47 protein-coding genes and 2 pseudogenes (1 of these 49 only partly in view) are annotated in these 51,136 nt (G+C 65.4%); 28 read left to right on the plus strand and 21 right to left on the minus strand.

The window, feature by feature from the left end; all coding sequences use genetic code 11:
• Window positions 1-319: the 3' end of a putative bifunctional diguanylate cyclase/phosphodiesterase gene (locus ACF8C6_RS04185; RefSeq protein ID WP_392498179.1), read on the plus strand. It extends 1,691 nt beyond the left edge of the window; 319 of the gene's 2,010 nt are visible here — the last part of the coding sequence; the start codon falls outside the window, past its left edge; it ends in the stop codon at window positions 317-319.
• Between the two features lie 61 nt (window positions 320-380).
• Here ACF8C6_RS04185 and uraH read toward each other — a convergent pair whose 3' ends face one another.
• Window positions 381-791, minus strand: a complete 411-nt coding sequence (gene uraH / locus ACF8C6_RS04190; RefSeq protein WP_021702311.1) for a hydroxyisourate hydrolase — start codon at window positions 789-791, stop codon at window positions 381-383.
• A gap of 14 nt (window positions 792-805) precedes the next feature.
• Complete coding sequence (locus tag ACF8C6_RS04195; protein WP_392498180.1) at window positions 806-1,303, minus strand: heme-binding protein; 498 nt, start codon at window positions 1,301-1,303, stop codon at window positions 806-808.
• Between the two features lie 153 nt (window positions 1,304-1,456).
• On the opposite strand from ACF8C6_RS04195, the gene ACF8C6_RS04200 reads away from it, so the two are divergent.
• Together ACF8C6_RS04200 and ACF8C6_RS04205 are read left to right on the plus strand one after the other, a co-directional pair.
• The gene (locus ACF8C6_RS04200; protein ID WP_392498129.1) at window positions 1,457-2,128 is read left to right on the plus strand and encodes a heavy metal response regulator transcription factor; all 672 of its coding nucleotides are present in this window, start codon (window positions 1,457-1,459) and stop codon (window positions 2,126-2,128) included.
• Window positions 2,125-3,486, plus strand: coding sequence for a heavy metal sensor histidine kinase (locus ACF8C6_RS04205; RefSeq protein ID WP_392498130.1), 1,362 nt, complete (start codon window positions 2,125-2,127; stop codon window positions 3,484-3,486). The genes ACF8C6_RS04200 and ACF8C6_RS04205 overlap by 4 nt, the downstream gene beginning before the upstream one ends.
• A gap of 43 nt (window positions 3,487-3,529) precedes the next feature.
• On the opposite strand, the gene hemH is transcribed toward ACF8C6_RS04205, so the two are convergent.
• Both hemH and ACF8C6_RS04215 read right to left on the minus strand, forming a co-directional pair.
• Complete coding sequence (hemH, locus tag ACF8C6_RS04210) at window positions 3,530-4,552, minus strand: ferrochelatase (protein ID WP_392498131.1); 1,023 nt, start codon at window positions 4,550-4,552, stop codon at window positions 3,530-3,532.
• Window positions 4,549-5,454 (minus strand): TIGR01777 family oxidoreductase, encoded by a 906-nt coding sequence (locus ACF8C6_RS04215; protein WP_392498132.1) that lies wholly within the window; start codon window positions 5,452-5,454, stop codon window positions 4,549-4,551. The genes hemH and ACF8C6_RS04215 overlap by 4 nt, the downstream gene beginning before the upstream one ends.
• A gap of 198 nt (window positions 5,455-5,652) precedes the next feature.
• Here ACF8C6_RS04215 and ACF8C6_RS04220 point away from each other — a divergent pair, with 198 nt between their 5' ends.
• From ACF8C6_RS04220 to ACF8C6_RS04235, 4 genes are read left to right on the plus strand one after another with little or no spacing between them, the layout of a single operon-like run.
• On the plus strand, window positions 5,653-6,639 hold the full coding sequence (locus ACF8C6_RS04220) for an NAD(P)/FAD-dependent oxidoreductase (protein WP_392498133.1): 987 nt from the start codon (window positions 5,653-5,655) through the stop codon (window positions 6,637-6,639).
• Window positions 6,636-6,857, plus strand: coding sequence for a TIGR02450 family Trp-rich protein (locus ACF8C6_RS04225; RefSeq protein ID WP_392498134.1), 222 nt, complete (start codon window positions 6,636-6,638; stop codon window positions 6,855-6,857). The genes ACF8C6_RS04220 and ACF8C6_RS04225 overlap by 4 nt, the downstream gene beginning before the upstream one ends.
• Before the next feature lie 43 nt (window positions 6,858-6,900).
• Entirely contained in the window at window positions 6,901-7,884 is a 984-nt protein-coding gene (rlmF, locus tag ACF8C6_RS04230) for a 23S rRNA (adenine(1618)-N(6))-methyltransferase RlmF (RefSeq protein ID WP_392498135.1), read from the plus strand.
• Window positions 7,885-7,887: 3 nt separating this feature from the next.
• Entirely contained in the window at window positions 7,888-8,478 is a 591-nt protein-coding gene (locus tag ACF8C6_RS04235; protein WP_392498136.1) for an IMPACT family protein, read from the plus strand.
• Window positions 8,479-8,494: 16 nt separating this feature from the next.
• Here the strand turns inward: ACF8C6_RS04235 and ACF8C6_RS04240 are convergent, their stop codons facing one another.
• A complete protein-coding gene (locus tag ACF8C6_RS04240; protein ID WP_392498181.1) occupies window positions 8,495-8,914 on the minus strand; it encodes an Lrp/AsnC family transcriptional regulator in 420 nt (139 codons plus the stop codon).
• Window positions 8,915-9,030: 116 nt separating this feature from the next.
• Here ACF8C6_RS04240 and yjeH point away from each other — a divergent pair, with 116 nt between their 5' ends.
• The gene (gene yjeH / locus ACF8C6_RS04245) at window positions 9,031-10,302 is read left to right on the plus strand and encodes an L-methionine/branched-chain amino acid transporter (protein ID WP_392498137.1); all 1,272 of its coding nucleotides are present in this window, start codon (window positions 9,031-9,033) and stop codon (window positions 10,300-10,302) included.
• 6 nt (window positions 10,303-10,308) lie between these two features.
• Here the strand turns inward: yjeH and ACF8C6_RS04250 are convergent, their stop codons facing one another.
• Window positions 10,309-11,154, minus strand: coding sequence for a lipopolysaccharide kinase InaA family protein (locus tag ACF8C6_RS04250; RefSeq protein ID WP_392498138.1), 846 nt, complete (start codon window positions 11,152-11,154; stop codon window positions 10,309-10,311).
• Window positions 11,155-11,312: 158 nt separating this feature from the next.
• Here ACF8C6_RS04250 and ACF8C6_RS04255 point away from each other — a divergent pair, with 158 nt between their 5' ends.
• From ACF8C6_RS04255 to ACF8C6_RS04265, 3 genes are all read left to right on the plus strand, one after another.
• Window positions 11,313-12,638, plus strand: coding sequence for a TAXI family TRAP transporter solute-binding subunit (locus ACF8C6_RS04255; protein ID WP_392498140.1), 1,326 nt, complete (start codon window positions 11,313-11,315; stop codon window positions 12,636-12,638).
• Between the two features lie 68 nt (window positions 12,639-12,706).
• Window positions 12,707-13,714, plus strand: coding sequence for a nucleoid-associated protein YejK (yejK, locus tag ACF8C6_RS04260; RefSeq protein ID WP_392498141.1), 1,008 nt, complete (start codon window positions 12,707-12,709; stop codon window positions 13,712-13,714).
• A gap of 5 nt (window positions 13,715-13,719) precedes the next feature.
• The gene (locus tag ACF8C6_RS04265; RefSeq protein WP_392498142.1) at window positions 13,720-14,532 is read left to right on the plus strand and encodes a hypothetical protein; all 813 of its coding nucleotides are present in this window, start codon (window positions 13,720-13,722) and stop codon (window positions 14,530-14,532) included.
• A gap of 52 nt (window positions 14,533-14,584) precedes the next feature.
• Here ACF8C6_RS04265 and ACF8C6_RS04270 read toward each other — a convergent pair whose 3' ends face one another.
• The 3 genes from ACF8C6_RS04270 to ACF8C6_RS04280 form a co-directional block, all read right to left on the minus strand.
• Window positions 14,585-15,520 (minus strand): glutathione S-transferase family protein, encoded by a 936-nt coding sequence (locus ACF8C6_RS04270; RefSeq protein WP_392498143.1) that lies wholly within the window; start codon window positions 15,518-15,520, stop codon window positions 14,585-14,587.
• 66 nt (window positions 15,521-15,586) lie between these two features.
• On the minus strand, window positions 15,587-15,886 hold the full coding sequence (locus ACF8C6_RS04275; protein ID WP_392498144.1) for a GIY-YIG nuclease family protein: 300 nt from the start codon (window positions 15,884-15,886) through the stop codon (window positions 15,587-15,589).
• 40 nt (window positions 15,887-15,926) lie between these two features.
• A complete protein-coding gene (locus tag ACF8C6_RS04280) occupies window positions 15,927-16,397 on the minus strand; it encodes a nuclear transport factor 2 family protein (RefSeq protein WP_392498145.1) in 471 nt (156 codons plus the stop codon).
• Between the two features lie 111 nt (window positions 16,398-16,508).
• Between ACF8C6_RS04280 and ACF8C6_RS04285 the strand changes: the two genes are divergently transcribed.
• A complete protein-coding gene (locus tag ACF8C6_RS04285) occupies window positions 16,509-17,459 on the plus strand; it encodes a GlxA family transcriptional regulator (protein ID WP_392498146.1) in 951 nt (316 codons plus the stop codon).
• A gap of 163 nt (window positions 17,460-17,622) precedes the next feature.
• On the opposite strand, the gene ACF8C6_RS04290 is transcribed toward ACF8C6_RS04285, so the two are convergent.
• From ACF8C6_RS04290 to ACF8C6_RS04305, 4 genes are all read right to left on the minus strand, one after another.
• On the minus strand, window positions 17,623-18,384 hold the full coding sequence (locus ACF8C6_RS04290; RefSeq protein ID WP_392498147.1) for an amino acid ABC transporter ATP-binding protein: 762 nt from the start codon (window positions 18,382-18,384) through the stop codon (window positions 17,623-17,625).
• A 9-nt stretch (window positions 18,385-18,393) separates the two neighbouring features.
• Window positions 18,394-19,488 (minus strand): amino acid ABC transporter permease, encoded by a 1,095-nt coding sequence (locus ACF8C6_RS04295; protein ID WP_392498148.1) that lies wholly within the window; start codon window positions 19,486-19,488, stop codon window positions 18,394-18,396.
• 10 nt (window positions 19,489-19,498) lie between these two features.
• Window positions 19,499-20,683 carry an amino acid ABC transporter permease gene (locus ACF8C6_RS04300; protein WP_392498149.1) on the minus strand — a complete coding sequence of 395 codons (1,185 nt, stop codon included), beginning with the start codon at window positions 20,681-20,683 and terminating at the stop codon, window positions 19,499-19,501.
• Between the two features lie 97 nt (window positions 20,684-20,780).
• Window positions 20,781-21,809: an amino acid ABC transporter substrate-binding protein gene (locus tag ACF8C6_RS04305; protein ID WP_277688516.1), complete on the minus strand. Its 1,029-nt coding sequence runs from the start codon at window positions 21,807-21,809 to the stop codon at window positions 20,781-20,783.
• 389 nt (window positions 21,810-22,198) lie between these two features.
• Between ACF8C6_RS04305 and ACF8C6_RS04310 the strand changes: the two genes are divergently transcribed.
• The 4 genes from ACF8C6_RS04310 (at window position 22,199) to rhlB (ending at window position 26,743) form a co-directional block, all read left to right on the plus strand.
• Window positions 22,199-22,870 (plus strand): alpha/beta hydrolase, encoded by a 672-nt coding sequence (locus ACF8C6_RS04310; RefSeq protein WP_392498150.1) that lies wholly within the window; start codon window positions 22,199-22,201, stop codon window positions 22,868-22,870.
• A gap of 203 nt (window positions 22,871-23,073) precedes the next feature.
• Entirely contained in the window at window positions 23,074-24,012 is a 939-nt protein-coding gene (locus tag ACF8C6_RS04315; protein WP_392498151.1) for a GGDEF domain-containing protein, read from the plus strand.
• 72 nt (window positions 24,013-24,084) lie between these two features.
• Window positions 24,085-25,245, plus strand: a complete 1,161-nt coding sequence (locus ACF8C6_RS04320) for a dipeptidase (protein ID WP_392498152.1) — start codon at window positions 24,085-24,087, stop codon at window positions 25,243-25,245.
• A gap of 88 nt (window positions 25,246-25,333) precedes the next feature.
• On the plus strand, window positions 25,334-26,743 hold the full coding sequence (gene rhlB, locus ACF8C6_RS04325) for an ATP-dependent RNA helicase RhlB (RefSeq protein ID WP_392498153.1): 1,410 nt from the start codon (window positions 25,334-25,336) through the stop codon (window positions 26,741-26,743).
• A gap of 54 nt (window positions 26,744-26,797) precedes the next feature.
• Here rhlB and ACF8C6_RS04330 read toward each other — a convergent pair whose 3' ends face one another.
• Complete coding sequence (locus tag ACF8C6_RS04330) at window positions 26,798-27,979, minus strand: two-component system response regulator (protein ID WP_392498182.1); 1,182 nt, start codon at window positions 27,977-27,979, stop codon at window positions 26,798-26,800.
• Window positions 27,976-31,467: a response regulator gene (locus ACF8C6_RS04335; protein WP_392498154.1), complete on the minus strand. Its 3,492-nt coding sequence runs from the start codon at window positions 31,465-31,467 to the stop codon at window positions 27,976-27,978. Before ACF8C6_RS04335 ends, ACF8C6_RS04330 begins: the two co-directional genes overlap by 4 nt.
• A gap of 117 nt (window positions 31,468-31,584) precedes the next feature.
• On the opposite strand from ACF8C6_RS04335, the gene ada reads away from it, so the two are divergent.
• From ada to ACF8C6_RS04375, 8 genes are all read left to right on the plus strand, one after another.
• Entirely contained in the window at window positions 31,585-32,619 is a 1,035-nt protein-coding gene (gene ada, locus ACF8C6_RS04340) for a bifunctional DNA-binding transcriptional regulator/O6-methylguanine-DNA methyltransferase Ada (RefSeq protein ID WP_392498183.1), read from the plus strand.
• 60 nt (window positions 32,620-32,679) lie between these two features.
• Window positions 32,680-32,982 (plus strand): MazG-like family protein, encoded by a 303-nt coding sequence (locus ACF8C6_RS04345; protein WP_392498155.1) that lies wholly within the window; start codon window positions 32,680-32,682, stop codon window positions 32,980-32,982.
• The gene (locus tag ACF8C6_RS04350) at window positions 32,979-33,728 is read left to right on the plus strand and encodes a methyltransferase domain-containing protein (RefSeq protein ID WP_392498156.1); all 750 of its coding nucleotides are present in this window, start codon (window positions 32,979-32,981) and stop codon (window positions 33,726-33,728) included. The genes ACF8C6_RS04345 and ACF8C6_RS04350 overlap by 4 nt, the downstream gene beginning before the upstream one ends.
• A gap of 117 nt (window positions 33,729-33,845) precedes the next feature.
• Complete coding sequence (locus tag ACF8C6_RS04355) at window positions 33,846-34,439, plus strand: DUF4136 domain-containing protein (RefSeq protein ID WP_392498157.1); 594 nt, start codon at window positions 33,846-33,848, stop codon at window positions 34,437-34,439.
• Between the two features lie 14 nt (window positions 34,440-34,453).
• A complete protein-coding gene (locus tag ACF8C6_RS04360; protein WP_392498158.1) occupies window positions 34,454-35,002 on the plus strand; it encodes a DUF4136 domain-containing protein in 549 nt (182 codons plus the stop codon).
• Window positions 34,999-35,487 carry a GNAT family N-acetyltransferase gene (locus ACF8C6_RS04365; RefSeq protein ID WP_392498159.1) on the plus strand — a complete coding sequence of 163 codons (489 nt, stop codon included), beginning with the start codon at window positions 34,999-35,001 and terminating at the stop codon, window positions 35,485-35,487. Before ACF8C6_RS04360 ends, ACF8C6_RS04365 begins: the two co-directional genes overlap by 4 nt.
• Window positions 35,488-35,543: 56 nt before the next feature.
• Window positions 35,544-35,987: a DMT family transporter gene (locus ACF8C6_RS04370; RefSeq protein ID WP_392498160.1), complete on the plus strand. Its 444-nt coding sequence runs from the start codon at window positions 35,544-35,546 to the stop codon at window positions 35,985-35,987.
• An 88-nt stretch (window positions 35,988-36,075) separates the two neighbouring features.
• The gene (locus ACF8C6_RS04375; protein WP_392498161.1) at window positions 36,076-37,197 is read left to right on the plus strand and encodes a GGDEF domain-containing protein; all 1,122 of its coding nucleotides are present in this window, start codon (window positions 36,076-36,078) and stop codon (window positions 37,195-37,197) included.
• A 22-nt stretch (window positions 37,198-37,219) separates the two neighbouring features.
• Here the strand turns inward: ACF8C6_RS04375 and pbpC are convergent, their stop codons facing one another.
• Entirely contained in the window at window positions 37,220-39,550 is a 2,331-nt protein-coding gene (gene pbpC, locus ACF8C6_RS04380; protein WP_392498162.1) for a peptidoglycan glycosyltransferase PbpC, read from the minus strand.
• A gap of 32 nt (window positions 39,551-39,582) precedes the next feature.
• On the opposite strand from pbpC, the gene ACF8C6_RS04385 reads away from it, so the two are divergent.
• Entirely contained in the window at window positions 39,583-39,921 is a 339-nt protein-coding gene (locus ACF8C6_RS04385; RefSeq protein ID WP_392498163.1) for a hypothetical protein, read from the plus strand.
• A 100-nt stretch (window positions 39,922-40,021) separates the two neighbouring features.
• Here the strand turns inward: ACF8C6_RS04385 and ACF8C6_RS04390 are convergent, their stop codons facing one another.
• The 4 genes and pseudogenes from ACF8C6_RS04390 to ACF8C6_RS04405 all read right to left on the minus strand — a co-directional run.
• Entirely contained in the window at window positions 40,022-40,549 is a 528-nt protein-coding gene (locus tag ACF8C6_RS04390; RefSeq protein ID WP_392498164.1) for a transposase, read from the minus strand.
• A 76-nt stretch (window positions 40,550-40,625) separates the two neighbouring features.
• The gene (locus ACF8C6_RS04395; protein ID WP_392498165.1) at window positions 40,626-45,530 is read right to left on the minus strand and encodes an alpha-2-macroglobulin; all 4,905 of its coding nucleotides are present in this window, start codon (window positions 45,528-45,530) and stop codon (window positions 40,626-40,628) included.
• 90 nt (window positions 45,531-45,620) lie between these two features.
• Window positions 45,621-46,358, minus strand: a complete 738-nt coding sequence (locus ACF8C6_RS04400) for a methyl-accepting chemotaxis protein (protein ID WP_392498184.1) — start codon at window positions 46,356-46,358, stop codon at window positions 45,621-45,623.
• A 129-nt stretch (window positions 46,359-46,487) separates the two neighbouring features.
• Window positions 46,488-47,549, minus strand: a pseudogene (locus ACF8C6_RS04405) (cache domain-containing protein); the annotation flags it as partial.
• 316 nt (window positions 47,550-47,865) lie between these two features.
• Here ACF8C6_RS04405 and ACF8C6_RS04410 point away from each other — a divergent pair.
• Genes ACF8C6_RS04410 through ACF8C6_RS04420 form a run of 3 tightly spaced genes read left to right on the plus strand, consistent with a single transcriptional unit; the run spans window position 47,866 to window position 50,733 of the window.
• Window positions 47,866-49,248 carry an MATE family efflux transporter gene (locus ACF8C6_RS04410; protein WP_392498166.1) on the plus strand — a complete coding sequence of 461 codons (1,383 nt, stop codon included), beginning with the start codon at window positions 47,866-47,868 and terminating at the stop codon, window positions 49,246-49,248.
• Window positions 49,223-50,260 carry a diguanylate cyclase gene (locus ACF8C6_RS04415; RefSeq protein ID WP_392498167.1) on the plus strand — a complete coding sequence of 346 codons (1,038 nt, stop codon included), beginning with the start codon at window positions 49,223-49,225 and terminating at the stop codon, window positions 50,258-50,260. Before ACF8C6_RS04410 ends, ACF8C6_RS04415 begins: the two co-directional genes overlap by 26 nt.
• 14 nt (window positions 50,261-50,274) lie before the next feature.
• Entirely contained in the window at window positions 50,275-50,733 is a 459-nt protein-coding gene (locus ACF8C6_RS04420) for a DUF2214 family protein (protein ID WP_392498168.1), read from the plus strand.
• Window positions 50,734-50,977: 244 nt separating this feature from the next.
• Here ACF8C6_RS04420 and ACF8C6_RS04425 read toward each other — a convergent pair.
• Window positions 50,978-51,136, minus strand: a pseudogene (locus ACF8C6_RS04425) (IS4 family transposase); the annotation flags it as partial.

Below are 51,136 nucleotides of genomic sequence, written 5' to 3' on the forward strand. Positions count from 1 at the left end.
CGGTTACTCTTCGCTGAGCTACCTGAAGAGCCTGCCGCTGGACAAGATCAAGATCGACAAGAGCTTCGTCCAGGACCTGCTGGAAGACGAGGACGACGCCACCATCGTTCGCGCCATCATCCAGCTGGGCAAGAGCCTGGGTATGCAGGTCATCGCCGAGGGTGTGGAGACCACCGAGCAGGAGGCCTACATCATCGCCCAGGGCTGCAACGAGGGTCAGGGCTACCTGTACAGCAAACCGCTGCCGGCCCGCGAACTGACGCTCTACCTCAAGCAGGCTCGCCGTCTGAGCAGCGCCGGTAACCCGGCCACCCTGTAACCGCCCCATCGACTGACACAAAAAACGCAGGCTCAGGCCTGCGTTTTCGTTTGCCCGGCCGTCAGTTGCCGCGGTAAGTGGAGAAGCCGTAGGGGCTGAGCAGCAGCGGGATGTGGTAGTGCGCCACGCTGCCGTCGACCTCGAAGATCACCGGCACTTCCGGGAAGAAGGTCGCGGTGGCGTGCTGCTTGAACCAGGCGCCGGTTTCGAAGGTGACGCGGTAGGTGCCGCTTTCCAGCTTCTTGCCCTCCGGGTAGAGCGCGGTGATGCGGCCCTGCTCGTTGGTCGTGCCCTCGTTCAGCTTGTTCCAGCGCTCGCCGTCGAGCTTCTCCAGGCTGACCTCGACGCCTGGGGACGGCAGGCCGTCCTGCAGGTTGAGGACGTGCACGCTGAGCGGGTTGCCAGCGGCCAGGACGAGGGTGGACAGGCCGCTCAGGGCGCTACCGAGCAGCAGGTTTTTCAGCATCTTCATGGTGGATCTCCAGTTCAGGGTTGGGTGGGTAGAACCTGGGCGATGGCCTGCAGTGCGCAGCCTTCGTCGAATTGCGCGCCGCCGGCACCGGCCACGCCGATGGCGCCGATCACCTGGTCGGCCACCTTCAGCGGCACGCCGCCACCGAGCAGCAGCAGTTCATCGAGGGTGTTGAGGTTTTCCGCGTCGGGGGTGCTGCGCGCACGCTCGGCCAGCAGGCCGGTAGCGGTCTTGGTCGACAGCGCGGTGAAGGCCTTGCGCTGGGCGGCCAGGGTGTTGTGCGGGCCGACGTTGTCGTCGCGCTGCACGGCAACCAGGTTGCCGCCACGGTCGACGACGGCGGCCACAGCCGTGCGGCCTTCGGCATGGCAGGCGGCCAGGGTGGCGTCGAGCAGCTGGTTGGCCAGGGCCAGGCTGACATCGGCGCGCTGCGCCACGGCCGGGGTCTCGGCCCAGGCCGGGCTCGCCGCCAGGGCCAGGGCGAGTAGCGACAGTACGGTAGGGGTTCGGATGGTCATGCGGTTCTCCCGGATAAGGCTCGACTGAGCCAGTGGCGGGCATCTTGCCCAGCCCTTGCGCACAGACTGATTGCCGGCGGATTACCAATTTGTAATGGGAGAGAAGCGCGGATCGACCTAGGCTATGCGTCTGCAGTGGAGATCGACATGCGTATCCTGGTGGTTGAAGACGAAGCGAAGACGGCGGATTACCTGCGCAAGGGCCTGAGCGAAGACGGCTATGCGGTGGAGGTCGCCGCCAATGGCCTGGACGGCCTGCACCTGGTGCAGGAAGAAGAGTTCGACCTGATCATCCTCGACGTCATGCTGCCGGGCATCGATGGCTGGCAGCTGCTGCAGGTCATCCGCCGTCAGTTGCAGACCCCGGTGCTGTTCCTCACCGCCCGTGATGCCGTCGAGGACCGCGTGCGCGGCCTGGAGCTGGGCGCCGACGATTACCTGGTCAAGCCCTTCTCCTACGCCGAGTTGCTGGCGCGCGTACGCAGCCTGCTGCGCCGGGGGCCGCCGCGGGAAACCGAGCACTTCGAGGTGGCCGACCTGCAGCTCGACCTGCTCAAGCGCAAGGTCACCCGCAGTGGCGAGCGGCTCAACCTGACCAACAAGGAGTTCGCCCTGCTGCACCTGCTGCTGAGCCGCCAGGGCGAAGTGCTGTCGCGCTCGCTGATCGCCTCGCACGTCTGGCAGATGAACTTCGACAGCGACACCAATGTGGTCGACGTGGCCATCCGCCGCCTGCGCGCCAAGGTCGACGATCCCTACCCGCTCAGACTGATCCACACCGTGCGCGGCATCGGCTACCTGCTGGACCTGCAGCCGTGAGGCTCTGGCCGCGCACCCTGAGCCTGCGCCTGGCACTGATGTTCGCCCTGGTCGGCGTGCTGCTGCTCGGCGCCCTGGGCTTCTTCCTGTACCAGTCGCTGCAGCGCGAAATCGCCTGGCGCGACGACCAGGCCCTGCTCGGCCGCCTGCAGCGCATGCAGGCCCTGCTCGACGACGCAGCCAGCATCGAGGCGCTGCGTAACCGTCCGCAGCTGTACGAGAACATGCTGGGTAACCGCGACAACCTGTTGTGGATAGTCGATGCCCAGGGCCAGCCGCTGATCGAGGTAAACCCGCCGGCCCTGCCCCTGCCGAATCTGCCAGCGGCACCTGAGCCCCGGCTGGCCGATGCGCCAGACAACCCCACCCTGCGCCTGGCCTGGCTCGATGTACCGCGCCCGGGCGGCGCCCTGCGGCTGATCGCCGGCAAGCTGGCCAGCGAGCGCGAGCAGATGCTCGCCGCCTATCGCCTGAAGATCGGCCTGGCGCTGGGCGTCGGTGCACTGCTGGCCTTCGCCCTCGGCGCCCTGGTCAGCCAGCGCGGACTGCGCCCTGTGCGCCAGCTGGCCCGGCAGGCCGCCGGCATCGATACGCAGCACCTGCACCTGCGCCTGCAGGGATTTGCCGAGGTCGGCGAACTGAGCGCCCTGAGCCAGGCGCTGAACCAGATGCTCGACCGTCTGGAACAGGGCTTTGCCCAGCTCTCGCGCTTCTCCGAAGACCTGGCCCACGAGATGCGCACGCCGCTGAGTAATCTGATGGGCCAGACCCAGCAGGCGCTGCGCCACTCCCGCTCGGTCGAGGCTTACCAGAACCTGCTGGTGTCCAATCAGGAGGAATACGAACGCCTGGCGCGGATGATCGACAGCATGCTGTTCCTCGCCCGCACCGAGCAGCCGAAGGCGGCGATCCAGCATGAGGCGGTCGACCTGCGGGCGCTCGGCGAGCAGCTGTGCGACTACTTCGAGGGCATGGCCCAGGAACGCGACATCACCCTGCTCAACCAGGCCGACGGAAACCTGCATGCCGAACCGCAACTGCTGCGCCGCGCCCTGGCCAACCTGCTGGCCAATGCCCTGCGCCACGCCACGCCGCAGAGCTGCGTGACCCTCGGCAGCACCCACACAGCCACGGGCATGACCCTCAGCGTGCACAACCTCGGCGAGCCCATCCCCGCGCAGCACCTGCCGCATCTGTTCGAGCGCTTCTACCGCTGCGATCCCTCGCGCCATGAACCGGGCGACTCCGGCGGCCTGGGCCTGGCGATCGTGCGTTCGATCATGCAAGCGCACGGCGGCCAGGTCAGCGTCAGGAGTGACGCGCACGGCACCCTCTTCCGCCTGCACTTCCCGGCCTGACGGCTGCGCCACTCATGCAAACGGGGCCGCAGCCCCGTTGCCTTCACAGCTGCTGCGGCGCCCGCTCGCACAGCACCTTGAGCGCCTGTACCCACTGCGGATGGTCGTTCAGGCAGGGCACCAGCACCAGGTCCTCGCCGCCCGCCTCGCGGAACTGCTCGCGGCCGCGGTCACCGATTTCCTCAAGCGTCTCGATGCAGTCGGCGACGAAGGCCGGGCACATCACCAGCAGCTTCTTCACCCCGGCCTGGGCCAGCTCGTCCAGACGCGCCTCGGTGTAGGGCTCAATCCACTTGGCGCGACCCAGGCGCGACTGGAAACCCACTGACCACTTGCCGGCCGGCAGCCCGGCACGCTCGGCGAACAGCTCGGCGCTGCGCAAGCACTGGGCGCGGTAGCAGTTGGCGAGCACCTGCGGCGAGGCGTTCTTGCAGCAGTCGGCGCCTTTCAGGCAGTGGCCAGTAGGGTCCAGCTTGTGCAGATGGCGCTCCGGCAGGCCATGGAAGCTCAGCAACAGGTGGTCGAAGTCCTGCTCGAGATAGGGTTTGGCGCTCTCCACCAGAGCGTCGACGTACTCCGGCTGGGCGTAGAACGGTGCCAGCTCGGCGAATTGCAGGGCCAGGCCGCGCTCGCGCACCACGCGCCGCACTTCCTGCAACGCGGTGGTGGTGGTGCTATCGGCGAACTGCGGGTAAAGCGGCGCCAGGGTGACTTTCTTCACGCCACGGGCCGCCAGGCCGACCAAGACCTTCTCGATCGACGGCTCGCCGTAGCGCATGGCCAGCTCCACCGGGCCGTGCGGCCAGTGCGCCGCCATGGCCTGCTGCAGGCGGCGGCTGAGCACCACCAGCGGCGAGCCCTCCTCCCACCAGATCGAGGCGTAGGCGTGCGCCGACTGCGCCGGACGCTTGATCAGGATCAGCGACACCAGCAGCCGGCGCACCGGCCAGGGCAGGTCGATCACGTAGGGGTCCATGAGAAACTGGTTGAGGTAGCGACGCACGTCGGCCACCTCCGTGGAAGCCGGCGAACCCAGGTTGAGCAACAGCAGGGCGTGATCGGTCATGCGGGGTCCTTGAGCAGGTCGGCCAGGGCCGAGTCGATATCGGTGAAACGAAAGTGGTAACCGTCATCCAGCGCACGCTGTGGCAGGGCCTTCTGCCCGCCCAGCAGCAATTCGGAGAGTTCGCCCAGGCCAGCCTTGAGCAGGAAGCCAGGCACGGGGAACAGCGCCGGACGCCGCAACGCCCGGCCCAGGGCCTTGGCAAAGGCCTTGTTGCGTACCGGCTGCGGCGCGCAGGCATTATAAGGACCGCGGGCCCCCTCCTGCCGCAAGAGAAAATCGATCAGGCCGATTTCATCCTCCAAATGAATCCACGGCATCCACTGCCGGCCACTGCCGACAGGCCCACCCAATCCCAGACGAAACGGCAGCAGCAAGCGTTTGAGGAAGCCGCCGTCCGGCGCCAGCACCAGACCGGTGCGCAACAGCACCACAGCGATACCCAAGCCTTCGGCACGCAGGGCAGTCTCTTCCCAGGCTCCGCACAGTTGTGCGGCAAAGTCCTCGCACACCGGCGGATCCGTCTCGCGCAACTCGTGCTCGCCAGCATCGCCGTACCAGCCGACAGCCGAGCCGGAGAGCAATACGCGGGGCCGTTGCTGGCGTTGCTCCAGCCAGCTCAGCAGCTGTTCCGTGAGACCAATCCGACTGTTCCACAGCTCCAGCTTACGCTTGTGCGTCCAGGGACGATCCGCGATAGGAGCACCGGCCAGGTTGATCACAGCATCCAGCGGCTCGTCGCCATAGTCTTCGAGACGACCGATGCCGCGGACCTGAGCACCGCACAACTCACTGACCCGCTCCGGCGTGCGGCTCCACACGCTCAGGCGATGCCCCTGGGACAGCCAATGGCGGCACAAGGCTCGACCAATCAGCCCGGTACCGCCTGTCAGCAAGATATGCATGGCATCCTCCTCGCATGGCACTGACCACTCATCCCGCCCTAGTCTGAATTATGGCGCAGGCACGTGTCCTGGCCCGACAGCGCTAACGTCGCACTGAGTAAAAGGGCTGACCATTGACTCACAATAATTGTACAAATCAAATAACATGTACAATTAATGCCTGGAACGTCGCCTGATGTAAAGGAAACGAGGTAGACCATGACAGCACCCATCGCCATCATCGGCACCGGCCTGGCGGGCCTTTCCGCCGCGCAAGCCCTGCATGCAGCCGGCATGGAAGTCCAACTGTTCGACAAGAGCCGCGGCAGTGGCGGACGAATGGCCAGCAAGCGCAGTGACGCTGGCTCGCTGGATCTGGGCGCCCAGTACTTCACCGCACGCGACCGCCGCTTTGTCGAAGTGGTGCAGCAGTGGCAGGCACGCGGCTGGGTGGCCGAGTGGGACCCGCAGCTCTACCAGCTCAACGAGCATGGCCTGCATCACTCACCTGACGAGCAGCTGCGCTGGGTCGGTACGCCGCGCATGAGCGCCATCAGCCGCGCCCTGCTTGGCGCTCTGCCGGTACATTTCAGTTGCCGCATCACCGAGGTCTTCCGCGGCGAACAGAACTGGCAGTTGCAGGATGCCGAAGGCCAGAGCCACGGCCCCTTCAGCGCCGTGATCGTCGCGACGCCCGCGCCACAGGCCAGTGGCCTGCTCAGCGCCGCCCCCAAGCTCGCAGGCACCGCTGCCAGCGTGATCATGAACCCGACCTGGGCCGTTGCCCTGGCCTTCGACAGCCCGCTGGACACTCCGGTGGAAGCCAGCTTCGTGCGCGGCAGCGCCCTCGACTGGCTGGCGCGCAACCGCAGCAAGCCAGGGCGCGACAGCCACTACGACACCTGGGTGCTGCACGCCTCCAGCGAGTGGAGCCGCCAGCACCTGGACCTGCCCAAGGAAGCCATCATCGAGCAGCTGCACGGCGCCTTTGCCGAACTGATCGGCTGCAGCCTGCCGGCACCGAGCTTCAGCCTGGCGCACCGCTGGCTCTATGCGCGCCCGGCCGGCAATCACGAATGGGGCGCCCTGGCCGATGCCGACCTGGGCCTGTACGCCTGCGGCGACTGGTGCCTGTCCGGTCGGGTCGAGGGTGCCTGGCTGAGTGGCCAGGAAGTAGCTCGGCGCCTGTTGGAGCACCGCCAGTGAACCCACAACGCCTCAACCCCAGCAAGCTGCTGCTGTCGAAATGGACGGCGCGCCAGCCGCGCAACCGCGAGAAGCACTTTCTGGTCACCGAGCTGCATTGCGATGAGGAAGGCACGGTGTTGCAGGTCGAATTGCAGGCCGTCCTCACCCAGCGCACTGAACGCCTCGACTGGCGCGCCCTGCAGGACGACGAGCGTTGGCTGATGGGCTGGAAGTGACGTCTGTGGGACAATGCCCTCCCCGCTCAGCGAACCCTCCAGCATGTCCGAGAAAGCTCATCCGCCGCGCCAGCCCAAAGCCATCGCCAAGGGCCAGTTGCACCCACGCAACCGCCATCAGGGCCAATACGACTTCCCTCGGTTGATCGAGAAAAACCCTGAGCTGGGGCGCTTCGTTATCACCAATCCATACGGCAAGCCGAGCATCGACTTCGCCGATCCCGAGGCGGTACGGGTACTCAATCGCGCCCTACTCCGCCAGCTGTACGGCATTCGCTACTGGGAAATACCGGCTGGCTATCTGTGCCCACCGATTCCCGGGCGCGCCGATTACGTGCATGGCCTGGCCGATCTGCTGGCCAGCGACCAGCACGGCAGGATCCCGCAGGGCCAGCACATCCGCGCCCTGGACATCGGCACCGGCGCCAGCTGCATCTATCCGCTGCTAGGCCATGGCGACTATGGCTGGCGTTTCCTCGGCTCGGATATCGACTCGCCAGCCCTGGAATCGGCCGGCGAAATCGTCCGCCGCAATGACCTGGCTGAGGCCATCGAACTGCGCCAACAGCACCAGCGCGGACAGATCTTCAAGGACCTGCTGCAGCCGGGTGAGCGCTTCGAGCTGACCCTGTGCAATCCCCCCTTCCACGCCAGCGCCGAGGAGGCCGCCAGCGGCAGCCGACGCAAATGGAAGAACCTCGGCAAGCTCGACCCGCAACGCCAGCTGCCCGCGCTTAACTTCGGCGGGCAGAGTGCCGAGCTGTGGTGCACCGGCGGCGAGGCCAGTTTTCTCAAGCGCATGATCACGGAAAGTGCGCAGGTCGCCGACCAGGTGCTGTGGTTCAGCAGCCTGGTATCCAAGGTGAGCAATGTGGCCCACGCCGAAAAGCTGCTGAAGAAAGCCGACGCGCTGGAAATCCGCTGCATCGACATGGCCCAGGGCAACAAACAGAGCCGCTTCGTCGCCTGGACCTTCCACAGCCCGGAGCAACGCAGTGCCTGGCTGCAGAGCCGGGCACAAGACTGAGCTATGCCCTTCACCCTGCAAACGCCCTGCGATTACCACGAGGAAATACGCAAGAGCCGCTTCCTCGCGCTCGCCGCCCCCGTCGAATCGGCGGAGCAGGCACTGGCCTTTATCGAGCAGCACAGTGACCACAGCGCCTCGCATAACTGCTGGGCCTTCAAGTGCGGCAGCCAGTACCGTTTCAATGACGACGGCGAACCCGGCGGCACCGCCGGGCGGCCGATACTCGCCGCCATCGAGGGCCAGGATTGCGACCGGGTGGTAGTACTGGTCATCCGCTGGTACGGCGGCATCCAGCTCGGCACCGGAGGCCTGGCCCGCGCCTACGGCGGCAGCGCCGCCAAGTGCCTGCAGGGCGGCGCGCGGGTCGAGCTGATCGAGCGCATCCAGGCCCGCTGCCATGTGCCCTTCGCCGAACTGGCACGAGTGAAGGCGCGGCTGGGCGACTGGCAGGCGGTGGTGCAGCAGGAATGCTTCGATGAAACGGGGGCCGACCTGGTACTAACTCTGCCGAGCCACGCCCTCGACCAGGCTCGCCAGCAACTGACCGATCTCAGCCGCGGGCAAATCCAGTTGAGGACTCAGCCCGACTGATCGACGCCCCGACAGCTCACATCGGCCACTCCTTGACCACCATATGCGTCTTCACACGCTGCATGCCGGGGTAGTTCTCGATCTCGCCGCGAATCTCGGCCAGGCGCGCCATGCTGGTCGTCTCCACCTGCACCAGCATGTCGGTCTCACCGCTGATGCCACAGCACTGGCGGATTTCGGGAAAGGCACGCATCCGCTCGACGTAGTCCTGGCAGCGGCTGTCCTTGTAGAAGAGCTCAAGAAAAGCCTTGATGGTCGACTGCCCTGGATCGGCCACGCTGGCGTGATAGCCCTGGATCACCCCGCTCTCTTCCAGTTGACGGATACGCTCGGCCACCGCCGAACGCGACAGGCTGACCTCGCGGGAAATCTGGCTGACAGAGGTGCGCGCATCGGCACGCAACAGGGCGAGGATCTGGCGATCGAACTTGTCCACGGTGACTCTCGGCAGTTTGGCGGCGAAATCCGCCATTTCGCCGGTAATCGGCGGCAACCTGCCGCGCAGGGCAGGCATAACATGGCGGGATCGAAAGGAAGGAACGAGCATACCTCATGAGCCGCCTGAACAAGGAACTGGGCCTGGTGCAAGGCATTGCCCTGCTCAGCACCTCGCTGCTGGGCACCGGCATCTTCGTCGTGCCGGCACTGGCCGCCACCGCTGCCGGCAGCGCTTCGCTCTGGGCCTGGCTGATCCTGATTGCCCTGGTGCTGCCAGTGGCCTTTACCTTCGCCCAACTGGGTAGGCGTTTTCCCCATGCCGGTGGCGCTCCGCACCTGATCGGCCGCGCCTTCGGCGCACGCATGGAGCGGCTGATCGCCTTGCTGTTCCTCGCCGTGCTGCCGGTAGGCCTGCCCGCCGCGCTGAATATCGCCACCGGCTTCTGGCAGGCCGTACTGCCCATCGGCAAGTTCGAAGCCCTGCTGATCCAGTTGCTCACCCTCGGCGCCATGCTCCTGCTCGGCCAGCGCCCGGCCCGCGCCAGCGGCCTGGTGCAGGGCCTGATCGCCCTGGCCATTCTCGGCACCGTGGCGTTGATTTGGTGGGTGGGTGACCTGCCCCACGCCAGCCAGCCACTGCTGCCAGTGCTCGACAGCCAGGCCTGGCCGCTGATTCCGGCCGCCCTTGGTGTGATGTTCTGGTGCTTCGTCGGCATCGAGGCCTTCACCCATCTGGGCGAAGAGTTCAAAAATCCGCAGCGCGACTTTCCCCTGGCCCTGCTGCTCGGCGTGCTGCTGGCCGGCCTGGTGTACTGGGCCTTCTCGGTCGCCGTGCTGAGCTACGGCGTCTACGGCGACCAGCACAGCGACGCGGCCTCGCTGCCACGGTTGATGCACTTGCTGCTCGGCGATCAGGCACGCTGGCTGGTGGCGCTGATCGGCTACCTGGCCTGCTTCGCCTCGATGAACGTCTATCTGCAGGGTTTTGCCCGGCTGATCTGGAGCCTGGCCGACGAGGGCAAGCTGCCGGCACCACTGGCCGAGCGCAACCATCACGGCGTTCCGGCGAGAGCACTGCTGCTGGTGGTGACGACCTGCGCTCTGTGTGCGGCGTTGGCAAGCTGGCTGCAGCTGTCGGTGGATGACCTGATCCGCTACGCCAACGGCAACTTCATCCTGGTCTACCTGCTCAGCATGGCTGCCGGCGTCGCCCTGCTCCAGGGCATCTGGCGCTGGGTCGCCGGCTTCAGCACCCTGCTCTGCCTGCTGGTACTGGCCGCGCTGGGTACCGATGCGCTGTATGCACTGGGGCTGCTGGCCGTGTTTGCCTGCCTCGGCATCGGTCGCCGACAGCTCGGCCGACACATAGGAGCTCAACGCACCTGACCGCTATTACTTGGTTGCCAGTTTGCCCTGAGCGATCAGAAGCCGGCGCTTTTTGCGGCACGTTGGCTTGCGCTTGGCCAACTCATAGATACGAGCAAAACACTCGCGGTCGATATCACCGTAGGACTGCAGGGCTGTACTGACCAGTTCGTCATAACGAGCTTCAGTGATGTACTCCCGTACAAAGCGGAAATAGAAAAAGCCGAACTGAAAGCCCAGTGTCTCCGCATAACGCGAAGCAGCTCCAATATGGCAATTTTCCAGATCGACAACACGCAGTTGGTCGGGGTTGGCCGGGTCGACCATGATATTGGCCAGCCACAGGTCGAGATGGAAGATTTCCCGATCATGCAGATGCTTGAACAGGGAAAAGCAGCGCTGCAGGAATGATTCGATATCGATACCTGGTCGTTGTATCCACTCCATGCCGTTGACATGGTCTTCGAGCATTTCACTGACCAGGAAAAACTCTCGCACCAGGCGGCGTCCGCGCCGCTGATAACCGAAGCCAGCCACTTGGGGAACTGGCGCGCCACGGCGAAAAGCCTCAACGGAATTGCGCAACTCTTCGACTAGCCAGGTATAGCCACCCTCGGAACGTTGCAACCCAAAGGTAGCGCGCATGCGTGAAGGGAAGGTATCGATCTTCTCGGTTTTGACGAAGAATCGAGAGTGGGTGGTGTCCAGGCAACGCGTCAGACTGCCGCGCAGCGGCTCATGACCACGTCGCCCCAGCAACTCGGAGATAGGGGACAGCACTTCTGCATAATCATGATCTCGCACATGCAGGGTCAAATCCTGCAGACGAGTTTCATGCTTGAACATCCTTTTATATGTGCCTAGATAGCGCATAGCTGCTCCTTGCTTTTCAGGCCGGCAAGGTAGCCATGAGCCATCACCGAATCAACCCGTTTTTTCACGAAATTTTCATATTTGTATCTTTCTCGCGACACAAACATCCAAAGTCACTCCAGCTATGCTGTCGCCCAAGCCTCACCTAAGGACAGCCCATGCGCCGCATTCTCCGCGACCTGAAAATCCTCATCCTCGCCAACCTGTGGCTGGTGCCGGTGATCGCCGGCCTGGTCGGCGCCCTGTTCTACTTCGTTGCCCCGCCACCGCCCATGCATGCGCGCATGGCCACCGGCGCCTTGGGCGGCGGCTACCACAGTTTCGCCGAGCGCCTGCGCGACGAACTGGCCCAACAGGGTTTCGAGTTGGAGCTGGTGCAAAGCCGGGGTTCGCAGGACAACCTGGCCAAGCTGGATAGCGGCGAAGTGCAACTGGCGCTGGTACAGAGCGGCCAGGAATTGAGCCTGAGCGACACGCAGCGCGAGAAGATTTCAGGGCTGGGGGTGATGTATCGCGAGCCGCTGTGGCTGTTCCTTGGCGAGAAGGTACGGTTCGAGCGTCTGGCCGACCTGCTCAAGCTGCGCCTGGCCATCGGCTCGGAAGGCAGTGGCACGCAGGCCATCACCGCGGCGCTATTGCAGGCCAACCGCATTGCACCGGACAGTTATCCACCACAGTGGCAAGCCATCGGCGGCACGCCTGCAGCCGAGGCGCTGATTGACGGCAGGCTGGATGCTGCCTTCTTCGTCGGCCCGGCGGAAAATCCGCTAATCCAGCGCCTGGCTGGCGAACCCAAGGTTCACCTGGTCGGTCTGCGCCGTATTGATGCCTACCTGGCGCGCCTGCCCTACCTGAGCCGGGTGGAGGTTGGCGAGGGCATGCTGGACCTGGGCCACAACGTGCCAGACCGGGACATCGCCACCCTCGGCCCGGTGGCGACACTGGTTGCCGGTGAAGGCTTCCATCCCTCGCTCACCCCGCTGATTCTCGAAGCAGCCCGAACGGTACTGAAGAACGGCAGCCTGCTGGACCCGGCCGGCAGCTACCCGACCAGACCACCGCTCTCGCTGCCGATCCTCGACGAAGCCGAGTACTACTACGCCAAGGGCCTGCCGATACTGCAGCGCTACCTGCCGTTCCGCATCGCCTCGCTGGCCGACCGCTATATCATCCTCGCCATTCCGCTGGTGATTCTGCTGTTCCCGCTGTTTAAGGCCATCGGCCCGATCTACCAATGGCGCATTCGCGCGCGCATCTACCGCTGGTACAAGCACCTGCGCGAAATCGACCAGCAGCTGTACAGCGGCAAGCTGGAAGGCGACATCAGTGCCGAGATCGAGCGCCTGGAGAAGCTCGAAGACGAGCTGGCCAGGGTCGAGGTGCCGCTGTCCTACTCCAACGAACTGTATGAGCTGCACATGCACCTGCGCTATATGATCGAGCGCCTGCATGCGGTCCAGCAGCGCCGCAGCATCAGCACATGAAAAAGCCTCGCTCAGGCCGACTCAGGTAAACTCTGCGCCCTGCGTCCGAACACCAGCGAGAGCCATCCATGCCGATCCGTCATTGCATCGTCCACCTGATCGACAAGAAGCCCGATGGCAGCCCCGCCGTGCTGCATGCCCGAGAGTCCGAACTGAGTACCTCGCAGGCCATGGAAAACCTGCTGGCCGACCTCAACGAGAGCTACAACGCCAAACAGGGCAAGGCCTGGGGCCTGTTCCACGAGGAATCCGGCGCCTATCCGTTCAGCGGCTGGCTGAAGGCCTACCTGGAGGGCGAGCAGGACTTCACCGCCTTCAGCCGCCAGGCCGTGGAACAGCTGCAGAAGCTGATGGAGGAGTCCAACCTGTCCACCGGCGGCCACGTCTTGTTCGCCCACTACCAGCAAGGCATGACCGACTACCTGGCCATCGCTCTGCTCCACCACAACGAAGGTGTGGCAGTGACCGACGCGCTGGATGTAGCACCGGCCAAGCATCTGGACCTGGGTCAGTTGCACCTGGCCGCGCGCATCAACATCAGCGAGTGGCAAAACAACAAGCAGTCCAAGCAGTACATCTCCTTTATCAAGGGCAAGAACGGCAAGAAGGTCTCGGACTACTTCCGCGACTTCATTGGCTGCCAGGAGGGTGTGGATGCGCCGAGCGAAACCCGCACCCTGCTCAAGGCTTTCAGCGACTTCGTCGAGAGCGAAGATCTGCCCGAGGAGCAGGCGCGGGCCAAGACCGACACACTGGTCGACTATGCGACTAGCCAGGCCAAGCTCGGTGAGCCTATTACCCTGGACGAACTGTCCGGGCTGATCGACGAGGAGCGCCCGCGCGCCTTCTACGAGCACATCCGCAACAAGGACTACGGCATGGCCCCGGAATTTCCGGCGGACAAGCGCACCCTCAACCAGTTCCGCCGCTTCACCGGGCGCGCCGAGGGCCTGTCGATCAGCTTCGAGTCACACCTGCTGGGCTCGGCCATCGAGTACGACGAGGCGCGCGACATGCTGATCATTCGCCAGTTGCCGACCCAGCTCAAAGACCAGCTCAAGCGCCGCAAGGACTGACCTGCGTGCGCCTGGCCGATGCCATCCTCGACGCCTGCCGCTGCAACGTGCAGGCACCGCTGGCAGCTGATCCAGCGCAGGATTTCGGCCTGGACAAGGCTCAGGCCCAGCAGGCGATGGCCGAGCTGCGGCCCTGGCTCAATGAACGCCAGCGCATGCTCTGGGCCAATCGCAAAGAGGCTCTGCTCCTGCTCTTGCAGGGGCCGGACTGCTCCGGCAAGGACAGCCTGATCCGCCGGGTGGTCAGCGCCTTCGACCCACAGGGTGTCGCCCTGCATGCCTTTCAGGCCCCCGATGCCTGTGCCCGGCGCCATCACTTTCTCTGGCGTTACAGCCGCGTGTTACCGGCACCCGGTCTGCTTGGCGTGTTCAACCGCAGCCACTATGAAGGCCTGATCAGCGACCCGCTGGATGGTCTGTGCAGCGCAGAGGAGCTACCAGCACGCACCGCCGCGCTGCTGGCCTTCGAAGCCCAATGGCCGGCACAGCACCTTCACCCCTTGAAGTGCTACCTGCATATTTCCCGAGCGAAACAGCAGCAGCGTCTGCTGAGCCGCCTGGAGCGTCCGGAGAAACGCTGGAAGCTGCAGGCCAGCGACCTGCAGGCACACCGTGAATTCGACCTGCGCCAGTCACGCTGGAGCGCAGTACTGGCCGCCACTCACACACCGCAGGCGCCCTGGTACGTCATCCCCGCAGAACATCGCTGGTTACGCGACTGGCTGGTGGCAAGCCTGCTGGCTCGCACCCTGGAGCGCCTGGAATTGAACTGGCCAGAGGTCGTGCCGCCCTTCTCCAGGGCAGACCTGCAAGACTGACCGCGCAAACGAAAACGCCCGGCTCAGCCGGGCGTTTTCATGTCTGCAACATTCACAGGGCCGTGATGCAGAATCCCAGGCGCGGGAAGTGCACATGCACCACGCCGGCCCGCTCATCCTCACGACGCAGGATCAGTTCCTCCGCGCCGGCGAACAGCAGCTCGCCCTCGACAGGATCAACGCCATAGTCGGTCGCGGCGATCTTCACCCGCTGGCCGGGCTGGAAGCCGTTGGGCTCTTCGAACTGCTCGCTCGGCAGCGCCGCCGGCATGGCCGCACGGGCAATCTCAATGGCCTCGCTGGCGCTCAACTCGCTGACGGCACCATGACCGAAGCCCAGCACACGGCCCAGCCAGGCACTGACGCTGGGATAGGCATCGACCAGCGGCGCAGTGACCGGCGTCCCCTTGAGGAACCACAGGCAGTGCGCCAGGGAGAAATCCGCCACCGAAGGCTCACCGAACAGAAAGTCGCCTTCCTCACGCGCCAGCTGCTGCTCGACCCGGGCCATGATGCTCGGCCAGTTGTGCTTGGCCACTTCGGCCGGAATACGCGTCGCGGTGCCACCGCTGAACAATCCGGCGCGGTCGGCAACAAAGGCCTTGACCGCCTCCGGGGGCAGCTTGGCGAAACGCAGTGCCACCGACTCCGGCTGGAACACCAGGCTCACGGCATGCTGGAACACCACCGAGTCGACCCACTGGGCGAAGCTGGCGACGACAAACTCCTGACCTTCCGGAAACAAGGCCGGCACAGCCTTCTCGGCCTCCAGGCGACGGGCAATCAGGGCGGTGTCGCAATAGATATCGGCACCGATCTGCAACACCGGCGTCTTGCGATAGCCACCGGTGAGCGCGGTCAGATCCGGCTTGGGCATGACCGGCGGAATCATCACCGAGCGCCAGGACAGCTGCTTGAAGCCCAGCAGCAGACGGGCCTTCTCGGCGAAGGGTGAGGTCGGGTAGTGGTGCAGGATCAACTCGTGCATAACAAACTCCGCAGCGGTGGCAGTGGAAGGGCAGCTTACCCTTGGGCAGGGCAGCAGCCTACCCGCTCAGACTGATAGTGGGCTATCAGTTTCTACCATGGTCGCCGCCGCTACCAGGCGCTCCTTGGCCCCCTTCGGCAGCGCCTTGATCGCCCGCTCGCGGCGCAGCGCCGCGCTCTTGTCGTCGCAGGCTTCCACGTACACCAGCGCCTGGGCCGGGCTGGAATGAAAGAAGCGCGCGCCCTTGCCACTGCGGTGCTGTTCGAAGCGCCGCGCCGGGTCATCGCTGATCCCGCAGTACAGCGCGCCATTCTCGGCGCGTACCAGGTAGACGAACCAGGGTTTGGCGGTAGGGGTAGCGGTCATGGCTCGGCTGCAGGAAGACGGGCCGCCGAGCTTACGCCAGTCAGCGTCCCGCCTGCCAGGCGCGCAGCCCGGCCATGGCCTGCTTGCTGATGGCGTTCTGCACCGGCGCCAACCAGCCGAGCAGCAGACCTTTGGCGCCTAGCGCCTGGCGCGACCAGCGCCACAGGTCGAAATGGTCATGGTGCTCGATGATCTGGCCATCCGCGAAGCGGAATCTGGCCTCGATACGGTTCTCCACCATGCGCCCGGTCTGGCTGAACAGATAGGTCGCCACCCAGCGGGCACGCCCCTGCCGGTCGTCCGCCTCCAACACTTCGTAGCTCAATGAAAACTGCTTGGCGCGGGCACAGAGCATGCGCCACATATCACCGGCATCACGCCCCTTGAGGCCGCGGAACACCGGATCGGAAAACGCCACATCTGCGGCATAGCAGGCGGCCATGGCCTCGGCATCCTGGCGCTGGAAAGCCTGGTAGAAGCGGTCGATCAGTTCGGCATTGGCATGGGTCATGGGAGCCTCCTTAGCAGTGGCGTGAGTATCGTCGGTGTTGGCTCACAGCTCGATTGGCGACAATGACTACTTTGTGTCAATAATCGCCAAAGCCTTTCCGAGCGTCAGCCCATGCAAGTCGCCCTCTATGTTTGCCCGCAAACCGTGCTCTCCAGCCTGAGCATGGCACTGGATGCCCTGCAACTGGCCAACCAACTTGCCGGCCAGACGCTGTTCGAGGCGCAGCGCGTCAGCGCCGATGGGCAGGCCGTGGAGCTGGGCATTGCCGAGCTGCGTGTACAGGGAGATCTGAGCCTGGCCGACTCGGCCGACCTGCTGCTGATTCCGGCCACCGGCAGCGCCCTTCAGCAAACGCTCGACAACAACAGGAGCCTACTCGACTGGCTGCGCGACCGCCCATCCGAGCAGGCGCTGGCCAGCCTGTGCAGCAGCGCCTGCCTGCTGGCCGCCTCGGGCCAGCTCGACGAGCGTCGGGCCACTACGCACTGGCGCCTGGCCGACAGCTTCCGTCAACGCTTCCCCAGCGTGCGCCTGCAGATCGATCAGCTGTTCACCGAGGACAACAACCGCTTCTGCTCGGGCGGCGCCCAGGCCGGCCTCGACCTGTGCCTGCACCTGATCGCCCGCTACGCCGGTGACTGGCTGGCACAGCAGGTGGCAGCCACGCTGGTGATCGAACGCGAGCGCGGCAAGCAGTCCCGTTTCACCCCGCTGCTGCCAAGCCAGGGCCTGGACGATCCGCAGATGGCTTCTCTGCTGCGCTGGATGCGCCAGCATCATGCCGAAGCCATCGACCTGCCCAGCCTGGCCGAGCGCGCCCACTGCTCACCCCGCACCCTGCTGCGACGCTTCCGCACGGCGACCGGCCTGACGCCCAACGACTACCTGCAGCGCCTGCGCATCAGCGCCGCCCAGCATGCGCTGCGCAACCCGGCCTGCTCGCTGGAACAGGTGGCCGAGCAGGTGGGCTATGCCGACCGGGCCAGCTTCGCCAAACGCTTCAAGCAGCTCTGCGGCGAGACGCCAGGGGCTTTTCGCAAGCGCTTGAAACAGCACAACTGATCACCGTCAGCACATAAGTGTCCGTGGGAGCGGCTTCCGCCGCGATGAGGCACACAAAAGCATCGCGGCTAAAGCCGCTCCCACAAAAACGCTCAACACCCGCAGGCCTCCCCCGGAAAAGAAAAAGGAGCCCACAGGCTCCCTTTTCGTTATGCCATACAACTCAGTGCAGGATCTGCCCGAGGAACAGCTTGGTCCGCTCGTTCTGCGGACTGTCGAAGAACGCATTGGGCTCGTTCTGTTCGACGACCTCGCCACGGTCCATGAAGATCACCCGGTTCGCCACGGTACGGGCGAAGCCCATCTCGTGGGTCACGCAGAGCATGGTCATGCCGTCTTCGGCCAGGCCGATCATGGTATCCAGCACTTCCTTGACCATTTCCGGGTCGAGGGCCGAGGTCGGCTCGTCGAACAGCATGATCTTCGGCTTCATGCACAGCGCACGGGCAATCGCCACGCGCTGCTGCTGACCGCCGGAGAGCTGACCCGGGTACTTGTGCGCCTGCTCAGGAATACGCACGCGTTCGAGGAAGTGCATGGCGATTTCCTCGGCCTTGCGCTTGGGCATCTTGCGCACCCACATCGGCGCCAGGGTGCAGTTCTGCAACACGGTCAGGTGCGGGAACAGGTTGAAGTGCTGGAACACCATGCCCACTTCGCTGCGCACCGCCTCGATGTGCTTGAGGTCGTGGGTCAGCTCGGTGCCATCGACCACGATGCGCCCCTGCTGGTGCTCTTCCAGGCGGTTGATGCAACGGATGGTGGTGGACTTGCCCGACCCGGACGGGCCGCACAACACGATGCGCTCGCCCTGCTGCACATTGAGGTTGATGTCCTTGAGCACATGGAACTGGCCGTACCACTTGTTCACGCCTTGCAGCTGAATGATCGGCTCAGCGCTGGCCTGCTTGCTTGCTTCAGTCATGAGTCACTCCTAACGCTTGTGGCCGGTGTCCAGCTTGCGCTCCAGGCGCATGGAATAGCGGGACATGCCGAAACAGAAGATCCAGAACACCAGGGAGGCAAACACGTAACCCTCGGTGGCCATACCCAGCCAGGCCGGATCGGTGGTGGCTTGCTTGATGCTGTTGAGCAGGTCGAACAGACCGATGATGATCACCAGACTGGTGTCCTTGAACAGGGCAATGAAGGTGTTGACGATGCCCGGAATCACCAGCTTGAGCGCCTGCGGCAGGATCACCAGGCCCATCATCCGCCAGTACCCCAGGCCCATGGCCGCCGCGGCTTCGTACTGCCCTTTCGGGATCGCCTGCAGGCCGCCGCGCACCACCTCGGCAATGTAGGCGGACTGGAACAGGATCACCCCGATCAGCGCACGCAGCAGCTTGTCGAAGTGCATGCCCTCGGGCAGGAACAACGGCAGCATCACCGAAGACATGAACAGCACGGTGATCAGCGGCACACCACGCCAGAACTCGATGAAGGTCACGCAGATCACGCGGATCGCCGGCATCTCGGAGCGTCGCCCAAGCGCCAGCAGGATGCCCAGTGGCAGCGCCCCGGCGATACCGACGGCGGCAATCACCAGGGTCAGCATCAGACCACCCCAGCGGCTGGTCGGTACGGTCTCCAGGCCCATGCCGCCGTGCAGCAGCCAGAAGGCCAGCAGCGGATAGACGATCAGGAAGCCGATGCCGTAAACGGCCTTGCGGGGCATCATCGGCACGAACAGCGGGGCCGCACCGATCACCGCCAGCCATACGGTCAGGTCGACCCGCCAGCGCAGTTCATGGGGATAGAAGCCGTACATGAACTGGTCGAAGCGTTCCTTGATGAACACCCAGCAGGCGCCATCGCTGGTGCAATCCGCACGGGTCGTCCCCGTCCAGTCAGCCTGGAAGATGGCCCACTGCAGCAGCGGCGGCACGATGACCCAGACCAGGTAGGCGGCAAACAGGGTCAGCAGGGTGTTGAACCAGTTGGAGAACAGGTTGGCCCGCAGCCAGCCGAGCACACCCACGCTCATGGCGGGTGGCGGCAGATCGGGACGGAATTGATGAACTTGCATGCGCCTCTCCTTACCGCTCGACCAGCGCAATGCGCTTGTTGTACCAGTTCATCAGGATCGAGATGCTGATGCTGATGGCCAGATACACGCTCATGGTGATAGCGATGGTTTCGATGGCCTGGCCGGTCTGGTTCAGGGTGGTACCGGCGAACAGCGAGACCATGTCCGGATAGCCGATGCCGGCGGCCAGCGAGGAGTTCTTCGCCAGATTCAGGTACTGACTGGTCAGCGGCGGGATGATCACCCGCAGGGCCTGCGGAATGATCACCAGGCGCAGGGTCTTGCCGGCCGGCAGGCCCAGCGAGCGCGCCGCCTCGGTCTGCCCATGGCTGACCGCCTGAATACCGGAACGCACGTTCTCGGCGATGAAGGCCGCGGTGTAGATGGTCAGCGCCAGGGTCAGCGCCATCAGCTCGGGGATCATTACCCAGCCGCCACGGTAGTTGAAGCCCTTGAGTTCCGGCACTTCCCAGCTAAACGGCTGACCGAAGACCAGGATCGCCAGAGCAGGCAGCGCCACAATCAGCACCAGGCTGGTAATCAGTGTGGGGAAGCTCTGCCCGGTTGCCTCGAAACGCTGACGGGCCCAACGCGCCAGGTAGAAGATGGCGGCCAACGCCACCACCACGGCGATCAGGAAGGGCCAGAAGCCCTCGGCCAGGGTCGGCGAAGGCATGTTCAGGCCGCGGTTGCTGAGGAAGAACATGTCGCCCAGGCTCAGGCTCTGCCGCGGACCAGGCAGCGGCAGGAACACAGCGAAGTACCAGAAGAAGATCTGCAGCAGCGGCGGAATGTTACGGAAAGTCTCGATGTAGACAGTGGCCAGCTTGCTGACCAGCCAGTTGGGCGACAGCCGCGCCACACCAAGAATGAAGCCGAGTATGGTCGCCAGGACGATGCCGATGAACGAGACCAGCAGGGTGTTGAGCAGACCGATGACGAAGACGCGCCCATAGCTGTCGCTCTCGGTGTAGTCGATCAGGTGCTGGGAGATGCCGAAACCGGCGCTGTTATCGAGAAAGCCGAAGCCCGACAGGATGCCGCGCTGGGCCAGGTTGTGCTGAGTGTTGTGGAACAGATACCAGCCGAGCGCCACGACGGCGATGACGGCGATGATCTGGAAAAACCAGGCACGCACCTGCGGGTCGGTCCAGACCGAACCCCGTGGGCGCGATGTATTCGCGGGAGTTTGCATAATGCCCCTCATGCAAGCCCCGCGTCCCTTATCGGCGACGCGGGGTTGATGGAATCAGGAACGCCACCACCCGGCCAAGCGGGCGGTGGTCGGTAGGTCAGCGCACCGGCGGTGCGTACTGCAGACCACCCTTGTTCCAAAGAGCGTTGAGGCCACGCTCGATCTTCAGCTCGCTGCCGGCACCGACGTTGCGATCGAAGATTTCACCGTAGTTGCCGACTTGCTTGATGATCTTCACCGCCCAGTCCTTCGGCAGCTTCAGGTCCTTGCCGTAGTCGCCTTCGGCACCCAGCAGACGGGCAATGTCCGGGTTCTTGGTGGACTTGGCCATTTCTTCCACGTTGGCGGACGTCACGCCCAGTTCCTCGGCGTTGAGCTGGGCGTACAGGCTCCAGCGCACGATGTCGAACCACTCCTCGTCACCCTGGCGCACGGCCGGGCCGAGCGGCTCCTTGGAGATCACTTCCGGCAGAACGACGTAGTCGTCCGGCGCGGCCAGCTTGATGCGCTGGGCGTACAGCTGCGACTGGTCGGAGGTCAGCACGTCGCAACGGCCGGACTCCAGGGACTTGGCGCTCTCGTCGGAGGTGTCGTAAGTGATGGGGGTGTACTTCAGGCCATTGGCACGGAAGTAGTCGGCGAGGTTCAGCTCGGTGGTGGTACCGGCCTGGATGCACACGGTGGCACCGTCCAGTTCCTTGGCGCTGGAAACGCCGAGCTTCTTGTTCACCAGGAAGCCCTGACCGTCGTAATAGGTCACGCCGGTGAAGTTCAGGCCCATGGCCGCATCGCGCGAGCTGGTCCAGGTGGTGTTGCGCGACAGCATGTCGACTTCGCCGGACTGCAGCGCGGTGAAGCGCTCCTTGGCGGTCAGCGGGCTGTATTTGACCTTGGAGGCATCGCCGAATACGGCGGCAGCCACGGCGCGGCACACATCCACGTCGATGCCCATGTAGTTACCCTTGGCGTCGGCGTAGGAGAAACCTGGCAAACCATCACTGATACCGCACTGCACGAAGCCTTTCTTCTGCACCGCATCCAGGGTCGCACCGGCTTGCGCGAAACCGCTCACGCCCAGCACTGCGGCCGTGGTCAATACCGCCAGGGTGGATTTCACCATCTTCATCAAAACCTCCAAGTGTTCTTGTTTGGTCGAGTCTCGGTTCTGCCGCCGTACCCTTGTGGGGCACGTTCGATCCCGCCACCATGACGGGGTCGACCGGGGAGTGAACCTGAAGTGAGTCTAGATGCCGATCGACCGACCGGCGAACGTCCCACTCCGCACCGTAGGTCTTACGGCTTTGAGACCCAGCAGATGTCCGGCTTTCCGCTCCAGGCGGCCCCCGCCGGACAGCATAGCTACAGCAAGGCCCGTACCAGCTTTCAACCTCAGCCCCTTTAGCCGCAGGTCAATAGGCAAACTTCCATCAGCGCGACATCTTCTTAAGATATCCAGCGAACCCTGTGAGTCCTGGTCAACCACCAGCAACAGCACCGCACCACAATGGAGCACTCATGCAACCACCTCTGATACTTGAGCCCTCTCTCAGTGCCGACGCCTGCGTCATCTGGTTACACGGCCTGGGGGCCGACCGTTACGACTTCCAGCCGGTGGCGCAAATGCTCCAGCAGCAGCTGCCCAGTACGCGTTTCGTATTGCCTCAGGCACCGAGCCGTCCGGTGACGATCAACGGTGGCTGGGCCATGCCGAGCTGGTACGACATCCTCGCCATGAGCCCGGCCCGCGCCATCGACCAGGCGCAGCTCGAAAGCTCGGCACAGACCGTGATGGACCTGATTGAGCAGCAGCGTGACAGTGGTATCGATCCGGCCCGCATCATCCTCGCGGGCTTCTCCCAGGGCGGAGCCGTAGTGTTTCACACCGCCTTTCTGCGCTGGCAGGGTCCGCTGGGCGGTGTGCTGGCACTGTCCACCTATGCCCCGACCTTTGATGATGCGTTGCAAGTCGACACAACCCGCCGCCACTTGCCTGTCCTCTGCCTGCACGGCAGCCAGGATGAAGTGGTACCGCTGTTCATGGGCCGCGCGGCCCACGATTGCTTGGCCGAACGTGGCGTGAGCGTGGGCTGGCGTGAATACCCCATGGGGCATGAGGTAGTGCTGGACGAGATCCAGGACATCGGCAACTGGCTGGCCCAGCGCCTTGACCGTCAAACAACCGACTGAACGGGCAGGACAGCGCTAAATAGCACGTTCGCCGCCAAGAAGGCGGCAGACGGTTCTGTCCGAGCCGTCAGATCTGACCACTGGTCGGTCGAGGCCAGCTCGAGGATTGCCTACTCAAATAGCCAGGAATAAGGTCGCGTGAGGTGTTCGCCCCACAACAGGGAGTGTTCTGCGATGCCCTCCACAACTTGTCCGTTCCTCCCATGAAGAACGCACAGACGCCCCGGGATCTGCAGCAGATCCGCCACCTGCGACTGTTCCAGAACGTCGCCGCCAACAGCATCGAGCAGTTGCTGCAGGAGTTTCGCGGCTGCGAGCTGGAACCTGGCGAAATCCTGCTTTCCCCTTTCAACCGCAACCAGCATCTTTATCTGTTGCTGGAGGGCGAGCTTAAGGTCTACCTCGGGTCGCTCGACAACCAGCCGGTCAGTACACTGCTGCCCGGCGACTGTGCAGGTGAAATCAGCTTCATCGACAACGAGCGCCCCTCTGCCTATGTGGTCGCCACCCAGCCTACCCAGGTGCTGCGCCTGCACCGCGAATCCCTGGTCAAACTCTTCCAGCAGTCGCCCGAGATGATGCAGAACCTGCTGGAGCTGCTCTGCGACCGCGTGCGCCAGGGCAACCGGATTATTCTCGACAGCGAGCAGAACGCCAATGTCGACACCCTCACCGGCTGCTTCAACCGGCGCTGGCTGGAACATGTCTACGAGCGAGAAAGCACCCGCTGCGCCTATAACCAGCAGCCACTGAGCATGCTCATGCTGGATGTCGACCACTTCAAGGCCTACAACGACCATCACGGCCACCTGGCCGGCGACTATGCCCTGTGCCTGGTTGCACACACCCTGCGCAAGCAGCTGCGTCCCAAGGACAGCCTGGTACGTTTTGGCGGCGAAGAGTTCGTCATCCTTCTACCCGAGATCGATGCAGAAGAGTCCCGCCCCATCGGCGAACGCTTGCGCAGCAGCCTGGAAGAGATCACTACGTTCTACTCACCGGTAGGTATCCTGCCTGGCGTCACGGTCTCCATCGGCTTGGCCCAGATGCAGGCCAAGGACAGCCTCGAAGGCCTGATCTCCAGGGCCGACGCCGCGTTGTACAAGGCCAAGCAGCAGGGCCGCAACCGTCTGGTTGGCTGAAGCGGCATATCGCCATTCCCAGCCGCTGCTTGATAGAGTCGGGCCTATAACAACAATGAATGGACGCCCCACATGCGCAAGCTGCTGCTCGCCTCCCTTGCACTGCTCGGCCTCGCCGCCACCCTCTTCTTCAGCCTGCCCACAGTATTGGACTGGCAACTGAACAGCGTTGCCCAGAAGCCGCCCTACCGCGCCAGCGATGCCGCCGAGAAGTTGCATCAAAACCTGTTCGTCGCCGACCTGCATGACGATGCCCTGCTCTGGCAGCGCGACCTGCTGCAGCGCCACAACTACGGCCATGCCGACCTGCCGCGCCTGCTCGAAGGCCGCGTCGGCCTGCAGGTATTCTCCACCGTCACCAAGACTCCACGCGGCCTGAACTATGAAAGCAATGCCGCCGACAGCGACAACATCACCCTGCTGGCCATGGCCCAGCGCTGGCCACACAAAACCTGGGACAGTCTGCTCGAACGCGCTCTGTATCAGGCCGAAAAACTGCAGCAGGCCGCTGCCGACAGTCATGGGCAGCTGGTGCTCATTCGCAGCCGCAGCGAACTGCAAGACTTTGTCGACGCCTGGCAGCGCGACCCGCAACGGGTCGCTGCCCTGCTCGCCACCGAAGGCCTGCAGCCCATCGAGGGCAAGCTGGAGAATATCGACCGCCTGTACGACGCAGGCTTTCGCATTGCCGGCCTGACGCATTTCTTCGACAACGAGATCGGTGGCTCCGCCCATGGCCTGGAGAAAGGCGGCCTGACGCCACTCGGTCGCCAGGTCATCACGCGCCTCGAGGAAAAGCGCATGCTGGTCGACCTGGCCCATGCCTCGAAGCCGCTGATCGACGACGTACTGGCCATGGCCAAACGTCCGCTGTTGGTCTCCCACACGGGCGTGGCCGGCACCTGCCCCGGCCCGCGCAACCTGACCGACGAGCACCTCATGCGCATCGCCGCCACGGGTGGCGTGATCGGCATCGGCTACTGGGATGCCGCCGTCTGCGAAACCTCGGTCGGCGCCATCGTCCGCGCCATCCGCTACGCGGTGAACAAGGTCGGGGTCGAACACGTTGCCCTGGGCTCGGACTTCGACGGCACCGTGCACACCCCGTTCGACACCAGTGGCCTGGCCCAGCTCACCGAAGGCCTGCAGCGCGCCGGCTTCAAGGCAGACGAGATCGCCGCGATCATGGGCGGCAACGTGCGCAGGCTGCTACTGGCAACCTTACCCGAGTAACCGACGTCAAGCCCCCAGACACTTCGCCAAGGGGGCTTCTTGCTTTACACTGGCCGCCGTTCATTCCTTGACCAATACGAGACCGGCCGTGCTCAAAGCACTCAAGAAAATATTCAGCAAGGGCGAAGCCGAGCAGCCCGCCAGCAGCCCCACAGCCAATGCTATTCCCAGCGCTTCGCGCGAAACCAAGGCTAAGCCAGCCAAGGCCGATGCCCAACCTGCCCGCGAAACGAAGCCGCGCAGCGACAAGCCGCGCCGCGAGCGCCCGGCCAAGCCGGTGGACACCTGGAAGCTGGAAGACTTCGTGGTCGAGCCGCAAGAGGGCAAGACCCGCTTCCACGACTTCCGCCTGGCCCCCGAGCTGATGCACGCCATCCACGACCTCGGCTTCCCCTACTGCACCCCGATCCAGGCCCAGGTCCTCGGCCACACCCTCAAGGGCAAGGACGCCATCGGCCGCGCCCAGACCGGCACCGGCAAGACCGCCGCCTTCCTCATCTCCACCATCACCCAGCTGCTGCAGACCCAGGTGCCGAAAGAGCGCTACATGGGCGAACCACGGGCGCTGATCATCGCGCCGACCCGCGAGCTGGTGGTGCAGATCGCCAAGGATGCCCAGGCCCTGACCAAGTACACCGGCCTGAACGTGATGAGCTTCGTCGGCGGCATGGACTTCGACAAGCAACTCAAGCAGCTGGAATCGCGCTATTGCGACATTCTGGTCGCCACGCCGGGCCGCCTGCTGGACTTCAACCAGCGTGGCGAAGTGCATCTGGACATGGTCGAAGTGCTGGTCCTGGACGAAGCCGACCGCATGCTCGACATGGGCTTCATCCCCCAGGTACGCCAGATCATCCGCCAGACGCCGATGAAGGGCGACCGCCAGACCCTGCTGTTCTCCGCCACCTTCACCGACGACGTGATGAATCTGGCGCGGCAGTGGACGGTCAACCCGGCCGTCGTCGAGATCGAGCCGGAGAACGTCGCCAGCGACACCGTCGAGCAACACGTTTATGCCGTGTCCAGCAGCGACAAATACAAGCTGCTGTACAACCTGGTGACGCAGAACGACTGGCAGCGGGTGATGGTGTTCGCCAATCGCCGCGACGAAGTGCGGCGCATCGAGGAGAAGCTGGTGCGCGATGGTGTCAGCGCCGCGCAGATGTCCGGCGACGTGCCGCAGCAGAAGCGCATCAAGGTGCTCGAGGGCTTCCGCGAGGGCAAGATCCGCGTGCTGGTGGCCACCGACGTGGCCGGCCGCGGCATCCACGTCGACGGCATCAGCCACGTGATCAACTTCACCCTGCCGGAAGTGCCGGACGACTACGTGCACCGCATCGGTCGTACTGGCCGTGCCGGCAGCAGCGGCACCTCGATCAGCTTCGCCGGCGAGGACGACGCCTTCGCCCTGCCGCCGATCGAACAGCTGCTGGGCCGCAAGATCAACTGCGAAATGCCGCCCGAGGAACTGCTCAAGCCGGTGCCGCGCAAGCACTGACCAAGCGCCCACAAAAAAGCCCGCAACCGCGGGCTTTTTGCATTCTGCCGGTCCCTACCCTGGTGGCAGCGTCATTTCGATACTCTCGCCCAGGGACTCTTCCAGACGCTCCAGCTCGCAATGCAGGGACTCCAGGTCCTCGGCATGCTCAAGGGCGATGGCCTTGAAGCGAGGTGCCGACTCGATCAGCGCCAGCACCACCGAAGGGTCGAAACGCGTACCACTGGCTGCGCTGATACGTGCCAGAGCCTCGTCCGCCGTCAGCGATTTGCGATAGGGATGATGGCTGGTCATGTCCTCATACACGCCCACCACCGCCATCAGGCGCGCGGCCAGGGGAATCTGCTCGCCACGCAGGCCCTGCGGATAGCCGCTGCCGTCCCAGTGCTCATGTTGGCTGTAAACGATGTCACGGGCATCGCGCAGAAAATCGGTCACGCTCCCCAGACGCGACTCGGCCGCCAGCAGGGCATCACGCCCTGCTGTGGCATGACTGTGGAGCAGTTCCAGATCCTTGCCCTGCAGCGGTACCGGACTGAGCAGGATGCGATCCGGCAGCACCAGCTTGCCAATGCCGTGCAGCAGCGCCGACTTGCCCAAGCCGGCAATACGCTCCTCGCTCAACTCTTGCGCCAGTAGCGGCTGCTGGTGAGCCAGGCTGCGAGCCAGCTCCACCATGTAGGGTTCGATCCGCGCCAGGTGTTTGCTGCAGGGGTTGTCGCGCATGGCCGCGAGCCTGGCCATGGCCTCGATGGTCACCTCCTGCAGACGCTGGATATCCTGGGTCCGACGGCGCACCTCCCACTCCAGGTATTCGCTCTTGTCACGCAGAAAGTCGGCACTGGCCTTGAGCTGTAGCTGCGCCCGCACCCGAGCGAGGACGATGGGCGGACTGATCGGCTTGGTGATGTAGTCCACGGCCCCCAGATCAAAGCCCCGCTGCTCATCGGCCTGCTCGCTCTTGGCAGTGAGGAACACCACCGGGATCTCCGCAGTAGCAGGGTCGGCCTTGAGTCTGCGGCACACTTCGTAGCCGTCCATTTCCGGCATCATGATGTCGAGCAGGATCAGGTCCGGCTGGCTCTCCGCGGCAATGCGCAATGCCCTTGCGCCATTGCTGGCCACCTTGATCAGGTAGTGATCCAACAGCAACTCACTCATCAGCGTGAGGTTTTCCGGCGTATCGTCCACCAGCAGGATCAGCGGCTGGTCGGGTCTGTCGAGCATGTCCATCAGATTCCCCCTATTCCCTTCATCGCCTCGCGCAACAGTGTCTGGGCTTTATCGAAATCGAAACCGCGCACTGCCGCCGCCAGCGGACTGTATTGATCATTAAAGGCGCTGCGCAGCAGTTCGGCCTGCTCATCGAAGACTTTTCCGGCCCGCGGATCGTCGATGGCGAACAGCTGCAACAACTGCTGGCAAACCGGGAGCAGGCGCGCCTCATCAATCTCGACCGCTGCCGCTACAGGTGGCAAGGCCCCAATGGCCTGCAGCAACGGGGACAGGCTGCGCGCCAATTCGTCGAGCGTGGCCTCCAGCTCATCATGGCGTGCATCCTTGATCGCGCTTTCCAGTACCGCGGCCAGAGCCGCCAGATCACTCGCCCCGAGATTTGCAGCCAACCCCTTGAAGCTGTGCGCTTCGCGCTCGGCGGCCTCCAGCTCGCCGTTGGCCAGCAGCGCACGCAGCCGCCCCACAAAGTCGGCCTGGCTGGCGGCGAACTTGCCCAGCAGCCGCCGATACAATTCCTGCTTGCCCAGCACTCGGCGCAAGGCGCTATCCAGGTCGATGCCGGGTAACTGCCAGTCCGGCAAGCCCGCATCTGCAGCGCTGGCAACCGGCGTACCCGCCCTGGCCTCCATCCAGCGGCCCAGGGTCTGCCACAGCTCGGCTGGCTCGATGGGCTTGCCCAGGTGATCGTTCATGCCGGCAGCCAGGCAGCGCTCACGGTCGGCGGGCATGGCATTGGCCGTCATGGCCACGATGGGCAGGCTGGCAAAACGCGGCTCACGGCGCAGCGCTTCGGTGGTGGCAATGCCGTCGAGTACCGGCATCTGCATGTCCATCAGCACCAACGCGTAGTAACCATCCGGCCTGGCCTGCAGCAGCTCCATGGCAATCTGACCGTGCTCGGCCTGGTCGATATGCAGGCCACTTTCCTGCAGCAGACCGCAGGCCACTTCGCGATTCAACTCGTTGTCCTCAACCAGCAGCACGCGCTTGCCCGCATAGTCGGGCACAGCCTCGCCCACGGCTAGTCGGGCGAAGCCTTGCGCCGCGCCATTGCCGCCCAGGCTGCGAATCACCGCATCGAACAATAGCGACGGATTGATCGGCTTGAGCAACACATCCTCGATACCTGCACGCTCGGCGCCCAGCAGCACATCCTCACGACCGTAGGCGGTGACCATCAGCAGGTGCGGTGCCGGTTGCAGGCCGAGCTCGGCAATGCGCCGGGCACACTCCAGGCCATCCATCACTGGCATCTGCCAATCCAGCACGATCAGCTCGAAGGGATCGCGCCGCAGTGCAGCCTCCTGCACCTGCTGCAGGGCCACCGGCCCGGAGACCGCGACCTCGACGCGAAACGTCATGCTGTCGAGCATGTCGCGCAGCACCTGCCGAGCACTGTCGTTGTCGTCCACCACCAGCACCCGCCGGCCGCGCAGATCGGCCTGCGGCAGCATGCGTGAGCCCTGCTCGCGAGCAATACCCAGCGGAATCCGGCACCAGAACAGGCTGCCCCGCCCAGCTTCGCTCTCCAGCCCGACCTGCCCGCCCATGGCCTCGGCCAGGCTTTTGCAGATGGCTAGGCCCAGGCCCGTGCCGCCGTACTTGCGCGTGGTCGAGGTATCGGCCTGCTGGAACGACTGGAACAGCCGCGCCTGCTGCTCGCTGCTCAGGCCGATGCCGGTATCACGCACCCCCATGTACAACTGCAGCTGCTCCGCGTCGCACTGTTCGGCACGCAGGATCACCTCGACCTCGCCGCTGTCGGTGAATTTCACAGCGTTGTTGGTGTAGTTGATCAGGATCTGTCCCAGCCGCAGCGGGTCGCCGAGCAAGTGCTGGGGAAGCTGCGGGTCGATGTTGAATACCAGCTCCAGCCCCTTGCCTGCGACCTTGTCACCAATCAGGCTGGCCAGGTTTTCCAGCACCTGACGCAAATCGAACTCGATGCGCTCGATGCTCAGTTTGCCGGCCTCGATCTTGGAGAAGTCGAGGATGTCGTTGATGATCCCCAGCAGATGCTGGCCGGCCTGCTGGATCTTGTTCAGATAGTCACGCTGGCGCGGGTTGAGTTCGGTCTTCATGGCCAGGTGCGACATGCCGATGATGGCGTTCATCGGCGTGCGAATCTCATGGCTCATGTTGGCCAGGAAGTCCGACTTCAGCCGGGCCGCCTCCTCTGCTAGCTCCTTGGCCTTGGCCAGTTCCTCCTCGGCCTGCTTGCGCAGGGTGATGTCGCGGCTTACGCCGACCAGGCCGAGCAACCGGCCCTGCTCATCATGAAAGAGGGTGCGCAGGGTATCCAATACCACCTGGCGGCCATCGGGATAGCTGACCGCACCCTCGGTCTCGAAAGGCTGACCGCTGCTGAATGCACTGTGATCGCGCTCTGCCCGCGCCCTGGCCCAGGCCGGCGCGAGAAAATCCTCGTCACGTCGCCCAAGCACCTCGTCCTGGGTTTTGCCGAACAGCTCGGCGCAGGCCTGGTTGATGCCCAGGTAGCGTCCGCCGGCATCCTTGAACCAGATCGGGTCGGGAATCGCGTTGATCAGGGCCAGCAAGGTACTGCGCTGGCGCTGAGCCTCGGCCTCGGCGCGCTGGCGCTCGGCAATCTGTACCGCCAGGCGACGGTTCCACAGCAGCACGAAGGCGATCAGCAGCACCAGGCCGATCAGGTAGGGCCAGCCCACCTGCAGCAGGCGGTGCCAGTTGAATGCCGTGAGCGGTGGCAGCCAGCGCTCCTTGATCGCGTCCTGCTCCTGCTCGTCCAGGCTGGCCAGCGCCTTGTCCAACAGGGCGATCAGCTGGGTATTGTCGCGACGGGCAGCGAAGCGAAACTCACTGGTGGACAGCCCCGTCTCACCGCGCAATTCCAGGTTGGTCAGATTCAGTTCGCGGATCAGGTAACTGGCCACGATCATGTCGCCCACATAGGCATCGGCGCGCCCGGACGATACAGCCCGCAGCGCCTCTGTCGTGTCGCTCACCTCCAGCAGGTGGACATCCGGCACCGCACTGCGCAAGGCATGCTGCAACACATAGCCGCGCTCGATGGCAACCTGGCGACCGGACAGATCGGCAACGCGCTGCACCCCCATGTCACCGCGGGTGAAGATCAGGCTGCTACTGACCAGGTAACTGCGCGTGAAGGCCATATAGGCCTCGCGCTCCGGGGTTTGCGCCACCGAAGGCAGCAAATCGACCCGCCCCTCGCGCAGCGCTGCCAGTGCCGCATCCCAATCCGCCAGCGGAACCGTCTCGATACGCAAGCCAAGACGCTGGGCCAGCAGCGCCAGGTAATCACCGCTCAAACCGCGGTGGCGCCCCTGCTCGTCAAGCACATCGAAAGGCGGCCAGCCGGCACGCTCCACACCGACCCGCAGCACCGGATGCTGCGCCACCCAGGCCCGTTCGGCCTCATCCAACGGCAGAGCGGCAGACGCGCCCCACGACAGCAGGTACAACAGAACCGCACACCAGTTACGCAACATGAGGCAGCGCCCTTGTCTGACGAATGCGCTTTGAGCATAGGCTTTGAAAGTCAGCTATGGATTGGCAGAGTCTCTCCCGCGACCGAAAATCGGAGCATGTCCCACGAGGAAAGCGCCATGCTCGACCCGATCCGCTGCTGGCAAGCCGTTTGCGACCGCGATATGCATCAGGACGGCGCGTTCGTCTTCGCCGTGAGCAGCACCGGCATCTACTGCCGTCCCAGTTGCCCGGCACGCCGCCCCAAGCGCGAGAACGTGAGCTTTCATCGCAGCCCTGAGGCCGCCGAGGCCGCCGGCTACCGCCCGTGCCGACGCTGCTCGCCGCAGGGCCAAAGCCCGGCCGAACACCTCGATGCGCTGGTGGCTGCAGCCTGCGCCTTGCTGCAGCAAAGCGAAAAACCCCTGACGCTGGAGCAGTTGGCCGCCCGTATCGGCCTGTCCGCCTCGCACCTGGCACGCGCCTTCAAGGCCCGTACCGGGCTGACCCCGCGCGCCTGGTTCGACGCCCAGCGCCGCCAGCGCCTGGAGGCCAGCCTGCCACACGCCAGCTCGGTGCTGCAGGCGGCCCTGGACGCTGGCTATTCCGGCACCCGCGCCCTGTATCAGCAACCTGGTGCCTTGAGTCCCGCGCAGCGCCGCCAGCAAGGCGCCGGCGAAGTACTGCGCTATGCCATCAGCGACTGCCCGCTGGGGTTGGTACTGCTCGCCGCCAGCGAGCGTGGCGTCTGCGCGCTGCTGTTTGGCGATGATGAGCTGGCGCTGGAAAACGAGTTGCAGCAGCGCTTCGCCGCTGCCGCACTGCGTCGTGACCAGCACGGCCTGCGCGACTGGCTGCGCGCCGTGCTGACCCAGGTGAACGAGCCCGCACGGGCCGCCCGCTTGCCGCTGGACATGCGTGGCACCGCCTTCCAGCAACGCGTGTGGCAGGCCCTGCAGAACATCCCCAGCGGGCAGACACGCCGCTACGGCGAACTGGCCGCCCAGCTCGACAGCCATGCGCGCGCCGTGGCCCGTGCCTGCGCCAGCAATCCACTGGGCCTGCTGGTGCCTTGCCACCGGGTCGTCGGCACGAACGGCGCCCTTACCGGCTATCGCTGGGGTGTGGCCCGCAAGCAGGCGCTGCTCAAGGCCGAGGCAGACGCCGTCTCCTAGGCGACGGGACTTGCAGCACTGCGCCTTCGGGCCGAAGCTATGCGCCCCGAAGGAGAGCCCATGGACATCGCCGAACTCACTCGCCGCCTGCACGCCATCCGCGACCGCAACGACTGGCGTCGCTTCCACAGCCCGAAGAACCTGGCCATGGCCGCCAGCGTGGAAATGGCCGAGCTGGTGGAGATCTTCCAGTGGCTCAGCGAAGACCAGTCGCGCCAGTTACCCGCCGAGCAACTGCAGCATGCCGGCCAGGAAGTCGGCGATATCGTCCTCTACCTGCTGCTGTTGTGCGCCGAGCTGGGCCTGGACCTGGAGCAGGTGGTACGCGCCAAGCTGGCCGACAGCGAGGAGCGCTTTGCATGAGTGACAGACACTTCGACGAGCTGGCGACCCGCTTCGCCGAGAAGATCTACGGCGGGGCCAAGGGTGCGATCCGCCTCGCGGTGCTGCAGGCCGATCTCAAGGAGGCCCTGCCGGAGCGCCCGTTGCGCGTGCTGGACGTCGGCGCCGGCCTTGGCCACATGAGCCTGTGGTTGGCCCAGCGCGGCCACAACGTGACCCTGACAGAGCCCGCCGAACCGATGCTGGAAGGCGCCCGCCAGCGCTTTGCCGAGGCCGGCACCCAGGCGCGCTTTATCCAGGCGCCCTGGCAGGACCTGCTCGGCCAGCTCGACCAGCCCTACGACCTGGTGTTGTGCCACGCCGTGCTGGAGTGGCTGGCCGAGCCCCACGCCATCCTGCCGGTGCTGCACCAGCTCACCGCACCGGGTGGCTGGCTGTCGCTGGCGTTCTACAACAAGGACGCGCTGGTCTACCGCAATCTGCTCAAGGGCCACTTCCGCAAGCTACGCAAGGCGCGCTTCGCCGGCGAAGGCCAGAGCCTGACGCCGCAGCGCCCGCTCGACCCACGCGAGCTGGCGCTGCAACTCGAAGGCAGCTGGCGGGTCGAAAGCCAGAGCGGCGTACGCGTGTTCCACGACTACATGCCGGTCGAGTTCCAGGCCAAGGCCGAACTCGCCGACCTGCTGGAGATGGAGCTGGCCTACCGCCGTCATCCGGCTTTTGCCGGCCTCGGCCGTTACCAGCACTGGATCTGCCGGCCACGGTAAGCGGCAACCGCCCCCAGGCCGAACCGCATACAGGCTATTCTGATACGACATGTTCTCCTCCACGCCTGCCGGAGGGGCCGGGAAACCCAAGACGGTTTTCCGCTTGCGGAGCGCCTCATGAAAGTCCTGCTGTCCCTGCCACTGTTGCTACTGCTGGTCGCCTGCCAGAGCCCCTCGCCCTATATCGCCGAGGGCAAGCCGCTGCCTCCCGCGCCGCCGGCGGCGGCCGATCACTTCGACCGCAGCGCCTACCCGGCCGCGCCTCGCGACTATGCACGTTACCGCGACTGGGCCTGGCGCTCGCAGCCGGCCGGCAGCGCCTGGGCAGACGGCGCCCTGCTGGCCGAAACGGTCGCCGGCGGCCTGGATCAGCGCGGCCTGCGCCCGGTGCGCAGCGGCAAGCGCGCCGACCTGCTGGTCAGCGCCGAGCTGAGTGTGGAGCGCCGCCAGTACCAGGTCCGCGACGACTATGGCGGCTATTACGGTAACGGCCCCTGGGGCGACCACTACGGCATGTACGGCAGCGTGCCGCTGGTGCGCACCTACGAGCTGGAAGTGATCGTGGTACGCATCGACCTGTTCGACGGCGCCAGCGATCAGCCGGTATGGAACGGCAGTGCCGAGGCCCGCAACACGGACAGCCAGAGCGAACGTGCCGATGCCCTGCGCCGCGCCGTCGAGGACGCCCTCAGCGCCTATCCCCCGGATTGATTGGAGGTTTACCCATGCTGCAGCGCCTGCTGCTGATCCCGGCCCTGTTGCTGCTGGCCGCCTGCCAGGGCATTCAGACCGAGCGAGACTACGATCCCAGCCGTGATTTTGCCGCCTACCGCAGCTGGAGCTGGCAGGAGCCGGCGCTGCAATACCGGCCGGACGATCCCCGCATCAAGAGCGATCTCACCGAGCAGCGCATCCGCCAGGCCGTCGCCGCGCAGCTCGACCAACGTGGCTTGCGCGCGGCACCCGACGGCAGCGCCGGCGACCTCAAAGTGCAGGTCTGGCTGGTGGTCGAGCAGCGCCAGGAACAGGTCAGCACCAGCTATGGCGGCTACTGGGGCGGTTATTGGGGCGGCCCGGCGATGACCGAAACCCGTAACCTCGACTACAAGGTCGCCACCCTCCAGATCGACCTGTTCGATGGCAAGGATGGCAAGCTGGTCTGGCGCGGCAGTGCCGAGCAGGTCATGCGCCGCACGCCACCAACGCTGGCAGAACGCGAAGAGGCCATCCGCCGCACGGTCAACGACGTGCTCAAGCAGTACCCGCCGCAATGAGCGAGCAGTTGCTGAGCCACCGCGCGAGCACGGATGACGACCTGGACGAGGTGGTGCGCTTCGTGCGCAACGCCGACGAGCTGTTCTACGCCTTCCCCCGCGCCCACTGGCCACTGAACCGCGAACAGCTGGCCGCAGCCTGCGCCGAACGCCAGGGCAGCACCCTGGCTCTACTCGATCAGCGGCCTGCCGGTTTCGCCAACTTCTACCAGAGTGTGGCGGGTGAGTACTGCGCCCTGGGCAACCTGATGATCGCGCCCTGGGCCCGCAGCCAGGGCGTAGCCCAATACCTGATCGGCGTGATGGAGCGCCTGGCTCAGCGCGACTTCCAGGCCCGAGAACTGAAAGCCTCCTGCTTCAACGACAACACTGCCGGCCTGTTGCTCTATGCCCGCCTCGGCTATGAGCCACGCGGCGTCGTCGAGCGCCAACGCGGCCGGCAACGAGTAGCCCTGGTGCAGTTCGCCAAACGCCTGGAAAGCTGACCACCCAGGCAGCCTTGCGGGCATAATGGCGCCCCGCCCGCACCCCGGAGACGACCATGCCCCACTGGTTGCTACTCGCCCTGCCCCTGCTCGCCGGTGCCGCTCTGCCGCTGCAGGCCGGCATCAACGGCCAGCTGGCCAAGCAGCTCTCCAGCTTCATGGCCGCCGCCCTGGTGTCCTTCCTTGTCGGCAGCGTGGCCCTGCTGCTGGTGGTCATGGCCAATCGTGAGGTTCCCGCCATCGCCGCCTTCAAGAGCCTGAGCTGGTGGCACTGGAGCGGCGGGCTGCTGGGCGCCGTCTTCATCACCACGGCAGCCTTTGCCGGCCCACGCATCGGCGCGCTGCTTTTCATGGTGCTGGTTCTGGCCGGCCAGTTGGGCATGGCCCTGTTGCTCGACCATAACGGCTGGGCCGGCTTTCGCGAAGCCCCCATTACCCTGGGTAAGGCCGCCGGCCTGGCACTGATCATTGGCGGGGTCTGGCTGATTCGTCGCGGCTGAGCCCGCGACGAATTAGTGGCACTTTGCTTCCATCCACCCCCTCGGCAGGGCTATGCTGCTGATCTGGCCGCATTTGTGATCACAGCACATGGCTCTCTACTCACGCCTGTACCGCACCGACAGCTTCGCCCTCTGGCGCGAAAGCCAGGACATCAAAGTCCGCACCCGCCTGGGCGGTATCTTCTATTTGCTGGCCTGGCTGCTGAGCTGGGCCTTCAGCATCGATAGCGCTGCGCTGCTGGGCCTGGGCGGCACCCTGTTCTTCGGCGTGCTGATGCTGCTGCGCTGGCTGCACCAGCCGCCGGGCCAGGAGGACACCCCCGGCCTGCAGCGCTGGATCGACCGTCACTGGCAGCTGCTCCAGCTCACCAGCCTGGGCTGGGGACTGGTACACGCCTATGCCTTGTGGCAACCGGCCTTCGAGCCCTCGCGCATGATCGCCACGCTCAGCACCATCGCCTTCAGCACAGCCATGGCCTTCAACTTCCCCATGCGCAAGCACCGCTGCATGCTGGCCATGCTGCTGCTTTACCTGCCCGGCCTGACGGTACTGGCGCTGAACTGGGCGCAGCAGGAGGCCGTGCTGATCACCCTGCTCTTCTACCTCGGCTACCTGCTGCTGGCCCTGAGCCGCAGCCATCGGGAATACCAGGCCACCCTGCACCTGGAGCAGCAGCTGCTGGAGCAACGCGAGCTGTACGACCGCCTCAGCCGTACCGACAGCCTGACGCAACTGGGCAACCGCCTGCAGTTCAACGCACTGTTCAGTGCCATGGTCGCCACCGCTCGCCGCCAGGGCAGCCCCTTGTCACTGGTGCTGCTGGATATCGATTTCTTCAAGCGCATCAACGACCAGCATGGCCACGCCAATGGCGATGCCTGCCTGCAAGCCTTTGCCGAACACATGCGCCTGGTGTTCCGCCGCGACAGCGATGTACTGCTGCGCCTGGGCGGCGAGGAGTTCGGCGTACTGATGCCGGATACGCCGCTAAGCCAGGCCCACGAAATGGCCGAACGCTTCCGTCGCGAGTTGGCCGAACAAGGCTTCGAGTTGGACGGCCACAAGCTGCCGCTGACCACCAGTGTCGGCGTGGGTTGCCTGGAGCCGCTGCGCGATGCCAGCGCCGAGGCCTTCTTCAAACGCGTCGACGATGCGCTCTACCGTGCCAAGAGCGACGGGCGTGACCGCCTGACGCTGGCCCTCGACTAGACACTGCAGAGCAGCCCCCGCCTCAGTCCTCCACACGAAACTCCACCCGCGCCGTGCTCCCGCTCTGGTCGAGCAGACTGAGCTGATAAAGCCCGGCGGTTTCCAGGCGCTGCTCGATCCCTTCTCCCGGCTGACTCTCGGCCACTGGCTCGCCATTGAGGAACCACCAGCGCGGCCCGCTGCCCCCAAGTGCCGATAGCTGCAGGCGCAGCGACTCGCTACTGCCCGAAGGCCGCCGCAAGCGGTCGCCCTCGCGCACACCGACGATGGACAGCGGAGCAGCCGCCGGCGGCAGACTCGGCGGGCAGGTCGTGGATGCCTGCGGCAGGCGTGCCGCACGCCGTTCGCGGCGGGGCAACCAAGGCTCCAGCGGCGCCGGCCACAACGCCATTTGCGCTTCATGAGCCCCCGCACATCCCGCACTCACGCGCAGCCCGGCTTGATCCAGCCAGAGGGGCTGCAGCAGGCCAAGGCCCAGCGGTTGATCCTGTGCCTGCAAGGTGGGCGGCACAGTGCCGGCCAGCGTCCAGGCAAAGCGCTGGCGCCGGCAATTGGGATCGTCACGGGCCAGCTCCTGGCCCAGCGGCCAGCAGATGGCCGCCACACCAATACTGTCCGGCACAGGCTGCACGGGCGCTTGCAGACCGCGTTGCTGGTCACGGTTGACCAGCAGATCGTGCACCTGCAGCAGCAGCGGCGCAGCCGAGGCCAGGCCGAACTGGCCAGGCACCGGGGTGCCGTCGGGACGGCCGATCCACACTCCGATCAGGTGCCGCGGGCCGACACCGATGGCCCAGGCATCACGAAAGCCATAGCTGGTACCGGTCTTCCAGGCCAGCACCGGGCGCTGGACCAACTCGGCCCTTGGGTCGCGATCCGCCCGCGCCTGCCCGGCGAGGATGCGCCGCACGATCCAGGCCGCGCCGGGCGACAACAGGCGCCGCTCGCGCAGGGCCTCATCCGGCTGCAGGCGCGGCCGCGCCGCCATGCCTGCGCGGGCAAAGGCGGCATAACCGGCGACCAGCTCCTCCAGACGGCTGCCCGCGCCGCCGAGGATCAGCGCCAGGTTCGGCTCGGCGCCGCTCGGCAGTGCCAACGGCACGCCGGCACCGCGCAGTTCGCCGGCGAAGCGTTTCGGTCCATAGGCCTCCAGCAGCTGTACCGCCGGCAGGTTGAGCGAAGTAGCCAGCGCCTCGCTGGCCGAGACCGGGCCGGTAAAGCCAGCGGCAAAGTTGCCGGGACGGTAGTCGCCATAGCGGCGCGGCACGTCCTGCAGGAGGGACTCGGAATGGATCAATCCGGCATCCAGAGCCAGGCCGTAGAGGAAGGGCTTGAGGGTCGAACCTGGTGAACGCAGGGCGCGCACCATGTCGACATGGCCAAAGCGGCGGGCATCGCCAATATCCGGCGAGCCGAGATAGGCACGCACCGCCATGTTCTCGTGCTCGACCACCAGAATCGCCGCCGAGGTGTGCTCCGGCAGACGCACACGCCAGCCCAGCAGCAGACCCTCCAGACGCCGTTGCAGGGCGGCATCCAGGGTAGTGCGGATCAGTGGAGGGCTGTCGGGACGGTTCAACCGCCGCGCCAGCAGCGGCGCCAGGCTCGGCTCCTGGCGTGGCGCCAGCAGCACCGGCTCCTGTAGCGCCTCGTCCACCGCGCGCTGCGGCCAGACCTGAAACTGGGCGAGGCGCTGCAGCACCTTGTCCCGCGCCACCTGCGCCCGCTGCGCATGACGATCCGGGCGCAACCGACTGGGCGCCTGCGGCAGCACGGCGAGCAGGGCAGCCTCGGCGCGGGTCAGCTGCATCGGCGACTTGCCCAGGTAGGCCCAACTGGCCGCCGCCACGCCCTGCAAGGTACCGCCAAAGGGTGCGCGGTTGAGGTACAGGGTGAGAATCTCATCCTTGGACAGGTGCCACTCCAGCTGCAGCGTGCGCCACAGCTGCTTGAGCTTGCCGGGCAACGAACGCGCATGCGGGTCGAGCAGGCGCGCCACCTGCATCGACAGGGTGCTGCCACCCGACAGCACCCGCCCGCTACTCAGGTTTTGCCAGGCGGCCCGCGCCAGGGCCAGCGGGTTGACGCCCGGATGCTGGTAAAACCAGCGATCCTCATAGGTCAGCAGCGCCTCCAGGTAAAAGGGCGAGACGTCCTGCACCTTCACCGGATAGCGCCACACCCCCTCGGCGTCAGCGAAACGCCACAACGGCGTGCCGTCTTCGGCCAGCACCACACGGGCCAGGCCGTCCTCGGGCAGAGGCAGCGGAAACAGTCGATCTGCCAACCACACGAGCAGCAGCGGCAGGAGCAACAGGGTCAAGACGCGTCGCCCAGGCAAGACCGGCTTCATCGCCACGCCTCGCTGCGCGAGCGGCGCCGGCTATGGCATGCTGCGCGGCAATTGTTCATGCCGCTGTGGATATCCATACCTTGATCCAAGACTTCTTCGAATGGCTGGGCCACGCCCTCGGCACCCTGATCCGCTTTATCGTCGAAGCCCTCAGCGGCTTCTTCGGCCTGTTCGCCGATGTCGGCCGCAGCTTCCTCAACGGCCTGGCCTCGGCGCTGGGCACCGATGTCGGCCTGCTCAGCATCGTCGCCATGGTCTGCGGCCTGCTCCTGCTCTACGCCGCCGTGCGCGCCGGCATGCGCAAGGCTTTCGTGCGCATGGTGATCTATGGGTTGCTGGGGTTGTGGTTGCTAGGGTTGGTTGTAAGTTGAGGCCCACTCAAGGTTGCCGTAGCCCGGATGAAATCCGGGAAACTAGCAACTCCGTTCCCGGTTTTCATCCGGGCTACGGCCTGACAGGCTCTGCACAGACTCACTCCCCCGCACGCCCTATGTATCCAGCGCCACTTCCACACCAGTCAACCGGCACAATTCCCCGCGCTACATAGCGATGAAAACTGGACAACGGCCAGTCGCGCACCCGGCCTACCAAGCCATGCTTGAGCGGGTTGGCATGGATGTAATCCACATGTGCAGCGAAATCCACCTCATCGCGTATTAGATGCTCCCAGAAGCGCCGCTGCCAGACATTGGCCTCGCCTTTCTCATTCAGCGTCACTGGCACGCCCTTGTCACGCAGGGCTTGCACAAAAAACGACTTGAAATAACGGACCCTGGATGAGTAATCGACATCACCTTCCGGCAGCAGCATCAGCAGATGCAGGTGATCGGGCAGCACCACGGCTGCCGGCACTCTGCATGGCCGCTCAAAGATGACCTGTCTTAGCGCCTCGCGCAGCGCATCACTGTGCTGCACCAACCACTCGCGGGTTCGATCCTGCAGAGTCAACGTCAAGAAATAGCAGGCGCCCGCAACCCGAGCGCGCCGGTAACTGACCATAGACCAGACCTCCATGTCCGGTTTACACCACGAGCGCCTAGCCATAGCCCGGATGCAATCCGGGAAGCAGGATCGTTCAGCGCTCCCTCACCACCAACTGCGCCGGCGTAGCCCCCAGCGCATTCCAGGCCGGGCGGTACATCGACTCCACCTGCGGCGGCGGCACGCGGTAGGTGCCGGGGGTGACGGCACGGGCCAGGTACAGCAGGTGGGTGGAGTCATAGCTGTTCACATCCACCGCGGCCACGAAACGATCGTCACGGAACTCCTGATGTTTGATCGGGGCGTTCTGCATGGCCTTGAGCCAGTCCTTCAACGCACCGCCCGCATCCTCCAGGCTCGCGGCGCTCTGCGCCAGGTTCTGGTTTTCCAGCTCCAGACCGGCCGGCAGCAGGTCGACCACCAGGGCATCCGGCACCCGTTCCTCGGCGCGTACCGCCAGGTGCACCAGCACCAGCTGGCCACTGCGCAAGTCGCTCAGATCGAGCGCGTTGCCGCTCAGGTCGTAATAGCCACGCTCGATGCTCAGGTTATTGCCGCTGGGGGCCGGGGCCTGGGTCGGATAGCCGGAGATGGTCAGCTGCTGGTACAGCTTGCCGTCAAAGCCGCTGCTCAGGCTCAGTGGCTCGGACAGGCCGGCGCCGTCTAGACGCACCGCGCCCTGGCCATTGCTCAGTTCACGGGTGTGCCCGGCCACTTCCAGCGCTGCCGTCCAGGCCTGCTCCGGCTGCTTGATCAGGCCTCGCCCGGCGAGGAACAAGGCATTGCGTTCCTGGGTCGACCAATAGCGCTGCTGCGTACGCTCCTCGGCCAGCTCGAACAGCAGGGTGTCACGCGATGCGGGTGCCAGGTCATTCTCCTCCAGCAGGGCGTAGATCAGCGCCTGATCGCGCAGCGGGCTGCCGTAATCGGCCAGCCATTCCTTGCGGCTGCGTCCCAGCCCTAGCCCCAGGGCCAGCGCCTGATCGGCACGCGGCTTGTCGCCCATCTTCTGCAGGGCCACGGCCAGCTGCACCAGCGGCAGGCCGGACTTGGCGTCTTCGCGGCGCTCATACAGTGCACGCAGGCTGCCCAGCGGCGCCTGCAGGCTGCGCGCCAGCACCAGGCCGGCATAGGCCTGCACGGCGAACCGGGTGTGGTCGAGGTTTTCGCTGTAGCCCGGATCGATCAGCTGGCGGTCCTGCAAGTAGCGCAGCAAGCGCTGGCTGGCCTTCTCCAGCGCTGGCGACGGTACGGCGAAGCCTTGCTCGCGGGCGCGCAGCAGGAAGTCGGTGACATAGGCGGTCAGCCAGTACTCCTCGTCAGCGTCGGCACCCCACAGGCCGAAGCTGCCGTTGTAGCGCTGCATGCCCAGCAGGCGCTCGATGCCGATCTCGATGGCACGGCGGCGCGTATCATCAGGCTCGCCGTCCAGGCCCAGGCGTTCGAGGGTCGCACTGTCGGCGTAGAGCGAGGGATACAGACCACTGGTGGTCTGCTCCAGGCAGCCATAGGGATAGGCCTTGAGCGCGCGAATCTGCTCGGCCAGGTTCAGCGGCGGACGACTGGACACGCTGAGCAGCGCCTCGCGACCGGCTGGCTCGAAGTCAGCCAGGGTGCCGGGCGGCAGTTGCCAGCTGTCACCCTGCAATACACTGCGCAGCAGGCGGGTCTGCGCCGGCCAGGCCGAGCGCACGCCGATGCGCCATTCGCGGCTGAAGGCGTCCAGGGTCTCGCCCGGCAGGCTGAGCCCGCTGACCTTGACCCGCACGATACCGCTGCCATAACCGCCGGCGGCACGCACCGGAATGCGCAGCGTGGTGCGCTGGCCCTGGTCGAGCTGGATCGGCACGGTGTAGCCGCCGGGCGTCTCGGCCAGGCTGAGCTGGCCGTCAGTCTCGACCTGCACATCAAGCTTCTGGCTGGCACCGGACAGGTTGCTCAAATCCAGCGCCACGCGGGTCTCATCGCCACCGGCGAGGAAGCGCGGCGCCGACAGCTCCGCCACCAGCGGCGCGGCGACCACCGTCTTGGCCTCGCCCATGCCGTAGCGTTCATCGGTCCAGGCCTGGGCCATCAGGCGCAGCTCGCCATTGAAGTCGGGAATGTCCAGGCTGACCTCGCCCTCACCCTTGTCGTCCAGGGTTAGCGGCAGGCTCTGTAGCGCGACGATGGTGATGCTGGTGTCCGGGCGCTTGCCGCCCTTGGCCAGCGCCGCATCACCACCGAAGGCCAGCGAGGCCAGACGCCCCTGGCCAGCCTCGATCAACTGACCGTAGACATCCAGCTGATCGGCACCATAGGCCTTGCGCGCGAACAGCTCGGCGAACGGGTCCGGCGTTTTGTATTCGGTGATATTGAGGATGCCGACATCCACCGCCGCCACCAGCACACGCGCCTGCTGGGGCACACTGCCATCGGCGTTGCGCGCCTGCACATGAACCTTGAGCGGCTGCTGCGGACGCATCTTCTCCGGTGCGGTGAGACTGACCTGCAGCTTGCGCGGCGCGCGGTCGAACGGCAGGTGCAGCAGGCCGACGGCGCGCTTGGGCGTGGCCCCGGCCTTGCGCTCGCCGGGGCGGATCACCAGGGCGCTGACGTAAAGATCGTGGCGTGCCCAGTCCTTGGCCAGGGGAATGTCGAAGCTGGCGCCTTCGGCCGGCACCTCGATTTCCTGCCACCACAGCGGGCCGTCGCGCGACTCTACCAGCAGATAACCGCTGCCGGCGCTGGGCGGTGTGACGCTGACCTTGGCCGTTTCACCCGCGCTGTAGGCCGGCTTGTCCAGCGCCAGCTTGACCTGATCCGGGCGTACCGCGCCGCCCTCGCTGTTGTCCTGCCAGGAGTAGCCGGCCCAGAAACGCAGGCTGCTGAGCAGCCCGGTGGACGGATCGATCACCTCGACACGGTAGGGGCCCCACTCCACCGGGAAGCTGACCTTGGCGGTGCCGCCGGCGGCGACCTTGATGCCCTCCTCGCCCAGGTTGAGAAACTTCTCGTTGTAGTGATAGCTCCAGCCATCGCTGTCGGAGAAGCTCCAGTAATAGTCACGGCGCTCGCGGATCAGGCGCACCTGCAGGTTATTGCTGGCCAGCTTGTTGCCCTGCGGGTCGGCCAGCAGCACTTCGAACTCGGCCAGGCCGTCACCATCCACGGCCTCGCCGTCGAACAGACCGCGAATGCCCGGCAGCTGCGCGGCCGGCCATACCGGCTGCACCAGACGCCGGGTGATCGGGCGGCCGCCGGACTCCTGCAGGCTGGCCTGGAGAATCAGCTGCAGCGGCGACTTGGCCTCGGCCCAGCGGTTCTCCGGCTGCACCACGGCCTTGCCCTGGGCATCCAGGGTGATTTCCTCCAGTTCCTGATCCTGGCTCAGTTCTTCTTCGGTCAGCGAGCCGAACTGGTAGCCGGGCAGTGCCTTGACCGCCTCACGCAGCGGGCGCACGTAGAGCTGGCCGGTGAGGCGATTGCCGGAGGCCGGTGCGCCGTAGAGGTAACGGCCTTCGACCTGGAACTGCGCCTCGTCGCTCGGCGCGATAGGCATCTCGCGACCCTTCAGCTCCAGGGCCAGGCGCTCGGGCAGGAAGTCTTCGACCAAAAACTCGTAGAGCTGCTTGTGGCCGTTGCCAAAGTCGAGCAGCAGCTGCCAGCGCCCGGTCGGCGCCTCGGCCGCCAGCTGCAACTGGTACTGGTACAGGCCGTGCTCGTCCGGCTGCCAGACGAACTTGCGACTGATCTGCTCGTCCGGCCGGCGCACCTCGACATTCACCGGCTGCGGCTTCACCGCATGGCCGTCGGCGTCCCGCAGCAGCGCATTGAGCAGTACCGTCTCGCCCGGGCGATAGAGATCGCGCGGGCCGAACACGAACAGCTGCAGTGGGTTGGCCTGCGGCCCAGTGATATCGAACTCGGCCAGATCCAGGGCCGGCCCATTCAGGTTGAGCAGGCTGGTCTGCTCGCCCTGGCGTGCCAGCAGCAGGCTGGCCTTGTCCGGCAGCGGCAGCTCGGCATGGCCGGCAGCATCGGTCTTGCCGCTGGCCAGCAGTTGACCCTTGTCGCCGAGCAGCTCCAGCTCCACGCCTTCCAGCGCCTTGCCGCCTTCCAGCGCCTGAGCGAACGCATCCAGGCGCCCGTGGTAACGGTGCACGGACAGGCCGATGTCGCTCAGGGTGAACAGGGTCGCCGGCTGCGAATAGCTGTAGGTGCCGGCCTCGCGCATGACCGCCAGGTACACGCCGGGCTGCTTGAAGGGTTCCAGGCCGGCAATCGGCAGCAGCAGGGTCTCGCGAGTGTTGCGCGCCGGGTTGAGGTCGAAGCGGCCGCCGTAGACCAGCTCGGCCATGGGCAGCAGCTCGCGGGCTTCCCAGGTGTCCAGGTTGGCCCCACGCCCCCACTGGGAGAGGAAATGCGGCAGTGCTTCCTGCTTGATGCGGAAGAACTCGACATTGACCTTGTCGACGTTCAGCGCGATCACCGGCAGACCTTCGGCCAGGCGGGTCGGCAACAGCGAGCCGCGACTGGCGAAACCGACGGTGGGCTGCAGGTCGCGGGTATCGACGCTGGCGCTGTATTCGCGGGCCAGCTCGCTGCCGTTGACGGCACGCAGGCCGCGTTCGATGGTCAGCACCAGCTTGCGCTTGGGCTCCAGGTGACGCAGGCGCAGCTCCATCTGGTTGTCGGACAGCTCCCAGGCACCGTCCACCTTGCCGCTCTTGCGATCGACCAGGTGCAGCTTGGCGGCGAAATCCTGATCCGCCTGCAGCGGCACACTGAAGGTCACCGCCAGGGTGCTGGCGCCGTCGAGCTGGACTTCCGAAACATCCGCCACGCTGAGCTCGCGGCCGGCGTAACGCTTGGCCAGCGCCGCTTCGTCCAGCGCCGGGCGGGCAGCGTCTTGCGCAGCGGCGGACGGGCTGGTCGGGTTGGTCTGTTCGGGAGTTGAAGAGTCGCAGGCGCTCAGCAGGGTGAGCGTGGCAGCCAGTAACAATCCTTTGTACGACATGGAGAACTCGCGCATCTGTGGCAGAGAAGCGAGCAATATAGCCGAGCGACCGCCGCGTTGCCGTGCGACGGTCGCGTGTTTATGCCGGCGTCAGAGGCGGAAGCTGCCCATCTGCCGCGCCAGATCGTCGGCCAGGCGGTTGAGGGTGCGGCAGTCCTCGTTGCAGCTCTGCACTTCGCCGACGGTCTGCTGGGCCAGGTCGGCAATGCCCTGCACGTTGCGATTGATCTCCTCGGTCACCGAGCTCTGCTCCTCGGTGGCGGCGGCAACTTGGGTGTTCATGTCGCTCAGCCGCTCGACCTGATCGGCGATGCTCTCCAGCGCCCGCCCGGTGCTCTCGCTGGCCTGCACACCAACACCGGTGGCCTGCTGGCCGCCCTGCATCGAGCTGACGGCTGCCTCGGCGCCCTGCTTCAGGCGCTGGATCATCTGCTGGATCTCGGCGGTGGAGTTCTGCGTGCGACTGGCCAGGGTGCGCACCTCGTCGGCCACCACGGCGAAACCACGGCCCATCTCGCCGGCCCGTGCCGCCTCGATGGCCGCGTTGAGCGCGAGCAGGTTGGTCTGCTCGGCGATGCCACGGATCACCGCCAGTACCTGGTCGATGGACGCCACTTCCGCCGCCAGCTCCCCGACCGCCTCGGCAGCGTTGCCAATCTCGCCAGACATCTTCTGGATATGGGCGATGGAGCCACCGACCTCGGTACGCGCCGCCGTGGCCTGATCGCGAGCATTCTGCGACACCTCGGCGGCCGAACCGGCGTTACGGGCGATTTCCTGCACGGTCAGGCCCATCTCGTGCACGGCGGTGGCCACCATGTTGGTCATTTCCTGCTGGCGGTCGGCGCGCTGCGCGGTGTTGTCCACCACCTGGGCCACCTGGGCCACCGAGCTGCGCAGGCGCTCGCTGGTGGCCAACACCTCGCCGATCAGCTGGCGCTGGCCTTCGAGAAAGCGGTTGAAGCCCCGGGCCAGATCGCCCAGTTCATCACGGCGGGACTCGTCCAGACGCCGGGTCAGGTCGCCGCCACCACCGCCGATCTCCACCAGCGCCTCGGTGACCCGCTGGATCGGTCGCACCAGGCCACGCGCCAGCAGCACCACCAGGCCGAGCGACAGCACGATCACCGCCAGGCCGATCAACGCGGTGGTCAGCAGGGCCTGGCGCGCCTCGCCATAGACCTGCTGCTCGGGAATCTCGGCAACCAGGCGCCAGTCGATGGACTTGAGCGGCAGCGCCATGGCCAGGAAGCCCTCGCCGTCGCGCTCGAAATGCTGGGTCTGGCCGGGCTGATCGACCAAGCCGGTCGCGGCCTCGTTGCCCACCAGCTGGCTGAGGCTGCTCTGGTCGCTGAGCGTGGCGTCCGGATGCACCTTGACCTTGCCGCTCGCGTCCACCAGGTAGACCCGCCCCGACTCACCGAGGCGGAAGCCGCTGATCAGCTCGGACATGGCCCCCAGGCCCAGGCCCAGACCGCCGACGCCGAGTGTCTTGCCGCCGGCCTCGATACGCTGGTTGATGAACAGGGTGGGCACTTTGGTGCTGCTGTCGACATCGATATCCAGCGAGCGCTGCTTGCCGCTGTCGACGAAACCGTAGAACCAGGCGCTGTCCGGGCCACGGGTCAGGGTGCGGTCGAGCCCTTCGTTGGTGATGTAGTTGCCGGACTGCAGGGCCACGATAAAGGTGCTCAGGGCGCCGCCGGCCAGCTTCTCCTGCTGCAGATAGCGGCTCATGGCCTCCAACTGGGCCGGGTCTTCGCCGGCCGCCAGCCAGTCGGCCACCAGGCTGTTGCCGGCAATACCACGGGCCTGCTCCAGCGGTGTGGCCAGCACCCGCTCCAGGTCGTTGCGCACCGCCTCCACCCGCGCAGGCAGCTCGCCGTTGACCAGATAGCGCTCGACCTGACGGTTGGCCACGCCGGAATAGATGAAGATCACCAGCAGGACGCTGACGACCAGCGCCGCGCCCATGCTGAGGATCAATTGCCAGCCGATACTGCGCTGCCAGAACTGCATGCGTGCCACCTCATTGTTGTTATGCCGCAGGACCAGGGAGCCTCACGGACTCCCGTGGATGCGCAAGCAAGGAATACACCAGCGCACAAAAGGCTCTGGATCGGCTTCCAGAGCCTTCGCACAAAAATTTGCGACCAAAATAAGCACATAAAAGTCACAAAATTGTCACTTAAATGCACACAATCACACCAACCATAGCCCCGTCACTCCCATGTAGTCGGCCCGGCCTTCGCCATCTGAAGGCACACAGGCGTAAAGCGACGGACGGCAGCTGCCCGTCACTCTTATACTTCGCGCTTTTACCGGAAGGCCCCTCATGTCCAAGCTGCTTGAGGCCTGGCGCCACACACCGACCCACAGCCGGGTCTGGGCGCTGGCCGCGCCGATGATCCTGTCCAACCTGTCGGTGCCGCTGGTGGCCCTGGTGGACAGCGCGGTGATCGGCCATCTGCCGCATGCCCATCAACTGGCTGCAGTGGCCGTAGGCGGCAGTCTGTATACCTTGCTGGTGTGGCTGTTCGGCTTCCTGCGCATGGGCACCACCGGCTTCGCCGCCCAGGCCAGCGGCCGCGACGACGGCAATGCCCTGCGCCTGATCCTGCTGCAGGGGCTGCTGCTGGCCGGTGGTCTGGCCCTGACACTCGGCCTGCTGGCCGTACCGCTGAGCGACCTGGCCCTGGGCCTGATGCAACCCTCCGCTGCGCTCGATGAGCTGGCTCGCGACTACTTCCACACCCGCCTGCTCGGGCTGCCGGCCGCCCTGGCCTGCTACGCGCTGGTGGGCTGGCTGTTGGGCACCCAGGATGCACGCGGACCGCTGGCCATCCTGCTGACCACCAACCTGCTGAATGTCGCCCTCGACCTGTGGTTCGTCCTCGGCCTGGACTGGGGCGTACTCGGGGCCGCCCGCGCCTCGGTGATCGCCGAATGGTGCGGTGCCCTGCTCGGTCTGGCGCTGGCCTGGCGCGCACTGCGCCGGCACCCTGGTCGCACGCCGACCGCCGCTCTGCGTCAGTGGCGCAACTGGCGCCCCTTGCTGGCGGTGAATCGCGACATTCTGATTCGCACCCTGGCCCTGCAACTGGTGTTCTTCCTGGTCACCGTACAGGGCACCCGCCTCGGTGACGCCACGGTGGCGGCCAACGCCCTGCTGCTCAACGGTCTGCTGCTCACCGCGCATGCCCTCGACGGTCTGGCCCATGCGGTGGAAGCCCTGTGCGGCCACGCTATCGGCGCCGGCCGGCGTGACGAGTTGCGCCGCTCGCTGGTGGTCGCCGGCGGCTGGTCGCTACTGGCCAGCCTGCTGTTCGCCGCCGCCTTCTTGGCCGGCGGGCAGATCTTCATCAACCTGCAAAGCGATATTGCTGCCGTGCGCGCGGTGGCCTACCAGTACCTGCCCTACCTGGCCGTGCTGCCGCTGATTACGGTGTGGAGCTATCTGCTCGATGGCCTGTTCATCGGCGCCACCCGTGCTCGCGAAATGCGCGATGCCATGCTCATCAGCCTGCTCCTGGCACTGCCCGTGGCCTGGCTGCTGCGCGACCTGGGTAATCACGGTCTGTGGCTGGCCTTTCTATGTTTTATGCTGATGCGAGGTGTGTGCCTGGCCGTTCAGGCCCTGCGCCTGCAACGGCAGAACGCCTGGATTGCCGAACGGCCGACTGGAGAGCCCGATGCTCAAAGCCCCTACACCGGATGATGAACCCCTGCGCCAGCAGGCACTGGATGATCTTGAACTGCTCGACACCCCCGCCGAGAAGTACCTCGATACCCTGGTGCGCCTGACCCACGAACTGTTCCAGGTGGAAACGGTGCTGATCAGTCTGATCGACCGCAACCGCCAGTGGTTCAAGGCCCGCATCGGCCTGGATATGGCGGAAACGCCCCGCGACATTTCCTTCTGCGGCCACGCCGTGGCCGCCAATAGCCTGCTGGTAATCGAGGATGCCCACAGGGACCCGCGCTTCGCCGACAACCCGGTGGTCACCGGCGCCCCCTTCATCCGTTTCTACGCCGGCCAACCGCTGTACAGTCGCGACGGCCAGGCCATCGGCACGCTCTGCCTGCTGCACCCGCAACCCCGTACCCTGAGCCAGGAGGAACGCCTGCGCCTGCGCGACCTGGGCACTCTGACCGAGGGCTACCTGCAACTGCGCGGCCTCAGTCAGCAGGCCGTAAAGCTGCGCCAGGCGGTCAGCCGCGAGCAGCGCAAGGCACTGATCGACCCGCTGACCCAGCTGTGGAATCGTGCGGCCCTGGCCCAGCTCTTCGGCCGCGAACAGCAAAGTGCCCGAGATAGTGGCGAGAAACTCGGCGCGATCTACGCCGATCTCGACCATTTCAAGCAGATCAACGACCAGTACGGCCACGCCGCAGGCGACCGGGTACTGTGGGAAAGCGCACGGCGCATGAGCACGGCCCTGCGCCCGGATGACCTGCTGGTACGACTTGGCGGAGAAGAGTTCATTGCGCTGGTGAGCGTGCACAACCTGGAGGAATTGCAGCACATTGCCGAGCGTGTGCGCTTATCCATTGGCCTCACCCCCATACAGCTCGACCAGCAGGCGGTCTCCGTCACCATCAGCATCGGTACGGCCCTGGCCATGCCCGGCGAAGCGCAGGCGGCGCTGCTGGAGCGAGCCGACCGTGCCCTCTACCTTGCCAAGCAGCAGGGCCGCAACAGAACGATCCACGCCCCGGATACCCCCTGAGGAAAGGAGCTCCCATGGCCGACGCCATCGCTGCCAGCCTGCACTACCTGTCGATCTTCGTGCTGTTCGCCCTGCTGACCAGCGAACACGTACTGTTCAAGCCTGACCTGGATGCAGCCACCGCAAGGCGCCTGATGCGCATCGACATCGCCTACGGCATCTGTGCCGGCCTGGTGCTGGCCACCGGCCTGGCCCGTGTGCTGTGGTTCGGCAAGGGGCTGGACTACTACCTGCACAACTACCTGTTCCACGCCAAGGTCAGCCTGTTCATCCTCATCGGCCTGCTGTCGATCCTGCCGACCCTGACCTTTTTCAGCTGGCGCAACGACGTGCTGGCCGGCAAGGCACCCAACATCAGCCCGGCCGTGGCCCGCCGTACCATCATGGTGATTCGCCTGGAGCTGCTGTTGCTGGTCTGCCTGCCGCTGCTCGCCAGCCTGATGGCCCGTGGACAGGGAATGTTTGGCGGCTGATCCGGCAAACATCTCCTGTGGGAGCGACTTCAGTCGCGATGCTTCTTCAAACAACCCCAATCGCGGCTGAAGCCACTCCCACAAATGCCAGCCTTGTGTCCTCTAGGCTACAGCTAGCCCAACCGAATCTGCGCTAAAGCGAATTGGCTTCCTGCCACACCGCATGCGGGCTTTCCCGGATTGCATCCGGGCTACGGCCAGAACACGCAGGCAGAAAAAAGCCCGGCAATTGCCGTAATGCTGTTCACTTAAGCGGAGCAGCATTGCGATCCACGGGATAGCGGGTCTTGGACATCTTCACCGTCCTGGGTCGAGAAAGCCTAGGGCGGTGGTCCAGAAACAGCCCTCCCAACCCCGCTCTCAACGCCGAAAGACGCCTTCCCGTGGCGGAAAGTGGATTGGC

This window comes from Pseudomonas sp. zbq_18, from assembly GCF_043102245.1.
In the GTDB taxonomy this organism is placed as follows: Bacteria; Pseudomonadota; Gammaproteobacteria; order Pseudomonadales; family Pseudomonadaceae; genus Aquipseudomonas.

Bases quoted from the DNA above. Each gene is read 5' to 3' on its own strand.
- pbpC (WP_392498162.1), bottom strand. From the start codon at position 39,550: ATGAAGCCGGTCTTGCCTGGGCGACGCGTCTTGACCCTGTTGCTCCTG.
- ACF8C6_RS04395 (WP_392498165.1), bottom strand. From the start codon at position 45,530: ATGTCGTACAAAGGATTGTTACTGGCTGCCACGCTCACCCTGCTGAGC.
- ACF8C6_RS04410 (WP_392498166.1), top strand. From the start codon at position 47,866: ATGTCCAAGCTGCTTGAGGCCTGGCGCCACACACCGACCCACAGCCGG.
- ACF8C6_RS04280 (WP_392498145.1), bottom strand. From the start codon at position 16,397: ATGACCCATGCCAATGCCGAACTGATCGACCGCTTCTACCAGGCTTTC.
- ACF8C6_RS04300 (WP_392498149.1), bottom strand. From the start codon at position 20,683: ATGCAAACTCCCGCGAATACATCGCGCCCACGGGGTTCGGTCTGGACC.
- ACF8C6_RS04385 (WP_392498163.1), top strand. From the start codon at position 39,583: ATGGCATGCTGCGCGGCAATTGTTCATGCCGCTGTGGATATCCATACC.
- ACF8C6_RS04350 (WP_392498156.1), top strand. From the start codon at position 32,979: ATGAGTGACAGACACTTCGACGAGCTGGCGACCCGCTTCGCCGAGAAG.
- ACF8C6_RS04285 (WP_392498146.1), top strand. From the start codon at position 16,509: ATGCAAGTCGCCCTCTATGTTTGCCCGCAAACCGTGCTCTCCAGCCTG.
- ACF8C6_RS04320 (WP_392498152.1), top strand. From the start codon at position 24,085: ATGCGCAAGCTGCTGCTCGCCTCCCTTGCACTGCTCGGCCTCGCCGCC.
- ACF8C6_RS04310 (WP_392498150.1), top strand. From the start codon at position 22,199: ATGCAACCACCTCTGATACTTGAGCCCTCTCTCAGTGCCGACGCCTGC.
- ACF8C6_RS04360 (WP_392498158.1), top strand. From the start codon at position 34,454: ATGCTGCAGCGCCTGCTGCTGATCCCGGCCCTGTTGCTGCTGGCCGCC.
- ACF8C6_RS04375 (WP_392498161.1), top strand. From the start codon at position 36,076: ATGGCTCTCTACTCACGCCTGTACCGCACCGACAGCTTCGCCCTCTGG.
- yejK (WP_392498141.1), top strand. From the start codon at position 12,707: ATGCCGATCCGTCATTGCATCGTCCACCTGATCGACAAGAAGCCCGAT.
- ACF8C6_RS04290 (WP_392498147.1), bottom strand. From the start codon at position 18,384: ATGACTGAAGCAAGCAAGCAGGCCAGCGCTGAGCCGATCATTCAGCTG.
- ACF8C6_RS04390 (WP_392498164.1), bottom strand. From the start codon at position 40,549: ATGGTCAGTTACCGGCGCGCTCGGGTTGCGGGCGCCTGCTATTTCTTG.
- ACF8C6_RS04215 (WP_392498132.1), bottom strand. From the start codon at position 5,454: ATGCATATCTTGCTGACAGGCGGTACCGGGCTGATTGGTCGAGCCTTG.
- uraH (WP_021702311.1), bottom strand. From the start codon at position 791: ATGAAGATGCTGAAAAACCTGCTGCTCGGTAGCGCCCTGAGCGGCCTG.
- ACF8C6_RS04420 (WP_392498168.1), top strand. From the start codon at position 50,275: ATGGCCGACGCCATCGCTGCCAGCCTGCACTACCTGTCGATCTTCGTG.
- ACF8C6_RS04400 (WP_392498184.1), bottom strand. From the start codon at position 46,358: ATGACCAACATGGTGGCCACCGCCGTGCACGAGATGGGCCTGACCGTG.
- yjeH (WP_392498137.1), top strand. From the start codon at position 9,031: ATGAGCCGCCTGAACAAGGAACTGGGCCTGGTGCAAGGCATTGCCCTG.
- ACF8C6_RS04270 (WP_392498143.1), bottom strand. From the start codon at position 15,520: ATGCACGAGTTGATCCTGCACCACTACCCGACCTCACCCTTCGCCGAG.
- ACF8C6_RS04200 (WP_392498129.1), top strand. From the start codon at position 1,457: ATGCGTATCCTGGTGGTTGAAGACGAAGCGAAGACGGCGGATTACCTG.
- ACF8C6_RS04275 (WP_392498144.1), bottom strand. From the start codon at position 15,886: ATGACCGCTACCCCTACCGCCAAACCCTGGTTCGTCTACCTGGTACGC.
- rlmF (WP_392498135.1), top strand. From the start codon at position 6,901: ATGTCCGAGAAAGCTCATCCGCCGCGCCAGCCCAAAGCCATCGCCAAG.
- ACF8C6_RS04355 (WP_392498157.1), top strand. From the start codon at position 33,846: ATGAAAGTCCTGCTGTCCCTGCCACTGTTGCTACTGCTGGTCGCCTGC.
- ACF8C6_RS04295 (WP_392498148.1), bottom strand. From the start codon at position 19,488: ATGCAAGTTCATCAATTCCGTCCCGATCTGCCGCCACCCGCCATGAGC.
- ACF8C6_RS04415 (WP_392498167.1), top strand. From the start codon at position 49,223: ATGCTCAAAGCCCCTACACCGGATGATGAACCCCTGCGCCAGCAGGCA.
- ACF8C6_RS04235 (WP_392498136.1), top strand. From the start codon at position 7,888: ATGCCCTTCACCCTGCAAACGCCCTGCGATTACCACGAGGAAATACGC.
- ACF8C6_RS04315 (WP_392498151.1), top strand. From the start codon at position 23,074: ATGAAGAACGCACAGACGCCCCGGGATCTGCAGCAGATCCGCCACCTG.
- ACF8C6_RS04335 (WP_392498154.1), bottom strand. From the start codon at position 31,467: ATGTTGCGTAACTGGTGTGCGGTTCTGTTGTACCTGCTGTCGTGGGGC.
- ACF8C6_RS04365 (WP_392498159.1), top strand. From the start codon at position 34,999: ATGAGCGAGCAGTTGCTGAGCCACCGCGCGAGCACGGATGACGACCTG.
- ada (WP_392498183.1), top strand. From the start codon at position 31,585: ATGCTCGACCCGATCCGCTGCTGGCAAGCCGTTTGCGACCGCGATATG.
- hemH (WP_392498131.1), bottom strand. From the start codon at position 4,552: ATGACCGATCACGCCCTGCTGTTGCTCAACCTGGGTTCGCCGGCTTCC.
- ACF8C6_RS04305 (WP_277688516.1), bottom strand. From the start codon at position 21,809: ATGAAGATGGTGAAATCCACCCTGGCGGTATTGACCACGGCCGCAGTG.
- ACF8C6_RS04255 (WP_392498140.1), top strand. From the start codon at position 11,313: ATGCGCCGCATTCTCCGCGACCTGAAAATCCTCATCCTCGCCAACCTG.
- ACF8C6_RS04250 (WP_392498138.1), bottom strand. From the start codon at position 11,154: ATGCGCTATCTAGGCACATATAAAAGGATGTTCAAGCATGAAACTCGT.
- ACF8C6_RS04370 (WP_392498160.1), top strand. From the start codon at position 35,544: ATGCCCCACTGGTTGCTACTCGCCCTGCCCCTGCTCGCCGGTGCCGCT.
- ACF8C6_RS04345 (WP_392498155.1), top strand. From the start codon at position 32,680: ATGGACATCGCCGAACTCACTCGCCGCCTGCACGCCATCCGCGACCGC.
- ACF8C6_RS04220 (WP_392498133.1), top strand. From the start codon at position 5,653: ATGACAGCACCCATCGCCATCATCGGCACCGGCCTGGCGGGCCTTTCC.